General features: G+C 59.6%; 42 protein-coding genes and 2 rRNA genes (2 of these 44 cut by a window edge). 27 read left to right on the top strand and 17 right to left on the bottom strand.

Annotation, left to right across the window (positions count from 1 at the left end):
• The 3 genes from AB4O45_RS04455 to mrdA all read left to right on the top strand — a co-directional run.
• Positions 1 to 2,604 (top strand): 23S ribosomal RNA (locus tag AB4O45_RS04455); it begins 290 nt to the left of the window's first position.
• Between the two features lie 154 nt (positions 2,605 to 2,758).
• Positions 2,759 to 2,874 (top strand): 5S ribosomal RNA (gene rrf / locus AB4O45_RS04450).
• Positions 2,875 to 3,064: 190 nt separating this feature from the next.
• Positions 3,065 to 4,957, top strand: coding sequence for a penicillin-binding protein 2 (gene mrdA / locus AB4O45_RS04445; protein ID WP_056791554.1), 1,893 nt, complete (start codon positions 3,065 to 3,067; stop codon positions 4,955 to 4,957).
• Positions 4,958 to 5,001: 44 nt separating this feature from the next.
• Here mrdA and AB4O45_RS04440 read toward each other — a convergent pair whose 3' ends face one another.
• Both AB4O45_RS04440 and AB4O45_RS04435 read right to left on the bottom strand, forming a co-directional pair.
• Entirely contained in the window at positions 5,002 to 5,406 is a 405-nt protein-coding gene (locus AB4O45_RS04440) for a lysozyme inhibitor LprI family protein (protein WP_041477366.1), read from the bottom strand.
• 40 nt (positions 5,407 to 5,446) lie between these two features.
• Positions 5,447 to 6,361, bottom strand: a complete 915-nt coding sequence (locus AB4O45_RS04435) for an ADP-ribosylglycohydrolase family protein (RefSeq protein WP_095182350.1) — start codon at positions 6,359 to 6,361, stop codon at positions 5,447 to 5,449.
• A gap of 176 nt (positions 6,362 to 6,537) precedes the next feature.
• On the opposite strand from AB4O45_RS04435, the gene AB4O45_RS04430 reads away from it, so the two are divergent.
• A complete protein-coding gene (locus AB4O45_RS04430; protein WP_016775506.1) occupies positions 6,538 to 7,026 on the top strand; it encodes an SRPBCC family protein in 489 nt (162 codons plus the stop codon).
• A 314-nt stretch (positions 7,027 to 7,340) separates the two neighbouring features.
• Here AB4O45_RS04430 and acnA read toward each other — a convergent pair whose 3' ends face one another.
• Positions 7,341 to 10,082 (bottom strand): aconitate hydratase AcnA, encoded by a 2,742-nt coding sequence (gene acnA / locus AB4O45_RS04425; protein ID WP_252868015.1) that lies wholly within the window; start codon positions 10,080 to 10,082, stop codon positions 7,341 to 7,343.
• A 222-nt stretch (positions 10,083 to 10,304) separates the two neighbouring features.
• On the opposite strand from acnA, the gene rlmM reads away from it, so the two are divergent.
• A complete protein-coding gene (rlmM, locus tag AB4O45_RS04420; RefSeq protein WP_041477361.1) occupies positions 10,305 to 11,378 on the top strand; it encodes a 23S rRNA (cytidine(2498)-2'-O)-methyltransferase RlmM in 1,074 nt (357 codons plus the stop codon).
• A 162-nt stretch (positions 11,379 to 11,540) separates the two neighbouring features.
• Complete coding sequence (tusA, locus tag AB4O45_RS04415; protein WP_016775503.1) at positions 11,541 to 11,789, top strand: sulfurtransferase TusA; 249 nt, start codon at positions 11,541 to 11,543, stop codon at positions 11,787 to 11,789.
• Positions 11,790 to 11,837: 48 nt separating this feature from the next.
• Here tusA and AB4O45_RS04410 read toward each other — a convergent pair whose 3' ends face one another.
• Positions 11,838 to 13,247, bottom strand: coding sequence for an MATE family efflux transporter (locus tag AB4O45_RS04410; protein WP_038862250.1), 1,410 nt, complete (start codon positions 13,245 to 13,247; stop codon positions 11,838 to 11,840).
• 160 nt (positions 13,248 to 13,407) lie between these two features.
• Between AB4O45_RS04410 and pdxB the strand changes: the two genes are divergently transcribed.
• Entirely contained in the window at positions 13,408 to 14,550 is a 1,143-nt protein-coding gene (pdxB, locus tag AB4O45_RS04405; RefSeq protein WP_460161116.1) for a 4-phosphoerythronate dehydrogenase PdxB, read from the top strand.
• Positions 14,551 to 14,717: 167 nt separating this feature from the next.
• Here the strand turns inward: pdxB and AB4O45_RS04400 are convergent, their stop codons facing one another.
• Complete coding sequence (locus AB4O45_RS04400) at positions 14,718 to 14,897, bottom strand: PA1571 family protein (protein ID WP_024013646.1); 180 nt, start codon at positions 14,895 to 14,897, stop codon at positions 14,718 to 14,720.
• A gap of 258 nt (positions 14,898 to 15,155) precedes the next feature.
• Here AB4O45_RS04400 and AB4O45_RS04395 point away from each other — a divergent pair, with 258 nt between their 5' ends.
• The gene (locus AB4O45_RS04395) at positions 15,156 to 16,937 is read left to right on the top strand and encodes an ABC transporter transmembrane domain-containing protein (protein ID WP_460161115.1); all 1,782 of its coding nucleotides are present in this window, start codon (positions 15,156 to 15,158) and stop codon (positions 16,935 to 16,937) included.
• A gap of 82 nt (positions 16,938 to 17,019) precedes the next feature.
• Here AB4O45_RS04395 and AB4O45_RS04390 read toward each other — a convergent pair whose 3' ends face one another.
• The gene (locus AB4O45_RS04390; RefSeq protein ID WP_252868012.1) at positions 17,020 to 18,948 is read right to left on the bottom strand and encodes a transglycosylase SLT domain-containing protein; all 1,929 of its coding nucleotides are present in this window, start codon (positions 18,946 to 18,948) and stop codon (positions 17,020 to 17,022) included.
• Between the two features lie 214 nt (positions 18,949 to 19,162).
• Here AB4O45_RS04390 and AB4O45_RS04385 point away from each other — a divergent pair, with 214 nt between their 5' ends.
• A complete protein-coding gene (locus AB4O45_RS04385; RefSeq protein ID WP_016775499.1) occupies positions 19,163 to 21,085 on the top strand; it encodes an ATP-binding cassette domain-containing protein in 1,923 nt (640 codons plus the stop codon).
• Between the two features lie 192 nt (positions 21,086 to 21,277).
• Here the strand turns inward: AB4O45_RS04385 and AB4O45_RS04380 are convergent, their stop codons facing one another.
• Entirely contained in the window at positions 21,278 to 21,715 is a 438-nt protein-coding gene (locus AB4O45_RS04380; protein WP_016775498.1) for a universal stress protein, read from the bottom strand.
• A gap of 103 nt (positions 21,716 to 21,818) precedes the next feature.
• On the opposite strand from AB4O45_RS04380, the gene AB4O45_RS04375 reads away from it, so the two are divergent.
• The 7 genes from AB4O45_RS04375 (at position 21,819) to AB4O45_RS04345 (ending at position 30,221) form a co-directional block, all read left to right on the top strand.
• Positions 21,819 to 22,256, top strand: a complete 438-nt coding sequence (locus AB4O45_RS04375; protein ID WP_056791532.1) for a hypothetical protein — start codon at positions 21,819 to 21,821, stop codon at positions 22,254 to 22,256.
• A gap of 525 nt (positions 22,257 to 22,781) precedes the next feature.
• Positions 22,782 to 24,929: a fatty acid oxidation complex subunit alpha FadB gene (fadB, locus tag AB4O45_RS04370; protein WP_024013640.1), complete on the top strand. Its 2,148-nt coding sequence runs from the start codon at positions 22,782 to 22,784 to the stop codon at positions 24,927 to 24,929.
• Between the two features lie 29 nt (positions 24,930 to 24,958).
• Positions 24,959 to 26,134: an acetyl-CoA C-acyltransferase FadA gene (gene fadA, locus AB4O45_RS04365; protein ID WP_095182362.1), complete on the top strand. Its 1,176-nt coding sequence runs from the start codon at positions 24,959 to 24,961 to the stop codon at positions 26,132 to 26,134.
• Positions 26,135 to 26,227: 93 nt separating this feature from the next.
• Positions 26,228 to 26,464 (top strand): DUF1653 domain-containing protein, encoded by a 237-nt coding sequence (locus AB4O45_RS04360; RefSeq protein ID WP_133340511.1) that lies wholly within the window; start codon positions 26,228 to 26,230, stop codon positions 26,462 to 26,464.
• A 114-nt stretch (positions 26,465 to 26,578) separates the two neighbouring features.
• Entirely contained in the window at positions 26,579 to 29,212 is a 2,634-nt protein-coding gene (gene topA / locus AB4O45_RS04355) for a type I DNA topoisomerase (protein WP_056791529.1), read from the top strand.
• A gap of 144 nt (positions 29,213 to 29,356) precedes the next feature.
• A complete protein-coding gene (locus tag AB4O45_RS04350; RefSeq protein WP_460161114.1) occupies positions 29,357 to 29,881 on the top strand; it encodes a DUF6586 family protein in 525 nt (174 codons plus the stop codon).
• 106 nt (positions 29,882 to 29,987) lie between these two features.
• Entirely contained in the window at positions 29,988 to 30,221 is a 234-nt protein-coding gene (locus AB4O45_RS04345; RefSeq protein WP_003226592.1) for a hypothetical protein, read from the top strand.
• A 97-nt stretch (positions 30,222 to 30,318) separates the two neighbouring features.
• Here AB4O45_RS04345 and sulA read toward each other — a convergent pair whose 3' ends face one another.
• The gene (sulA, locus tag AB4O45_RS04340) at positions 30,319 to 30,792 is read right to left on the bottom strand and encodes an SOS-induced cell division inhibitor SulA (RefSeq protein ID WP_041477346.1); all 474 of its coding nucleotides are present in this window, start codon (positions 30,790 to 30,792) and stop codon (positions 30,319 to 30,321) included.
• A 10-nt stretch (positions 30,793 to 30,802) separates the two neighbouring features.
• A complete protein-coding gene (lexA, locus tag AB4O45_RS04335; protein ID WP_016775490.1) occupies positions 30,803 to 31,411 on the bottom strand; it encodes a transcriptional repressor LexA in 609 nt (202 codons plus the stop codon).
• Positions 31,412 to 31,640: 229 nt separating this feature from the next.
• Between lexA and AB4O45_RS04330 the strand changes: the two genes are divergently transcribed.
• The 4 genes from AB4O45_RS04330 to AB4O45_RS04315 all read left to right on the top strand — a co-directional run bounded on the left by AB4O45_RS04330 (position 31,641) and on the right by AB4O45_RS04315 (position 37,571).
• Positions 31,641 to 32,348 carry a TetR/AcrR family transcriptional regulator gene (locus tag AB4O45_RS04330; RefSeq protein WP_016775489.1) on the top strand — a complete coding sequence of 236 codons (708 nt, stop codon included), beginning with the start codon at positions 31,641 to 31,643 and terminating at the stop codon, positions 32,346 to 32,348.
• 158 nt (positions 32,349 to 32,506) lie between these two features.
• Entirely contained in the window at positions 32,507 to 33,517 is a 1,011-nt protein-coding gene (gene nagZ / locus AB4O45_RS04325; RefSeq protein WP_252878614.1) for a beta-N-acetylhexosaminidase, read from the top strand.
• 13 nt (positions 33,518 to 33,530) lie between these two features.
• Complete coding sequence (locus tag AB4O45_RS04320; RefSeq protein WP_056791517.1) at positions 33,531 to 34,268, top strand: S-methyl-5'-thioinosine phosphorylase; 738 nt, start codon at positions 33,531 to 33,533, stop codon at positions 34,266 to 34,268.
• Positions 34,269 to 34,277: 9 nt separating this feature from the next.
• Entirely contained in the window at positions 34,278 to 37,571 is a 3,294-nt protein-coding gene (locus AB4O45_RS04315; RefSeq protein ID WP_460094985.1) for a DEAD/DEAH box helicase, read from the top strand.
• Between the two features lie 148 nt (positions 37,572 to 37,719).
• Here the strand turns inward: AB4O45_RS04315 and AB4O45_RS04310 are convergent, their stop codons facing one another.
• From AB4O45_RS04310 to mfd, 3 genes are read right to left on the bottom strand one after another with little or no spacing between them, the layout of a single operon-like run.
• Positions 37,720 to 40,410, bottom strand: a complete 2,691-nt coding sequence (locus AB4O45_RS04310; protein WP_460161113.1) for an SNF2-related protein — start codon at positions 40,408 to 40,410, stop codon at positions 37,720 to 37,722.
• Between the two features lie 11 nt (positions 40,411 to 40,421).
• Positions 40,422 to 40,988, bottom strand: a complete 567-nt coding sequence (locus AB4O45_RS04305; protein WP_056791507.1) for a CsiV family protein — start codon at positions 40,986 to 40,988, stop codon at positions 40,422 to 40,424.
• Positions 40,989 to 40,998: 10 nt separating this feature from the next.
• Entirely contained in the window at positions 40,999 to 44,448 is a 3,450-nt protein-coding gene (mfd, locus tag AB4O45_RS04300) for a transcription-repair coupling factor (protein WP_024013632.1), read from the bottom strand.
• Between the two features lie 354 nt (positions 44,449 to 44,802).
• Between mfd and AB4O45_RS04295 the strand changes: the two genes are divergently transcribed.
• A complete protein-coding gene (locus tag AB4O45_RS04295) occupies positions 44,803 to 46,266 on the top strand; it encodes a glyceraldehyde-3-phosphate dehydrogenase (protein WP_016775482.1) in 1,464 nt (487 codons plus the stop codon).
• 172 nt (positions 46,267 to 46,438) lie between these two features.
• Here AB4O45_RS04295 and tcuC read toward each other — a convergent pair whose 3' ends face one another.
• A complete protein-coding gene (gene tcuC, locus AB4O45_RS04290) occupies positions 46,439 to 47,737 on the bottom strand; it encodes an MFS transporter (protein ID WP_041477332.1) in 1,299 nt (432 codons plus the stop codon).
• 75 nt (positions 47,738 to 47,812) lie between these two features.
• Here tcuC and AB4O45_RS04285 point away from each other — a divergent pair, with 75 nt between their 5' ends.
• Positions 47,813 to 48,952 (top strand): FAD:protein FMN transferase, encoded by a 1,140-nt coding sequence (locus tag AB4O45_RS04285; RefSeq protein ID WP_460161112.1) that lies wholly within the window; start codon positions 47,813 to 47,815, stop codon positions 48,950 to 48,952.
• Between the two features lie 107 nt (positions 48,953 to 49,059).
• Entirely contained in the window at positions 49,060 to 50,454 is a 1,395-nt protein-coding gene (gene sthA / locus AB4O45_RS04280; RefSeq protein WP_039760770.1) for a Si-specific NAD(P)(+) transhydrogenase, read from the top strand.
• Positions 50,455 to 50,496: 42 nt separating this feature from the next.
• On the opposite strand, the gene AB4O45_RS04275 is transcribed toward sthA, so the two are convergent.
• Both AB4O45_RS04275 and AB4O45_RS04270 read right to left on the bottom strand, forming a co-directional pair.
• Positions 50,497 to 51,219: a glycerophosphodiester phosphodiesterase gene (locus tag AB4O45_RS04275; protein WP_041477331.1), complete on the bottom strand. Its 723-nt coding sequence runs from the start codon at positions 51,217 to 51,219 to the stop codon at positions 50,497 to 50,499.
• Between the two features lie 14 nt (positions 51,220 to 51,233).
• Positions 51,234 to 51,815: a PilZ domain-containing protein gene (locus AB4O45_RS04270; protein ID WP_016775478.1), complete on the bottom strand. Its 582-nt coding sequence runs from the start codon at positions 51,813 to 51,815 to the stop codon at positions 51,234 to 51,236.
• A 94-nt stretch (positions 51,816 to 51,909) separates the two neighbouring features.
• On the opposite strand from AB4O45_RS04270, the gene AB4O45_RS04265 reads away from it, so the two are divergent.
• From AB4O45_RS04265 to AB4O45_RS04255, 3 genes are all read left to right on the top strand, one after another.
• Positions 51,910 to 53,160 carry a lipoprotein-releasing ABC transporter permease subunit gene (locus tag AB4O45_RS04265; protein WP_024013629.1) on the top strand — a complete coding sequence of 417 codons (1,251 nt, stop codon included), beginning with the start codon at positions 51,910 to 51,912 and terminating at the stop codon, positions 53,158 to 53,160.
• Positions 53,153 to 53,851, top strand: coding sequence for a lipoprotein-releasing ABC transporter ATP-binding protein LolD (gene lolD, locus AB4O45_RS04260; protein ID WP_024013628.1), 699 nt, complete (start codon positions 53,153 to 53,155; stop codon positions 53,849 to 53,851). Before AB4O45_RS04265 ends, lolD begins: the two co-directional genes overlap by 8 nt.
• Before the next feature lie 63 nt (positions 53,852 to 53,914).
• A complete protein-coding gene (locus tag AB4O45_RS04255) occupies positions 53,915 to 55,159 on the top strand; it encodes a lipoprotein-releasing ABC transporter permease subunit (RefSeq protein ID WP_024013627.1) in 1,245 nt (414 codons plus the stop codon).
• Positions 55,160 to 55,278: 119 nt separating this feature from the next.
• Here AB4O45_RS04255 and AB4O45_RS04250 read toward each other — a convergent pair whose 3' ends face one another.
• Together AB4O45_RS04250 and AB4O45_RS04245 are read right to left on the bottom strand one after the other, a co-directional pair.
• A complete protein-coding gene (locus AB4O45_RS04250) occupies positions 55,279 to 56,625 on the bottom strand; it encodes a heavy metal sensor histidine kinase (RefSeq protein WP_315435450.1) in 1,347 nt (448 codons plus the stop codon).
• Positions 56,625 to 57,305 carry a heavy metal response regulator transcription factor gene (locus AB4O45_RS04245; RefSeq protein ID WP_130903103.1) on the bottom strand — a complete coding sequence of 227 codons (681 nt, stop codon included), beginning with the start codon at positions 57,303 to 57,305 and terminating at the stop codon, positions 56,625 to 56,627. The genes AB4O45_RS04250 and AB4O45_RS04245 overlap by 1 nt, the downstream gene beginning before the upstream one ends.
• A gap of 166 nt (positions 57,306 to 57,471) precedes the next feature.
• On the opposite strand from AB4O45_RS04245, the gene copI reads away from it, so the two are divergent.
• Positions 57,472 to 57,671: the start of a copper-resistant cuproprotein CopI gene (gene copI, locus AB4O45_RS04240; protein WP_056791490.1), read on the top strand. It continues 334 nt past the right edge of the window; 200 of the gene's 534 nt are visible here — the first part of the coding sequence; it begins with the start codon at positions 57,472 to 57,474; its stop codon lies beyond the right edge, outside the window.

The following is a 57,671-nucleotide window of genomic DNA, read 5'->3' as shown; positions in this document are numbered from 1 at the left end:
GGAACGCTCTGGAAAGTGCGGCCATAGTGGGTGATAGCCCTGTACGCGAAAATCTCTTAGTCATGAAATCGAGTAGGACGGAGCACGAGAAACTTTGTCTGAATATGGGGGGACCATCCTCCAAGGCTAAATACTACTGACTGACCGATAGTGAACTAGTACCGTGAGGGAAAGGCGAAAAGAACCCCGGAGAGGGGAGTGAAATAGATCCTGAAACCGTATGCGTACAAGCAGTGGGAGCAGACTTTGTTCTGTGACTGCGTACCTTTTGTATAATGGGTCAGCGACTTATTTTCAGTGGCGAGCTTAACCGAATAGGGGAGGCGTAGCGAAAGCGAGTCTTAATAGGGCGTCTAGTCGCTGGGAATAGACCCGAAACCGGGCGATCTATCCATGGGCAGGTTGAAGGTTAGGTAACACTGACTGGAGGACCGAACCGACTACCGTTGAAAAGTTAGCGGATGACCTGTGGATCGGAGTGAAAGGCTAATCAAGCTCGGAGATAGCTGGTTCTCCTCGAAAGCTATTTAGGTAGCGCCTCATGTATCACTGTAGGGGGTAGAGCACTGTTTCGGCTAGGGGGTCATCCCGACTTACCAAACCGATGCAAACTCCGAATACCTACAAGTGCCGAGCATGGGAGACACACGGCGGGTGCTAACGTCCGTCGTGAAAAGGGAAACAACCCAGACCGTCAGCTAAGGTCCCAAAGTTATGGTTAAGTGGGAAACGATGTGGGAAGGCTTAGACAGCTAGGAGGTTGGCTTAGAAGCAGCCACCCTTTAAAGAAAGCGTAATAGCTCACTAGTCGAGTCGGCCTGCGCGGAAGATGTAACGGGGCTCAAACCATACACCGAAGCTACGGGTATCACCTTCGGGTGATGCGGTAGAGGAGCGTTCTGTAAGCCTGTGAAGGTGAGTTGAGAAGCTTGCTGGAGGTATCAGAAGTGCGAATGCTGACATGAGTAACGACAATGGGTGTGAAAAACACCCACGCCGAAAGACCAAGGTTTCCTGCGCAACGTTAATCGACGCAGGGTTAGTCGGTCCCTAAGGCGAGGCTGAAAAGCGTAGTCGATGGAAAACAGGTTAATATTCCTGTACTTCTGGTTATTGCGATGGAGGGACGGAGAAGGCTAGGCCAGCTTGGCGTTGGTTGTCCAAGTTTAAGGTGGTAGGCTGAGATCTTAGGTAAATCCGGGATCTTAAGGCCGAGAGCTGATGACGAGTTACCCTTTGGGTGACGAAGTGGTTGATGCCATGCTTCCAAGAAAAGCTTCTAAGCTTCAGGTAACCAGGAACCGTACCCCAAACCGACACAGGTGGTTGGGTAGAGAATACCAAGGCGCTTGAGAGAACTCGGGTGAAGGAACTAGGCAAAATGGCACCGTAACTTCGGGAGAAGGTGCGCCGGTGAGGGTGAAGGACTTGCTCCGTAAGCTCATGCCGGTCGAAGATACCAGGCCGCTGCGACTGTTTATTAAAAACACAGCACTCTGCAAACACGAAAGTGGACGTATAGGGTGTGACGCCTGCCCGGTGCCGGAAGGTTAATTGATGGGGTTAGCTAACGCGAAGCTCTTGATCGAAGCCCCGGTAAACGGCGGCCGTAACTATAACGGTCCTAAGGTAGCGAAATTCCTTGTCGGGTAAGTTCCGACCTGCACGAATGGCGTAACGATGGCGGCGCTGTCTCCACCCGAGACTCAGTGAAATTGAAATCGCTGTGAAGATGCAGTGTATCCGCGGCTAGACGGAAAGACCCCGTGAACCTTTACTATAGCTTTGCACTGGACTTTGAATTTGCTTGTGTAGGATAGGTGGGAGGCTTTGAAGCGTGGACGCCAGTTCGCGTGGAGCCATCCTTGAAATACCACCCTGGCAACTTTGAGGTTCTAACTCAGGTCCGTTATCCGGATCGAGGACAGTGTATGGTGGGTAGTTTGACTGGGGCGGTCTCCTCCTAAAGAGTAACGGAGGAGTACGAAGGTGCGCTCAGACCGGTCGGAAATCGGTCGTAGAGTATAAAGGCAAAAGCGCGCTTGACTGCGAGACAGACACGTCGAGCAGGTACGAAAGTAGGTCTTAGTGATCCGGTGGTTCTGTATGGAAGGGCCATCGCTCAACGGATAAAAGGTACTCCGGGGATAACAGGCTGATACCGCCCAAGAGTTCATATCGACGGCGGTGTTTGGCACCTCGATGTCGGCTCATCACATCCTGGGGCTGAAGCCGGTCCCAAGGGTATGGCTGTTCGCCATTTAAAGTGGTACGCGAGCTGGGTTTAGAACGTCGTGAGACAGTTCGGTCCCTATCTGCCGTGGACGTTTGAGATTTGAGAGGGGCTGCTCCTAGTACGAGAGGACCGGAGTGGACGAACCTCTGGTGTTCCGGTTGTCACGCCAGTGGCATTGCCGGGTAGCTATGTTCGGGAAAGATAACCGCTGAAAGCATCTAAGCGGGAAACTTGCCTCAAGATGAGATCTCACTGGAACCCTGAGTTCCCTGAAGGGCCGTCGAAGACTACGACGTTGATAGGTTGGGTGTGTAAGCGCTGTGAGGCGTTGAGCTAACCAATACTAATTGCCCGTGAGGCTTGACCATATAACACCCAAGCAATTTGCTGACCTGAAAAGGCACCAGATTGCGGTGTGTGAAGACGAAACGAACCGAAAGTTCGAAATTCACAAACACCTAGCTGTCACATACCCAATTTGCTGAAGCGAGGCCATCTGGTCCCGAGTCAGTACCCGAATTTCTTGACGACCATAGAGCGTTGGAACCACCTGATCCCATCCCGAACTCAGCAGTGAAACGATGCATCGCCGATGGTAGTGTGGGGTTTCCCCATGTGAGAGTAGGTCATCGTCAAGATTAAATTCCGAAACCCCAATTGCGAAAGCAGTTGGGGTTTTGTTTTGCCTGCGAGAAAGTTTTAGCCTGCCACCGGGGAAATTCATCCTGAAGTGGATGGCGAGTTTTGGTATGGTGCAGCTCGTTTTTTAACGGACTGATGCCCTGCCCATGGATCGGCACTCATTTACGTCAAAGAGTTGCTGTAGAAATGCCTGAACCAATCCCGATCAAGGACCATGAAAAAGAGACGAGGCTGGTCAACAAACGCTTGATTGCCTGTGCTCTGTTCGTGTTCGCCATCAGCTGCGCTTTGGTGGTGCGCCTGTACATTCTCCAGGTCGTGGAATTCGATTACCACTCGACCATCTCCGAAAACAACCGTGTCCATGTCCTGCCGATACCGCCGACGCGGGGATTGATCTACGACCGCAACGGCGTATTGCTCGCCGACAACCGTCCCAGCTACAACCTGACCATCACTCGTGAGCGTGCAACCGACGTCAATCAGGAGCTGGACGAAGTCATCAACTTGCTGCACTTGCCTGCTGAAGACCGCACGGTATTCGACAAGGCGATGAAGCAATCCCGGCATCCATTCACACCGGTCACACTGTTTTATGAGCTGACGGAAGAGCAGATCGCCGTCCTGGCGGTGAACGAATTTCGCTTGCCGGGCATTGATGTCGAACCGCAGTTTGTCCGGCACTATCCTCTCGGCGCACATTTCGCTCATTCAATCGGTTATGTCGGTCGGATCAATGAAAAGGAAGCTAAAACCCTCGACTCCGTGGAATACCGAGGTACGCAGTCCATTGGTAAAACCGGTATCGAGCGTTTTTATGAGGCGCAGTTGCACGGCCATGTCGGTTACGAAGAAGTCGAGACCAATGCTCAAGGCCGTGTGCTGCGGGTGCTCAAGCACACGGATCCGGTTCCAGGTAAAAACATCGTCCTTAGTCTTGACGTCAAACTGCAGGAAGCCGCCGAAGCTGCTTTGGGAGACCGTCGTGGTTCAGTGGTAGCTCTCGACCCGTCCACCGGAGAAGTGCTGGCGATGGTCAGCAATCCGAGCTTCGATCCGAATCTGTTCGTCACCGGGATCAGTTCGAAGGAATATTCAGCGCTGCGGGATTCCATCGATCGGCCATTGTTCAACCGCGTATTGCGTGGCCTGTACGCCCCAGGCTCGACGATCAAACCGGAAGTCGCCATCGCAGGGCTGGACGCAGGCGTCGTAACTCCGCAGACCCGCGTATTCGATCCCGGCTATTACCAACTACCGGACTTCGATCACAAGTATCGCAACTGGAACCACAGCGGTGATGGTTGGGTGGACATGGACGCGGCGATCATGCGTTCCAACGACACCTACTTCTACGACTTGGCGCACAAGCTTGGCATCGATCGTCTGCACGACTACATGGCGATGTTCGGCCTTGGTGAAAAAGTCTCGCTGGACATGTTTGAAGAGTCCCCCGGTCTGATGCCGTCGCAGGCGTGGAAACGCGCTACACGGCGACAGGCCTGGTATCCCGGCGAGACGGTTATTCTCGGCATCGGCCAGGGATACATGCAGGTCACACCGCTGCAATTGGCCCAGGCCACTGCCCTGATCGCCAATAAGGGGATATGGAATAGGCCGCACTTGGCCAAGTCGGTCGACGGTGTAGCGCCGGTCGACGAACATCCAATGCCCAATATCCTGCTCAAGGACCCGCGCGATTGGGAGCAGGTCAACCACGGTATGCAGATGGTCATGCACGATGCTCGAGGTATTGCCCGAGCGGCCGCTGCGGGGGCGCAATATCGCATCGCCGGCAAGAGTGGTACGGCGCAGGTGGTGGCGATCAAGCAGGGTGAGCGTTACAACCGCGAGAAAACCCTCGAGCGCCACCGTGACAACGCCCTGTTTGTAGGATTCGCACCGGCCGAACATCCGAAGATCGCCATCTCGGTAATGATCGAGAACGGCGAGGCGGGTGGTCGTGTTGCCGGTCCAGTAGTGCGGCAGATCATGGACGCCTGGTTACTCGATCAGGATGGTCACCTTAAACCTCAATACGCTGCGCCGAGCAAAGCGCCGGGCGATCCTCACGTCTGAGGCGTAACGGTTCACAGCACAGGCTCCGTAAGCGGAGCCTGTGATTACGCACCCGGTACCGGGCAGCTCATATCACCTTCCTCACATTTCAAATACTGCTTGAGGGTTTCTACTCTGGCCTTGGTTACGGCTGTAAGACAACTACTGTAAACCAATGGATAAACACTCCCGCCTGCCACCCCAGAAGCCGAAAACTTGCACTCGGCATCCCGAAAGCTGACCCACGCCCGCTGCGCATTGACCAGCAGCTTCTTTCCGTCCGGGTTGTCCTTCAGGCGTCCGGTGATCTGCTGATAGAGCGTATTCAGTTCCTTGTCTGCCGCTTTGAAGGCTTGCCCCGCGCATTGATTCATCGTCGCCTGATCGCTGGCGTTGGCACAATCAACGGCGGCATGGGCGAAAGGGGCAAACAAAAAGGGCGCAGAGGCCAGAAGCAGACGCACTGACATAAGGTTCTCGCTGTATCGAGTGGAAAGAGTGTATCGAGTGTTATGTACGTAGCCGGGAGGCCTCAAGCAAGCGATCCGCAGTGGCGGTGATTTCTTCGCCTTCATGCAGCCGCTCCAGCCAGTGCTCGGGGATCGCCCGAGCGCTGTAGTAAGCACCTGCCAACTGACCCACGATAGCAGCCGTTGTATCCGCATCATCACCGAGATTGGCTGCTTTCAACACCGCTTCGGCGAATGTCTGCGTATGGTGAAAGCACCACAAAGCGGCTTCCAGCGATTGGACGCTATAACCACTGCCTTTTATTTCAGTTTCCGCTTTGTGAAGGTACTCACCCTGAGCAATCGCAACCACCTTGGGCTGGGAAAGCTTGAGCAGTGGCGCCCGGCGAAGCTGTGTTTTCTCCGCACCCTCAAGCGCTCGTGCAATCAGATCAGCCAGCAATTGGCAGCACTCGATTGCCTCCGGCGCCGCATGGGTTGTGCGCGAACTGTCGGCAGCAAAGGCCTGTATTTGGCGATTATCGGGGAAATAGAACAGCACGATGGGCGCCAACCGCATCAGCGACCCGTTGCCAGCTGTCAACGGGTCAGTCGAGCCGGCAAAAGGCTCTCCGCTTCGCTGATACTGTTGCAGCGCCTGGCTCACGGTCATGCCGATGTCGAAACATTCACCGGTGGAGCTCAGATATCCCCATTTCCACCAATTGAGATAGCGGCCCATCTGATCAGCCGCGTCGAAACCGTTTTTGCGCAGCAGGCTCTCGGCCAGGCAGAGTGCCATTGAGGTGTCATCGGTCCATTGCCCTGGCTTGAGCTGGAACGGGCCACCGCCGACCATGTCGCTCAGCGGCTGGAATGATCCTCGCGGCTGGAACTCAACTGTTGTGCCGACCGCATCGCCGCAAGCCAGGCCGAGGAGGGCGCCGCGATACCGATCGGCAAGAGAGGGCTGCATGATTCGTCCTTGTTTCTGCGGATTCGCTGGAAAGATAACAGGTCAAGCGGCGCCGATCACAGAGCGGAAACTACCGCAGGATGTGTCTGCTCGGATCGATGCCTGCAGCGCCTGGATACAACTTCGCATTGGACATGTGGTCATACAAGCCTAGTGTTCAGAACAGGAGGTGACGTATGAAACCAGTACCTAACAGTTTCGAACGCAAGATCACGCTCAAGGCGTCGCGTTCCCATGTCTGGCGCGCATTGGTCGATGCAGAGGCGTTCGGTCAGTGGTTTGGCGTGGCACTTGAGGGCCGGCGCTTCATTGCCGGTGAGTGGACGCAGGGCCAGGTCACGTACCCCGGTTATGAACACGTATTGTGGAATGTGCTGATCGAGCGGGTCGAGCCGCAGCAGTTGTTTTCTTTCCGCTGGCACCCGTATGCGGTCAACCCGAAGATCGACTACTCGCAAGAGCCGACCACGCTGGTCAAGTTCGAATTGCAGGACTTCGAGGACGGCACTCTACTCAAGGTCTCGGAGTCCGGCTTCGCGCACATCCCTGATATCCGTCAGAAAGAGGCGTATTACATGGACAGTCGCGGCTGGGAGGAGCAGTTGAGCAGGCTTGAACAGTTTCTCGCCGAAAGCGCCAGGGCTCGTGAAAGCGGCGGTGCCTGACAGGTCTAAGGGTTTTCGGCAGTGTTTGTATGGCGAATGTCTTACACGCATTGGTAGCTTTTACGACTATTGCTGATTGGATCCACAGGGTAATCTACACACATCAACTGAGACACAGGGAGTGTTTCAGGATCATGGACGATCGACCATCGCAAGGATCGCTGCCGACAGGGAGTCGATAATGGTCTTGGGAAAAACCCGCTTCGGCGGGTTTTTTTTCGCCTGAATGTAGGAGCCGCCGAAGGCTGCGATCTTTTGATCCTGCTTTTAAAAGCCAGGTCAAAAAGATCACAGCCTGCGCGAATGTCATCCCGTCACGAAGCAATCAACTGCCGCAACACATAATGCAGGATCCCCCCGGATTTGAAGTACTCGACCTCATTCAGCGTATCAATGCGGCACAAGACTTCGATTCTCTCCTGACGCCCATCCTCCCGAGTGATAACCAGCGGCAGGTTCATCCGCGGCCTCAGCTCGACGCCGGTCAATCCCAGAATCTCGAACGTCTCTTTGCCGGTCAGATTGAGACTCTTGCGATTCTGATCAAGCTTGAACTGCAACGGCAGCACACCCATGCCGACCAGATTAGAGCGGTGAATACGTTCGAAGCTCTCCGCAATCACCGCTTTGACGCCCAGCAGATTGGTGCCTTTCGCCGCCCAGTCACGGCTCGACCCGGTGCCGTACTCCTGACCGGCAATCACCACCAACGGCGTACCCGACGCCTGATATTTCATCGCTGCGTCATAGATCGCCATTTTTTCCCCGGTGGGAATGTAAAGTGTGTTGCCACCTTCCTCGCCACCCAGCATCTCGTTGCGAATACGGATGTTGGCAAACGTACCGCGCATCATCACTTCATGATTGCCGCGACGGGAACCGTAGGAGTTGAAGTCGCGCGGCTCCACGCCTTTTTCCTGCAGGTATCGCCCGGCCGGGCTGTCGATCTTGATGTTGCCGGCGGGGGAGATGTGGTCGGTGGTCACTGAATCGCCGAGCAAGGCCAAGACCCGCGCGCCTTTGACGTCTTTGACTTCCGGCAGAGGGCCGGAAATGTCGTCGAAGAAAGGTGGATGCTGAATGTAGGTCGAATTGTCCTGCCACACGTAAGTCGCCGCTTGCGGCACCTCGATGGCCTGCCATTGCTCATCACCGGCAAACACTTCGGCGTATTCCTTGTGGAACATCGCCGTGTTGACCTGATTCACCGCTTCGGCGATTTCCCGGCTGCTCGGCCAGATATCGCGCAGGTATACCGGATTGCCCTGCTGATCCTCACCCAGCGGTTCGCTGCTGATGTCGGTGCGCACGCTGCCAGCCAGTGCGTAGGCGACGACCAGCGGAGGCGAGGCCAGCCAGTTGGTTTTCACCAGCGGGTGTACGCGACCTTCGAAGTTGCGGTTGCCGGACAAGACCGACGCGACGGTCAGATCGGCTTTCTGAATGGCTTTCTCGATCGGCTCCGGCAGTGGCCCGGAGTTGCCAATGCAGGTGGTGCAACCGTAGCCAACTAACGAAAACCCGAGCTGATCAAGGTATTGAGTCAGCCCGGCAGCCTTGTAATAGTCGGTGACGACTTTCGAACCGGGGGCCAGTGAGCTTTTGACCCAAGGCTTGCGCGTCAGACCTTTCTCGACAGCTTTTTTCGCCAGCAGTCCAGCAGCCATCATCACGCTCGGGTTGGAGGTGTTGGTGCAGGAGGTAATCGCGGCGATGACCACTGCACCGTTTTTCAGGCGATAGGTCTTGCCCTCGTATTCGTAGTCCGCTTCGCCCACCAGATCGGCGTTGCCCACTGCTACGCCGCCGCCACCCTCGCTTTCCAGGCGTCCTTCTTCCTTGCTGGTGGGTTTGAATTGCAGGTCGATGAAATCACTGAAGGCCTGCGCGACGTTCGGCAGCGAGACGCGATCCTGCGGACGTTTCGGTCCGGCCAGGCTGGCCTCGACGCTGCCCATGTCCAAAGCCAGGCTGTCGGTGAACACCGGCTCCTGACCCGGCAGACGCCACAGGCCTTGAGCCTTGGTGTAGGCCTCGACCAGTTTCACCACTTCCGGCGGCCGGCCAGACAGGCGCAGGTATTCCAGCGTGACATCGTCGACCGGGAAGAAGCCGCACGTCGCACCGTATTCCGGGGCCATGTTGGCGATGGTTGCGCGGTCGGCCAGTGGCAGATCGGCGAGACCATCGCCATAGAACTCGACGAATTTGCCGACTACGCCTTTCTTGCGCAGCATCTGCGTTACGGTCAGCACCAGATCGGTGGCGGTGATGCCTTCCTTGAGTTTGCCGGTGAGTTTGAAGCCGATCACTTCCGGAATCAGCATCGATACCGGTTGCCCAAGCATCGCCGCTTCCGCTTCGATCCCGCCCACGCCCCAGCCGAGTACGCCGAGGCCGTTGATCATGGTGGTGTGGGAGTCGGTGCCGACCAGCGTGTCGGGGAACGCGTAGGTGCGGCCATCCTCGTCTTTGGTCCAAACGGTGCGGCCGAGATATTCGAGGTTGACCTGGTGGCAGATGCCGGTACCCGGCGGGACCACGCTGAAGTTATCGAACGCACTCTGGCCCCAGCGCAGAAAGGCATAGCGCTCGCCGTTGCGTTGCATTTCGATGTCGACGTTCTGTTCAAACGCACTGGCGCTACCAAACTTGTCGACCATCACCGAGTGGTCGATCACCAGGTCCACCGGCGACAACGGATTGATCCGCTGCGGATCGCCACCAGCCTTGGCCATTGCCGCGCGCATTGCGGCGAGATCGACGACGGCGGGGACACCAGTAAAATCCTGCATCAATACACGGGCAGGGCGGTACTGGATTTCGCGATCGGAGCGGCGCTCCTTGAGCCAGGCGGCGATGGCTTTGAGGTCAGCGCCGGTGACAGTTTTTTCGTCCTCCCAGCGCAGCAGATTTTCCAGCAGTACCTTCAACGACATCGGCAGCTTGTCGAGGTCGCCCAGGCTTTTGGCGGCTTCCGGCAGGCTGAAATAATGGTAGGTCGTGGCATCGATTTGTAGGGTTTTCAGTGACTTCAGACTATCGAGGGACGGCATTACGATCACTCCTTTGAGTCCGCACGGCTACGGACTGAGGGGACGGGCAGAGCATTAAACCTAGCCCTGTTTTGAGTAGCTGGCTAATAACTGGACTCTATCGGCGCAACCATGGTTCCGACTTCAGCTATCATGCGCCGGTTTTCGTGACAGGCATTGCGGCAACGCAAGGCTTGAGCATCGCGCAACGGTCGAATGATCGACCGTTGCCCAGGAGTAAGAATGAACACCCTATTCATGCATTGCCGGCCCGGCTTCGAAGGCGAAGTCTGTTCGGAGATTTCCGATCTCGCCGCCCGTCTCAATGTCGCCGGTTACGCCAAAGCCAAAACCGCCACGGCCTGCGCCGAGTTTGTCTGCACTGAAGCCGACGGCGCCGAACGCCTGATGCGCGGTCAGCGTTTCGCCGAATTGATTTTCCCTCGGCAGTGGGCGCGGGGCTTTTTCATTGATCTGCCGGAAAACGATCGCATCAGCGTGATCCTCGCGCACATGGCCGATTTCCCGGTGTTTGGCAGTCTGTGGCTGGAAGTGGTCGATACCAATGACGGCAAGGAACTGTCGAATTTCTGCAAAAAATTCGAAGGCCCGCTGCGCAAGGCGCTGACCGCCGCTGGCAAACTGGTGGAAGACGCCAGCAAGCCGCGATTGTTGCTGACCTTCAAAAGCGGACGCGAAGTGTTCCTCGGCATGGCTGATGCCGGCAATTCGGCAATGTGGCCGATGGGCATTCCACGCCTGAAGTTTCCTCGCGAGGCGCCCAGCCGTTCGACCTTGAAGCTGGAGGAGGCGTGGCACCACTTCATTCCACGTGATCAGTGGGAAGATCGCCTGCACAGCGACATGACCGGCGTTGACCTCGGCGCCGCACCGGGCGGCTGGACCTGGCAACTGGTCAACCGTGGCATGCTGGTGACGGCTATCGACAACGGCCCGATGGCTGAAAGCCTGATGGAAACCGGATTGGTCCAGCATCTGATGGCGGACGGTTTTACCTTCAAACCGAAGCAGCCGGTGGACTGGATGGTTTGCGACATCGTCGAGAAACCGGCGCGCAACGCGGCGATGCTCGAAGAGTGGATCGGCGAGGGGCATTGCCGCGAGGCGGTGGTCAACCTGAAGCTGCCGATGAAGCAGCGTTATGCCGAAGTGAAACGTCTGCTCGAGCGCATTGCCGATGGTTTCAAGGCTCGTGGGATCAAGGTTGATATCGGCTGCAAGCAGCTATATCACGACCGCGAGGAAGTGACTTGCCATCTGCGCCGGCACGACACCAGGAAAACCAAATCGCGCTGACACAACACTGAACCTGTGGGAGCGAGCCTGCTCGCGAAAGCGGTGGGGCAGCCAACGATGTGCTGACTGACGGATTGCCTTCGCGAGCAGGCTCGCTCCCACATGGGTTGGACGATAATCCCGGCGATGCGCGACAATGCCGGCCAGTTTCTGGAGTGAACCATGAGTGAAATGATCGATACCCCGGTCGACGGCACCCTCGACGCCACCGGCCTCAATTGCCCGGAGCCGGTGATGATGTTGCACCAGCACATTCGCGATCTGGTACCCGGCGGCCTGCTCAAGGTGATCGCCACCGATCCCTCGACCAAGCGCGATATCCCCAAGTTCTGCGTGTTTCTTGACCATGAGCTGGTCAGCCAGCACGAAGAGGCCGGCACCTATCTGTACTGGATTCGCAAGAAGTCCTGACTCAGGGCAAAAAAAGACCTGCAAATGCAGGTCTTTTTTTATGGGTGATCAACCCGCCGAACGACTGATTCGAATCCGCTTGCGCGCACTGCGTGTCAGACGAATCGACAGCATCAACGCTGCGCAGCTTAAGCCTACGATCAAACCCTGCCACAAACCGCTCGGACCGCGTGGCTCGCCGAGCCAATCGGTCAGGCCCAGCGCATAACCGACCGGCAGACCGATGCCCCAGTAGGCGAAGAGAGTCAGGATCATCGTCACCCGAGTGTCCTGATAGCCACGCAGTGCACCGGCCGCAGTCACCTGGATTGCATCTGAAAACTGGAACAGCGCCGAATAAACAATCAGCATCGCCGCAATATGAATCACCGTTGGATCAGCGGTATAGATCGCCGCAATCGGCTCGCGCAGCGCCAGCATCAGGCTCGCCGACAGGCAGGCGTAGGCCAGCGCCGTGCCCATGCCGACTCCGGCGGCAAAGCGCGCTTCACGCGGTTCTTCGCGCCCAAGCGCCTGACCGACACGCACGGTGACCGCCATGCCCAGCGAATAGGGAATCATGAATACCAGCGAGCTGACGTTCAGCGCGATCTGATGCCCGGCCACCACCGTCGCGCCGAGGCTGCCGATCAGCAGGGCGATTACGGCAAAAATACTCGACTCGGCAAACACCGCGATGCCGATCGGCAAACCAATCGACAGCAGACGTTTGATCACCGCCCACTGCGGCCAGTCGAAGCGGCTGAACAATTCGCTTGAGCGATAGGCCGGTGCCCAGCGTTCGTACCCGGCCAGGCCCAGCGCCATTACCCACATCACGATCGCCGTGGCCCAGCCGCAGCCGACGCCGCCCATGGCCGGCACGCCGAAGTGGCCGTAGATGAAGATGTAGTTCAGCGGGATGTTCAGCGCCAGACCGCAGAGGCCCAGCACCATGGCCGGGCGGGTGCGGCCGATGCCATCGCTGGTGCAGCGCAGCACGTGATAGAAGGCCACCGCCGGCAAGCCGCTGGCGATGCCGTGCAGATATTGCATGCACGGGCCGATCAGCTCGGGATCGACCTTCATCAGGTGCAGCACCGGCTCGGCGGCGACCAGCATCGAGGTGGCGATCAGTCCGACTACCAATGCCAGCCATAACGCCTGACGCACGATCGGGCCGATCTCGCTGTGCTTGCCGGCGCCGAAACGCTGGGCGACTTTTGGTGTGGTGGCCAGCAGGGTGCCGGTCATCAACAGAAATACCGGAACCCAGATCGAGTTGCCCAGCGCCACTGCCGCCAGATCCTTGGGGCCGACGCGCCCGGCCATCACCGCATCGACGAAGCCCATGGCCGTGGTCGCCAGTTGCGCGATGATGATCGGCAGGGCCAGGGCGAGCAGGTTTTTCAACTCCAGGCGAATCCGCGCAGGGCGGCTCAGCGAGACGGCGACAGGTTGGTCAGTTACAGGGTTCACAGGCAAAGCGTCCAGAAAGTATTGATGCGCAGAGCGGCGCATTCTACGCCGCTGACGCCTCGGTCAGGAAATATCCTCTGTTGCGTATTTGTAAGCGCAAACCCTGCTGGCTGATCGACGCGTCAGCACCTAAACTGCCGATCCGCCCAAGGAGCCCGCCATGCTGATTGTTGCCGACGAAAATATCCCGCTGCTCGATGCCTTTTTTGCCGGTTTCGGTGACATCCGCCGAGTGCCGGGCCGCTCCATTGACCGCGCGACGGTCGAGCACGCCGATGTGTTGCTGGTGCGTTCGGTGACCAACGTCAATCGCGCGCTGCTTGCTGGCAGCAAGGTGCGCTTTGTCGGCACCTGCACCATCGGCACCGATCATCTGGATCTCGATTACTTCAACGAGGCCGGGATCTGCTGGTCGAGCGCGCCGGGTTGCAATGCCCGTGGCGTGGTCGATTACGTACTGGGCAGTCTGATGACGCTGGCCGAAATCGAAGGCGCGGATCTGACTCAGCGTACTTACGGTGTCGTCGGCGCCGGTGAAGTGGGGGGGCGCTTGATCAAGGTTCTCAAGGGCTTGGGCTGGAACGTCAAGGTTTGCGATCCGCCGCGTCAGGCTGCCGAGGGCGGCGATTATGTCAGCCTTGAGCAGATCATCGAGCAGTGCGACGTAATCAGTCTGCATACGCCATTGACCCGCAGCGGCGACTCTGCAACCTGGCACCTGTTCGATCAACAGCGTTTGCAGCAACTCAAGCAGGGTGCATGGCTGATCAACGCGGCGCGTGGCCCTGTAGTGGACAATGCAGCGCTGCGTGAGGTGCTGCTGGAGCGCGAGGACCTGCAAGCGGTGCTCGACGTCTGGGAAAAAGAGCCGGAAGTCGACCCTGCGTTGGCCGAACTCTGCGTATTGGCCACGCCACATATTGCCGGTTACAGCCTCGATGGCAAGCAACGCGGGACCGCGCAGATTTATCAGGCCTACTGCGCTTTCAGCGGCCAACCTGCAGCTATCCAGCTCAGCGATCTGCTGCCAGCAACCTGGTTGTCGGAAGTTTCCCTGCACGGTGACAGCGATCCGGCGTGGGCGCTGGCGATGTTGTGCCGGGGCGTGTATGACCCGCGCCGCGATGATGCGGATTTCCGCCGCAGCCTGGTGGGAAATGTCGCTGAGCAGCGCTCGGCGTTTGACGCGTTGCGCAAGCAATATCCGGTGCGACGCGAGATCGAAGGGCTGAAGGTGCGGATTGAAGGGGAGTCGCCGTTGTTGCGGCAGATTGTTGAGGCGCTGGGGGCGGTGGCTGTCTGAATCAGCGCTGGCCTTTTCGCGAGCAGGCTCGCTCCCACAGGGGATCTACAGTGCAGCAAAGTTAAAGGTGGGAGCGAGCTTGCTCGCGAAAGCCACACCACCAATCCCGAATTGCAGATATAAAAAACCCGGCCAATCAGGGCCGGGTCAGGAAGACGGTGGCTACATCACTCTTGTTCGGCAGGCTTGACCAATCGCTTCTCCAGTTCGCGGCACGCGTCCTGGATCATGTCTTCAGTGATCGGTACTTCACGGCCCTGCTCATCGATAATCGAGCAACCCAGAGACTGGTCGGGTTTGGTGCGGATCACTTCAATCTTGTCTTCGCTGCTGTGTTGCAAGGACATGGCCTGTCTCCTCATCAGGTTGTGTGCCTAAGTTAAAACCGCCACGTGACCAGGCTGTGACAACTCCCTGCGGTCTGTCGGCGGGCGGCATCTCTACTCAAACAGAAATGACCGCTCGTCTCAACCGCAACCTTAGACCAATCGTTTCTAGCATCCGGACATCCCGGGCATATTTAACCTGACTCATTGTGATTTACAGAGTTCCACCCCATCTGAGTCTGTAGGCTGGCCCGATCCATCTGCGCAGACGTGAACTCCATGATCTCCATGCTTTCTTCCCGACACCGGCGCGCCCTGCGCCTGACCAGTCATTTTCTCCTGCCGTACCGCTGGCATGCCTTCGGCGCACTGCTCGCGCTGATCGTTACCGCCGGCGTTACCCTGTCGATGGGGCAGGGCATCAAGTTGTTGGTAGACCAGGGTTTCATGACCCGTTCGCCGCATCTGCTGAATCAGTCGATCGGCATTTTCATGTTGCTGGTGCTCGGACTGGCGCTGGGCACCTTTGCCCGTTTCTATCTGGTGTCGTGGATAGGCGAGCGCGTGGTCGCCGACATTCGCCGCCAAGTGTTCAATCACCTGGTGTATCTGCATCCAGGCTTTTATGAGGACAACCGCAGCTCGGAAATCCAGTCGCGCCTGACCGCTGATACCACGCTGCTGCAATCGGTGATCGGCTCGTCGCTTTCGCTGTTCCTGCGCAATCTGCTGATGGTCATCGGTGGTGTGGTGTTGCTGTTCATCACCAATCCGAAGTTGACCAGCATTGTCGTGATTGCACTGCCGCTGGTGATCGCGCCGATCCTGATTTTCGGCCGCCGCGTGCGCAATCTGTCGCGCCAGAGCCAGGACCGCATCGCCGACATTGGCAGCTATGTGTCGGAAACCCTTGGTCAGATCAAAACCGTGCAGGCCTACAACCATCAAGTGCAGGACGAGCAGCGTTTCGCTTCTACCGTCGAGCAGGCGTTCGAAACCGCGCGTAAGAGGATCTTCCAGAGGGCGTGGTTGATCACGCTAGTGATCGTGCTCGTGCTTGGCGCGGTGGCGGTGATGTTGTGGGTCGGCGGCATGGATGTGATGGCGGGGCGGATTTCGGCTGGGGAACTGGCGGCGTTCGTTTTCTACAGCCTGATTGTCGGCAGTGCGTTCGGCACGCTGAGCGAAGTGATCGGCGAGCTGCAGCGCGCTGCTGGCGCAGCGGAGCGGATCGCAGAATTGCTGCGTTCGGAAAACATCATCCAGCCACCGTTGACCGGACTGGTCACTCTGCCAGCGCGAGTCAAAGGTGAACTTGAGCTGCGCGACGTGCGCTTTTCCTACCCCTCGCGTCCGGAAAGCTACGCCGTCGATGGCTTGAATCTGACGGTGAGGGCGGGTGAGACCTTGGCATTGGTGGGGCCGTCGGGCGCGGGCAAGTCCACGGTTTACGACTTGTTGCTGCGCTTCTACGATCCACGCGAGGGGCAGATTTTCCTCGATGGCGTGCCGCTGACCAGCCTTGACCCGCTGGATCTGCGCCGCTGTTTCGCCCTGGTCTCGCAAACCCCCGCGTTGTTTTTCGGCAGCGTGGAGGACAACATTCGCTACGGCTGCCCGACGGCCACGCTTGAACAGGTCAAGGAAGCTGCGCGAATTGCCCACGCCCACGACTTCATCGAACAAATGCCGGACGGCTATCAAACTCATCTCGGCGACGGCGGCCTCGGGTTGTCCGGCGGTCAGCGCCAACGTCTGGCCATTGCCCGCGCCTTGCTAGTGGACGCGCCGATCCTGCTCCTTGACGAAGCCACCAGCGCCCTCGACGCACAGAGCGAACATCTGATCCAGCAGGCCCTGCCAACGCTGATGGAAAACCGCACCACGCTGGTGATCGCTCACAGGCTGGCCACGGTGAAGAACGCTGACCGGATTGCGGTGATGGATCAAGGCAAGCTGGTAGCGGTGGGGACACATCAGGAGTTGATCGCCAGCAATCCGCTGTACGCACGGCTGGCGGCGTTGCAGTTCAATGATGGTCGATCTGTCACAGCAGACTGAGCAATCGACCGAGTAACCGACCAAAAAAATGCCCGCATCTCACGATACGGGCATTTTTCATGATTCGGCGTCAGCCTGGTGATTACTGATCGTCAAAATACCGCTCATGCCAATCCACCAGCGGTTGCGGCGAGTTGAGTTTTTGCCCGTAGATCACCGAGTAGGACAACACGTTCTGCACGTATTGACGGGTTTCGTCGAACGGGATGCTTTCCACCCAGACGTCGAAACTCAGGTGATCAGCGCCGCGCAGCCACTGACGCACGCGGCCTGGCCCGGCGTTATAAGCGGCGGAGGCGAGCACGCGGTTGCCGTTGAACTGGCTGTGCACCTGGCTGAGGTAAGCGGCGCCGAGCTGAATGTTCTTGTCTGGATTGAGCACCTGCTGCGGCGAAGCCAGGGGGATGCTGAATTTGCGCGCGGTTTCCTTGGCGGTGGCTGGCATCAGTTGCATCAGACCGCTGGCGCCGACGCCGGAGCGCGCGTCGTCCATGAACGCGCTTTCCTGTCGGGTGATGGCGAACACCCAGCTCGAATGCAGGCCGCGAACCTTGGCTTCACGCACGAGGGTATCGCGGTGAGCCATCGGGAAGCGGATGTCCAGATCGTCCCAGTACTGCGCCTGACTGATGGTGCGAATCGCCGGGAAGTACCATTTCAGGTCGTAGGCCAGTTTGGCCTGGGCGACCATTTCATCGCGGTTGAAATGACGGCTGACGTGATACCACTCGCGACGCCCGTCGACGATCTGCCCGCGTGCATGAAACTCCAGCGCGCGCCGCACGCCGGGGGTGTTACGAACCTTGTTGATCAACGCCTGGCTGAGCACCAGCGGCTTGTTGTTCAGCGAGTAAGGCGACTGTGAACGGTCTGCGGCGAGGAAGCCGTAGAAGTCTCGTTCCCGCGCCAGATTCTTGTACAGGGTCAGCGCTTGCGGGTTTTGTGGCTCGGCCAGTTCCAGACTGCGCGCCTGCCAATAGCGCCAACGGTTGGTGGTGGCCAGGTCTTGCGGCAGACGTTTGGTCAATTCGTAGGCATCGTTCCAGCGTGCCAGACGCAGCAGCAGGCGCAGGCGCCATTCCGAGACGGTGTTGTCGCGCAGCTCCGGATCGTATTTGGTCATCACGTCCAGCGCGCGGCTGTCGAAGCGGCGCGCGAGGGTCAGGCCGATCTCGCGAGCGATCGCGACCTTCTCATCGCGAGAGAAATGCATGCTGCTGGCGTAACCGTCGAGCAAAGCCATGGCCTTGTCCGGATCCTGCCGAGCGAGGCGGCGCAAGCCGAGGCTGACGACGTCTGACATCGGCTCGTCGGCCGGGCTGAAGCGCGACGGCTGATTGAGCAATTCGGGTTTCTGCGCCACGTCGACCAGCAAACGACCGCGCGGGGCGAGGGTGGTCAGGCCGTTGATCAGACTGTTGGCCAGCGGATAGTTGCGTGCCTGCGCAGCAAGTTTGGTGCGCTCCCAGCGTTTCTGCTCGGTAAGCTGGCCGTCGGCAGCCCAGATGCCGAACAGCGCGTCACAGGCGGCGGGTTGCGATTTGCCGGTCAGCCAGAGTTTTTCTGCGTTGGCATAGCCTTCAGCCTTCTTGTCGTGGCTGATTTGGTACTGCGCGTTGAGGCAGTCGAGCTCAGTGAAATTCAGCTTCGGATCGTAATACTTGACGAAGGTCGCCCAGTCGCCACGGTCGGCGAGCCAGCGCAACCAGCGCAGCTTCATCCAGTTGGCTTGCGGCAGGTCACCGTGTTCGGCGAGGAATTTCTCGATTTCTGCGTTGCTCGCGGTCTTCAGACGCGCGGTCAGTTCGTCGTAGGCCAGATACGGTTCCAGCGGATAATCGGCCAGCGCCTGGCTGTAACGGAAATACGGGCCGGTATCACCCTTGGCCAAGGCGCGCTTGGCTTCATCGTAATACTGGCGTTGGGTGGACAAGTCCACCGCCTGGACGGATTGAGCGGCAGCGGCGGTAAGAAACAAGCAGGACAAAACACTGAAAAGGCGACTGCGCATGAGACATCCGGGCAGAGAAATCATGACAAGTGCCGATCGGAATCCGCACTGAATTGACTGTAGCTTAGCCTTTTGCCAGCAAGCGGCGAAAGCTTTGCGAGCCTCGCTGCACAAGTTCGCAACAAATGTTGTGCAGAGTGCTTCGACAGACAAATTGCCGGCCTGCTGAAGCCTCAAGTCAGGTAGAATGCGCGCCCGGTTTTTGGAGAAGCTCATGACCCTGCTCAAATTCAGCGATGTGTCCCTTGCGTTCGGCGCTATGCCGTTGTTGGACAAGGTGTCCTGGCAGATCGCCCGTGGTGAGCGGGTGTGCATCATCGGCCGCAACGGCACTGGCAAGTCCAGCATGATGAAACTGGTCAAGGGCGACCAGAAGCCCGATGACGGCTCGGTGTGGCGTGCCCCCGGTCTGAAAATCGGCGAATTGCCGCAAGAATTGCCAGTTGCCGACGACCGGACGGTATTCGACGTGGTGGCTGAAGGCCTCGATGGTGTTGGCGCCTTGCTCGCCGAATACCATCACCTGAGCCAGAACATCGTCACCGACGCCGATCTGGACAAGCTGATGCACGTTCAGCACGACCTCGAAGCCCGTGATGGCTGGCGCCTTCAAACGCTGGTCGACAGCACCCTGAGCCGCCTGCAACTGCCGGCCGACAAGACCCTCGCCGAGTTGTCCGGCGGCTGGCGTCGTCGCGTGCTGCTGGCGCAGGCGCTGGTGTCCGAACCGGACCTGCTGCTGCTCGACGAACCAACCAACCACCTGGACATCGGTGCGATTGCCTGGCTCGAAGAAGCGTTGAAAGATTTCCAGGGCGCCGTGCTGTTCATCACGCACGACCGTTCCTTCCTGCAAAACCTCGCCACGCGCATTCTCGAACTGGATCGCGGCGGGCTGATTGACTGGAACGGCGACTACGCCAGTTTCCTCGTGCACAAAGAAGCTGCGCTGGCCGCTGAAGAAACCGCCAACGCGCTGTTCGACAAGCGTCTGGCTCAGGAAGAAGTCTGGATCCGTCAGGGCATCAAGGCCCGCCGCACTCGTAACGAAGGTCGTGTGCGCGCTCTGAAAGCCCTGCGCGTTGAGCGCAGTGAGCGTCGCGAGCGTACCGGCAAGGCCAACATCCAGCTGGAAACCGCGGACAAATCCGGCAAGCAGGTGATGGTCCTCGAGAACGTGAGCTTCGCGCATCCGGGCGGGCCGTTCCTGATCAAGGATTTCTCCATGGTCCTGCAGCGCGGCGACCGTATCGGTCTGCTCGGCGCCAACGGTACCGGCAAGACCACCCTGTTGAAACTGATGCTCAGCGGTCTGCAACCGACCAGCGGCAAAGTGGAAGAGGGCACCCGGATCGACGTGGCGTACTTCGACCAGTTGCGCCATCAGCTGGATCTGGAAAAAACCGTGATCGACAACGTCGCCGAAGGTCGCGACTTCATCGACATCGACGGGCAGAGCCGTCACGTGCTGAGCTATCTCGGCGACTTCCTGTTCAGCCCGCAGCGTGCACGCACGCCGGTCAAGGCGTTGTCGGGTGGTGAACGTGCGCGTCTGTTGCTGGCGAAGCTGTTCAGCAAACCGGCGAACCTGCTGGTGCTCGACGAACCGACCAACGACCTCGATGTGGAAACTCTCGAGCTGCTCGAAGAAGTGCTGCTGACTTTCAACGGCACCGTGCTGATGGTCAGCCACGACCGGGCATTTCTCGACAACGTGGTGACCAGCACCCTGGTCTTCGAAGGTGAAGGCAAGGTTCGTGAATACGTCGGCGGCTATCAGGACTGGATCCGTCAGGGCGGTTCGCCGCGTCTGTTGGGCGTGACTGAAAGCAAGTCGGGCAAGGCTGACCTGAACTCGGCGGTGGTTAGTGCTGAGCCGGCTCCGGTGGCTGCGCCTGCGGCTGCCGCTCCGGTGGCCAAGAAGAAACTCAGCTACAAGCTGCAGCGCGAGCTGGAAGCCTTGCCGGGCGACATCGACGCCAAGGAGCAGCAAATCGCCGCGGTTGAAGCGGAAATGGCTGAAGCCGGTTTCTATCAGCGTCCGCCGGCGGAAACGGCCAAGGTGATTGCTTCGCTGGAGCAATTGCAGGCCGAGCTGGATGCGTTGGTGGAGCGTTGGGCCGAGCTGGATGCCTGATTGCTCCTGATGTGAAAAAGCCCGGCGCTCAGTGATGAGCGCCGGGCTTTTCATATGTAGCGCGATCTACAGGCTGGAGCAGGTCAACTGTGAGAGCGAGCCTGCTCGCGAAAGCGGTGTGTCAGGCGGCACTCATATTGAATGTGCCGACGTATTCGCGAGCAGGCTCGCTCCCACAAAGAGCAAGACAGATCAGCGTTTGACCAGGTGTACCGCCAGCACATCGCATGGCGCACCGTGCAGCACGTCATTCGCGGTCGAGCCGAGCAGCAGTGCCAAGCCATGACGGCCATGGCTTCCGACCACGATCAGATCGCACGCTTGTTCCTTGGCGAAATGATGGATTTCCTGGCGTGGCTGGCCGTAGGTCAGATGGCAATTGGCGCCTTCGAGCTCGGGGTATTTCGATTTGAGTTTTTCAAGACGCTCCTTGGCCTGATCGAACTGCTGTTGTTGCAGTTGTGACAGGTCCATTGGCACGTCGCCACCGAAGGCCATGGCCATCGGTTCAACGATATGCACCAGCGACAACTTGGCAGCGTTGCTCACCGACAGCTCGCGGGCGCGGTGGATCACAGGGTCGCACTCTTCGGTCAGATCTACAGCGACCAGTATGTGGTGGTAGGGCATGAGGTGCTCCTCCTGAGGGTTCGATATTGGTAAGTATGGCTGGTTTCAAGCGCATTGGTTCGCAAGTGACACAATGGGCTCATCAAAAATCGGGAGTACAGATATGACGGTCTGGCTGGTGGTGTCAATCCTGCTGGTAGTTTTAAGTCCGCTGGCATGGTTGCGCCCGTCTCGCGCGCAGAGCGGGCGCATGGCCCTGCGCATGGAGGCTCGACGCATCGGCCTGGCCATGCAACTGGCGCCGCAGGAGTGGCCGCACTGGCTGCTGCCAGAGCCGCCAAACCCCTGCGCCCAGTACCATCGGCCGCGGCGTGGCAGCCAACCGGCGTGCTGGACGTACTGGCAGAAAACCCCGGGCGTCTGGGTCAATCAATGGCAGGAAGTCTGCGATGACCGGATCCTGCTCGATTATTTCGAAAAATTGCCGGGCAATGTTTTCAAGATCGAAGCGGACAAGCAGATGATCGCCTTGTACTGGGGCGAGAAGGGCGAGGCGACGGTTCTGCAGGATATCGACGCGACCCTGAAAGCACTGGCGTGATGCGCGGACTTTTCTCACTGCAACGGTGTGAAACGTCCGGCAGACGCGCAATAAAAAGCCCGACATGATTCGTCGGGCGGATTGGCCAGGCAGGCCGGTAACTTTTTTTGCGGCAGGCGCTTTGATCGCCTCGGCAAATTTCTTCGCAGTCCACCCAGCGTAGCCTTCTGAACAGGGCTCGGCGGAAATTAGGGCGACTTTTCTAACTATTGATTCTATGAATGGCTGAACATCGGGGCGGGTGTTGCTGCTCATCATGGTGCAGAAATGACCGCAAAGTCGCATTTCAGCCCGAATTTAGGGCGATTGACAATTGTCTGAAATTCCGTGAAGGTGACGTACCCGAATCAAACGGGCGTATGAATTGAGCGTTTGTCTTACAGACTGCTCCTACAGAATCCCGACTATCGCGTTGGCGGGTGTGCCAGGCGGACGGTGTCAGTATCGACGAGCAAAACGTCCTTCTGAGCCATAAGCCTGCGTCCGACGTGTACTGTTCAGCTTCCATATCGTGGAGATCAGTTGATGATTTACGAAGGTAAAGCCATCACGGTTAAAGCTCTTGAAAGTGGCATCGTCGAATTGAAATTCGACCTCAAGGGTGAGTCCGTCAACAAGTTCAACCGTCTAACCCTGAACGAACTGCGTCAGGCCGTAGACACCATCAAGGCAGATGCTTCGATCAAGGGCGTGATCGTCAGCAGCGGCAAGGACGTGTTCATCGTCGGCGCCGACATCACCGAATTTGTCGACAACTTCAAGCTGCCGGATGCCGAGCTGGTTGCAGGCAATCTCGAAGCCAACAAGATCTTCAGCGATTTCGAAGACCTCAACGTGCCGACCGTCGCGGCCATCAACGGCATCGCCCTCGGTGGCGGTCTGGAAATGTGCCTGGCGGCTGACTATCGCGTCATGTCCACCAAGGCCAAGATTGGTCTGCCGGAAGTGAAACTGGGCATCTACCCGGGCTTCGGCGGTACCGTACGCCTGCCACGCCTGATCGGTGTCGACAACGCCATCGAGTGGATTGCCGCCGGCAAGGAAAACCGCCCTGAAGACGCGCTGAAAGTCAGCGCCGTCGACGCCGTAGTCGCCCCTGAAAAATTGCAGGAAGCTGCCCTTGAGCTGATCAAGCGCGCCATCTCCGGCGAGTTCGATTACAAGGCCAAGCGTCAGCCGAAACTTGAAAAACTCAAGTTGAACGCCATTGAGCAAATGATGGCTTTCGAAACCGCCAAAGGTTTCGTGGCTGGCCAGGCCGGCCCGAACTACCCGGCGCCGGTTGAAGCGATCAAGACCATCCAGAAAGCCGCGAACTTCGGTCGCGACAAAGCGCTGGAAGTGGAAGCTGCAGGCTTCGTCAAACTGGCCAAGACCTCTGCCGCACAGAGCCTGATCGGCCTGTTCCTGAACGATCAGGAGCTGAAGAAAAAGGCCAAGGCCTACGACGAAATCGCCAAAGACGTGAAGCAGGCTGCCGTACTCGGCGCCGGCATCATGGGTGGCGGTATCGCTTATCAGTCGGCCTCCAAAGGCACGCCGATCCTGATGAAGGACATCAACGAGCACGGTATCGAGCAGGGTCTGGCCGAAGCCGCCAAGCTGCTGGTCGGCCGTGTTGACAAGGGTCGCATGACCGCGGCGAAGATGGCTGAAGTGCTCAACGGCATTCGTCCGACCCTGTCCTACGGCGACTTCGGTCACGTCGATCTGGTCGTCGAAGCTGTGGTCGAAAACCCGAAGGTCAAGCAAGCGGTACTGGCTGAAGTCGAAGACAAGGTCAAAGAGGACACCATCCTCGCGTCCAACACCTCGACCATTTCCATCAGCCTGCTGGCCAAGGCCCTCAAGCGTCCGGAAAACTTCGTCGGCATGCACTTCTTCAACCCGGTGCACATGATGCCGCTGGTGGAAGTGATCCGTGGCGAGAAGTCCAGTGAACTGGCGATCGCCACCACCGTTGCCTACGCGAAGAAAATGGGCAAGAACCCGATCGTCGTCAATGACTGCCCGGGCTTCCTGGTCAACCGCGTGCTGTTCCCGTACTTCGGCGGTTTCGCCAAGCTGGTCAGCGCCGGTGTCGACTTCGTTCGCATCGACAAAGTGATGGAAAAATTCGGCTGGCCAATGGGCCCGGCTTACCTGATGGACGTGGTCGGCATCGACACCGGTCACCACGGTCGCGACGTCATGGCTGAAGGTTTCCCGGATCGCATGAAGGATGACCGTCGTTCGGCCATCGACGTGCTGTACGAAGCCAAACGCCTGGGCCAGAAGAACGGCAAGGGCTTCTACGCCTACGAGGCCGACAAGAAAGGCAAGCAGAAGAAAGTCGCCGATCCGTCGGTACTCGAAGTGCTCAAGCCGATCGTTTACGAGCAGCGCGAAGTCACTGACGAAGACATCATCAACTGGATGATGATCCCGCTGTGCCTGGAAACCGTGCGCTGCCTGGAAGACGGCATCGTTGAAACCGCCGCCGAAGCCGACATGGGTCTGGTCTACGGTATCGGTTTCCCTCCATTCCGTGGCGGTGCGCTGCGCTACATCGATTCGATCGGTGTTGCCGAGTTCGTTGCCCTGGCTGACCAGTACGCTGATTTGGGCGCGCTGTACCACCCGACCGCGAAGCTGCGCGAAATGGCCAAAAACGGCCAGAGCTTCTTCGGTTAAGCGCCCCCAACTAGAGTGAGAGTGAACTTATGAGCTTGAATCCTAGAGACGTCGTGATTGTCGACTTCGGTCGTACTCCGATGGGCCGCTCCAAGGGCGGCATGCACCGCAACACCCGCGCTGAAGACATGTCGGCGCACCTGATCAGCAAACTGCTGGAACGCAACACCAAGGTCGACCCGGCGGAAGTCGAGGACGTGATCTGGGGCTGCGTCAACCAGACCTTGGAGCAGGGCTGGAACATCGCGCGCATGGCGTCGCTGATGACCCAGATTCCGCACACTTCGGCCGGCCAGACCGTCAGCCGTCTGTGCGGTTCGTCGATGAGCGCGCTGCACACTGCTGCGCAAGCGATCATGACCGGCAACGGTGACGTGTTCGTGGTCGGCGGCGTCGAGCACATGGGCCACGTGAGCATGATGCACGGTGTCGATCCGAACCCGCACATGTCGCTGTATGCGGCGAAAGCCTCGGGCATGATGGGCCTGACCGCGGAAATGCTCGGCAAGATGCACGGCATCACCCGTGAGCAGCAGGATGCCTTTGGCGTGCGTTCCCACCAGTTGGCCCACAAGGCAACCGTGGAAGGCAAGTTCAAGGACGAAATCATCCCGATGCAGGGTTACGACGAGAACGGTTTCCTGAAACTGTACGACTACGACGAAACCATTCGTCCGGAAACCACCCTGGAAAGTCTGGCGGCGCTCAAGCCGGCATTCAATCCGAAGGGCGGCACCGTGACTGCTGGTACTTCGTCGCAGATCACTGACGGTGCTTCGTGCATGATCGTGATGTCGGCGCAGCGTGCACAGGACCTGGGTATCCAGCCTATGGCGGTTATCCGTTCGATGGCAGTGGCGGGTGTGGACCCGGCGATCATGGGCTATGGTCCAGTGCCGGCAACACAAAAAGCCCTGAAGCGCGCAGGCCTTGGCATCAACGATATCGACTTCTTCGAGCTCAACGAAGCTTTCGCCGCACAGGCTCTGCCAGTGCTGAAAGATCTGAAAGTGCTCGACAAGATGAACGAGAAGGTTAACCTGCACGGCGGCGCGATCGCCCTGGGTCACCCGTTCGGTTGCTCCGGTGCACGTATTTCCGGCACCCTGTTGAACGTGATGAAGCAGAATAGCGGCACCTTCGGGGTGGCCACTATGTGCATTGGTCTCGGCCAAGGCATCTCCACCGTCTTCGAACGCGTTTAAGCGTCTCGTCGATGGAAGCCGGGGCCCAGTGCCCCGGTTTTTGTTTTTGGGTTTTTTATTTATTTTTGAAAAGATTTCAGTGAGGGCCGAAGCATGCCGATACAACCTGGGCTCTACCAACATTACAAAGGTCCGCAATACCGTGTATTCAGTGTTGCGCGGCATTCCGAAACCGAAGAAGAAGTGGTCTTTTACCAAGCCCTGTATGGCGATTACGGCTATTGGGTGCGCCCGCTGAGCATGTTCGTCGAGTCAGTCGAGGTTGACGGCGAGCAGGTGCCGCGCTTTGCTTTGGTGCAAGCCGAACCGAGCCTTTTTGACAAGGCATGAGGCGACTGCGCAGACAACCCTGCGCTTGACCTCACCTTGTATCAACTATATATAGCGGTGCCGCGTCAGGCGCCAACCGCCTTTCACTTCTAGAATTCAGGAATTTTCTGATCCATGGGCAAATCGCTGGTCATTGTGGAATCCCCGGCTAAGGCCAAGACCATCAACAAGTATCTGGGTAACCAATACGTGGTGAAGTCGAGTATCGGCCATATCCGAGACCTGCCCACCAGCGGTTCGGCTAGCGCCAGCAAAGAGCCAGCCGCCAAGCGCGGCAAGGCTGCTGCGGGCGAAGGTCCGGTGCTCTCGCCGAAAGAGAAAGCGCGCAAGCAGCTGGTCTCGCGCATGGGCGTCGATCCCGAACACGGCTGGAAAGCCCAGTACGAGATCCTCCCGGGCAAAGAAAAGGTCATCGAAGAGCTGCGCCGGCTCGCCAAGGATGCTGACACCATCTATCTCGCAACCGACTTGGATCGCGAGGGGGAAGCCATTGCCTGGCACCTGCGCGAAGCCATCGGTGGTGACGACAGCCGTTACAAGCGCGTGGTGTTCAACGAAATCACCAAGAAGGCGATCCAGGAAGCCTTCTCCGAGCCGGGCGAGCTGGACATTGATCGTGTCAACGCCCAGCAGGCGCGTCGCTTCCTTGACCGCGTCGTCGGCTACATGGTCTCGCCGCTGCTGTGGGCCAAGATCGCCCGTGGTCTGTCCGCCGGTCGCGTGCAATCGGTTGCGGTGAAGCTGGTAGTCGAGCGTGAGCGTGAAATCCGTGCGTTCAATCCCGAAGAATACTGGGAAGTGCACGCTGATCTCGGCACCACCAAAGGCTCGACCGTGCGTTTCGAAGTGGCTCGCGAAAAAGGCGAAGCCTTCAAGCCGCTGAATGAAGCCCAGGCCATGGCTGCGCTGGAGAAGCTCAAGTCTTCCAGCTACAACATCGTCAAGCGCGAAGACAAACCGACCAGCAGCAAGCCGTCGGCGCCGTTCATCACGTCGACCTTGCAGCAGGCTGCGAGCAACCGCCTCGGTTTCGGCGTGAAGAAAACCATGATGATGGCCCAGCGTCTGTACGAAGCTGGCTACATCACTTACATGCGTACCGACTCGACCAATCTCTCGGCCGACGCCGTGGCGATGGCGCGCACATACATTGAGGACGAATTCGGCAAGAAATACCTGCCGGAAACGCCGAACGTTTACAGCAGCAAGGAAGGCGCGCAAGAGGCTCACGAAGCGATTCGTCCGTCCGACGCCAATACCACGCCGAGCAAGCTGGCGGGTATGGAGCGCGATGCCGAGCGTCTGTATGAGCTGATCTGGCGCCAGTTCCTAGCCTGCCAGATGCTGCCGGCGCAGTACCTGTCGACCACCGTCAGCGTCGGCGCTGGCGACTTCGAGCTGCGTGCCAAGGGCCGTATCCTCAAGTTCGACGGTTACACCCGGGTGATGCCGCAAATTGCCAAGCCTGGCGATGATGACGTGCTGCCGGACATGGCCCAGGGCGATGTGATGAAGCTGATCAAGCTTGACCCGTCGCAGCATTTCACCAAGCCACCGGCGCGTTATTCCGAAGCCAGTCTGGTCAAGGAGATGGAAAAACGCGGCATCGGTCGTCCTTCGACTTACGCTGCGATCATTTCGACCATTCAGGATCGCGGTTATGTGACCCTGCACAACCGTCGTTTCTACTCGGAAAAGATGGGTGACATCGTCACCGAGCGTCTGTCCGAGAGTTTCTCCAATCTCATGGACTACGGCTTCACCGCCGGCATGGAAGAGAACCTCGATGACGTGGCGCAAGGCGAGCGCGACTGGAAAAACGTGCTGGACGAGTTTTACGGCGACTTCAAGAAGAAACTCGAAGTAGCGGAAAACCCGGACAGCGGCATGCGCGCCAACCAGCCGGTCATGACTGACATTCCGTGCACCACGTGCGGTCGTCCGATGCAGATTCGTACCGCATCGACTGGCGTGTTCCTTGGCTGTTCGGGCTACAGCCTGCCGCCGAAAGAGCGCTGCAAGGCCACCGTCAACCTGGTGCCGGGCGATGAAATCGCAGCGGACGACGAGGGCGAATCGGAATCGCTGGTCCTGCGTGGCAAGCATCGCTGCCCGATCTGCAGCACGGCGATGGACGCCTACCTGCTGGACGAGAAGCGCAAGTTGCACATCTGCGGCAACAACCCGGATTGCGCCGGTTACGAAATTGAAGAGGGCAGCTATCGCATCAAGGGCTATGAAGGTCCGAGCCTGGAATGCGACAAGTGCGGCAGCGAAATGCAGCTCAAGACGGGCCGTTTCGGCAAGTTCTTCGGTTGCACCAACCCGGAGTGCAAGAACACCCGCAAGCTGCTGAAGAGCGGTGACGCGGCGCCGCCGAAGATGGATCCGGTAAAGATGCCTGAGCTGAAATGCGAAAAGGTCAACGACACCTACATCTTGCGCGACGGTGCGTCCGGTCTGTTCCTGGCCGCCAGTCAGTTCCCGAAAAACCGCGAGACCCGCGCTCCGTTGGTGATCGAGATTCTGCCGCACAAGGACGAGATTGATCCGAAGTACCACTTCCTGTGCGAGGCTCCGCAAAAGGATCCTGACGGTCTGCCAGCGGTCATCCGCTACAGCCGCAAGACCAAGGAGCAATACGTACAGACCGAAGTCGACGGCAAGCCGACAGGCTGGAAAGCGTATTACGACGGTGGCAAGTGGACTGTTGAAGACAAGCGCAGCGCAAAGGCCAAGGCTGAGTAAGCGCTAGTCTGAACAGCAAAAAGGCCGCATGAACCCTTCGGGTTTTCATGCGGCCTTTTTGTTTTGTGCTTGCGCTGGCATCGGCTGATCCATGACACTGCCGGGCCTGTGTGAAGCAATTATTTCGTTGTGGAGGCTGCCGTCATGGCCCACGAACTCTATACCCGCACCAACCAGAAGATCTATTTCGCCGGCCTGTCACTCGAAGCTCTGGCTCGTGCTGAAGAAGGGCGGGCGATGAATTCTCTGGCGCTGATCCAGGCCGGGCGTGAGTCGGCGTTGTTCCACCTCTACGGCGCACTGCTGGGCTTGTGTCATGAGATCGCCGGCTTTTATCGTCTGCCGCAGGCCAATTCGCCGAGGGCAGAGGAGTTGTTGAGGCGCGAAGTGCTGGAGTTGATCGCCATTCCGGAGTTGGCCGAAATGGTCGAGCTGGCCGGTAATCCGGAAACCTGGCTGGCGAAACTGCTGGCGGCGCACGCAGCACTGTTTCAGCCACCGAGGGCGCCACGCAAGCCGAAAGGCGACGTGACGCAGCCGCTGATCCAAGCGATTAATCTTAATGAAGAAGAGGCGCCAGAAGAGCTCAGTCGAGACGAGCTGGAGAGCTGGCGGCAGAACCTTAAAGGTCTGGCCCTGCGTTTCCGTGAAGGCTTGAACGAGTGCTGAGGTAGTTTGGCGCAGTGGCAATCTGAAACATGCTGCTGGTCAAGATCCCGAGCGAAGCTCGAATGATGTCTATATAATCGCTGCCTTTCGTGGAGAACAGACTTATATGCCAACGTCCTTTCTAGAAATTGTCGAGTTACCAGACGGCCGAATCGAACTGCGCAGGGCCGAGGACGAAGGTTCTCTGGTGACGCTGGATTTCTCCGAGGATGCCAAGGCGTTCCTGCAAGGCCAGCACGTTGAAATTGCCAAAGCGATGTTGAGCGTCGGCGTGCAGATGGCAGGTCGTATGGTTGAAGGCGAGTTTGATAAGGAAGAAGGGCCGCGGGTTCTTCATTGATCCACGCTTTGGCCTTTTCTCGGTCGCTTGCGCTTCAGATCGGCTTCTCTGTCCTTGGAGAAGCCCTGCGCTTCACACAGCGCGCATTACTCAACAATCAACCCAAACGAATGTTCAGGCTCTGAGCTTCGCCCGTGCGCGCGGCGCTGATCAGTTGTTGCCGTGAATTGGCATTCAACGGGTTTAGCCAGGTCACCACGGTGTGGCTGCGACCCAGTCGCAACGCTTCGCACGCCAGTTGCTGAGCACTCTGCGTGCCACGTGGTTGCAGCAGCAGGATGCGTTCGCGGTTCAGGCCGGCATCGCGCAGCCAGGTTTGCGTCAGGCTGGCGGGTGGGGCGATCAGCGTCAGCCAGCGCGCATCCTGATCCTCGCTCAATTCACGGAGGATCGGCGCTAGCAGGTTCAGGCAGTTCCCGGCCGCACCACGCAGTGATAGCTCACTGAAGGCGTCAGGTTTGGCATTCCAGTCACGCTCGACCACGTCTTTGAGGATCGGCGCAATCGGTTGCGCCAGAAACGCTTCAAATAAAGGCAGTTGTGTTTGCTGAGGTGTGTGTGGGAACTGCATGGAGCCTCCTTTAGCGGCGAATGACGCCGACACTCAAGCCTTCGATCACCAGTTCCTGATCTTTCAGGTCGACTTCGATAGGGGCAAACTCGGGGTTCTCGGCAATCAGCCAGACTTTGCTGCCTTCACGCTTGAAGCGTTTGACCGTCACTTCGTCGCCGATACGCGCAACCACAACCTGGCCGTTACGCGCTTCGCGGGTGGTATGCACTGCCAGCAGGTCGCCGTCGAAGATGCCGATATCCTTCATGCTCATGCCGTGCACACGCAACAGGTAGTCGGCGCGAGGATGGAAGAAGGTCGGGTTGATGTTGCAGGATTCTTCGATGTGCTGCTGGGCGAGGATCGGCGCGCCGGCAGCCACTCGGCCAATGATCGGCAGGGTGGAGTCGTCGGCCTTGGCTTCGAAGCCGGGAATACGAATGCCGCGGGAAGCGCCCGGGGTCATCTCGATCGCGCCCTTGCGGGCCAGGGCCTTGAGATGTTCTTCCGCCGCATTTGGCGATTTGAAACCCAATTCCTGAGCGATTTCCGCACGGGTGGGCGGATAGCCGTTGTCTTCGAGGCAACGTTTGATGAAGGCCAGAATCTCGGCTTGGCGTGGCGTCAGCTTTAGCATATTGATCGCTCTGTCTTTTTATACAGTGACTGGGATTATATACAGTGAAGCGGTCTTGGCAATGGGCGTTTTTTTGCCGCCCGCCGAGCGGTCGCGAAGGGCGCTTATTAATGCTGGCGCCTTGTGTGGTTAAATACCTGACCGACCATTCCCAAAACGAACCGGCAGGCTTGACAAGGCTTAGGCTGAAACGTATGTTTCAAACAAGTGTTTGTCAGGCGGAGTAGCCATGGCCCAGTCGGAAACCGTTGAACGCATTCTTGATGCTGCCGAGCAGTTGTTCGCGGAGAAAGGATTCGCTGAAACCTCATTGCGTTTGATCACCAGCAAGGCTGGCGTCAATCTGGCTGCGGTGAATTATCACTTCGGCTCGAAAAAGGCGCTGATCCAGGCCGTGTTCTCGCGCTTTCTCGGGCCGTTCTGCGTGAGCCTCGATAAAGAGCTGGAGCGCCGTCAGGCCAAGCCTGAGAACAAGCCGACCCTCGAAGAGCTGCTGGAAATCCTCGTCGAGCAAGCGCTCGTCGTGCAGCCTCGCAGCGGTAACGATCTGTCGATCTTCATGCGTTTGCTCGGCCTCGCGTTCAGCCAGAGCCAGGGCCATTTGCGACGTTATCTGGAAGACATGTATGGCAAAGTGTTCCGCCGCTACATGCTGCTGGTCAATGAAGCGGCGCCACGCATTCCACCGATCGAGCTGTTCTGGCGCGTGCACTTCATGCTTGGCGCCGCTGCGTTCAGCATGTCCGGGATCAAGGCCTTGCGCGCGATCGCCGAGACCGATTTCGGCGTCAATACTTCCATCGAACAAGTGATGCGCCTGATGGTGCCGTTCCTCGCTGCCGGCATGCGCGCCGAAACCGGCGTCACCGATACAGCCATGGCCAGCGCGCAATTGCGTCCGCGCAGCAAATCCATGCCGGTCGCCGCCAAGGTTTGACCGCGCACGGGTGGGCGCGGCAGCTGGTATCCGCTAAGCTAGCCGGCCATGCCGACTCTCGTACTGAACCCGATCTGCATGAATTCTGCTGACCGTCCGGGCATTGCCCACGGTAGCGAATGCAAGCAGATCGGGTTTTTCGTTTTCAAGGAATCTCTATGACTGCTGGCCTGCAAGGCTCGTTGATGGTGGACGTCGCCGGTACCTGGCTGACGGCCGAAGATCGCCAATTGTTGCGTCAGCCCGAAGTGGGCGGCCTGATCATTTTCGCCCGCAATATCGAGCATCCACGCCAGGTACGCGAACTGAGCGCCGCGATCCGCGCGATTCGTCCGGATCTGCTGCTGGCGGTGGATCAAGAGGGCGGGCGTGTGCAGCGCTTGCGTCAGGGTTTCGTCCGTCTGCCAGCGATGCGCGCCATCGCCGATAACCCGAATGCAGAGTATCTCGCCGAGCAATGCGGCTGGATCATGGCCACCGAAGTGTTGGCGGTCGGGCTCGACCTGAGTTTCGCCCCGGTGCTGGATCTGGACTATCAGCGCAGCGCCGTAGTGGGCACCCGTTCCTTCGAAGGCGATCCCGAGCGCGCTGCCTTGCTCGCCGGTGCATTCATTCGCGGCATGAACAGCGCCGGCATGGCCGCCACCGGCAAACATTTCCCGGGCCACGGCTGGGCGGAAGCAGACTCCCATGTAGCGATCCCGAACGACGAGCGCAGTCTCGACGAGATCCGCGCCAATGATCTGGTGCCCTTCGCCAAACTCAGCAAACAACTGGCCGCCGTCATGCCGGCCCACGTCATCTATCCGCAAGTCGACTCGCAGCCGGCCGGTTTCTCCCGACGCTGGCTGCAGGACATCCTGCGCGGCGAGTTGCAGTTCGATGGCGTGATCTTCAGCGACGATCTGTCGATGGCCGGCGCCCACGTGGTCGGCGACGCTGCCAGCCGCATCGAAGCCGCGCTGAGTGCCGGTTGCGACATGGGTCTGGTGTGCAACGACCGCGCGGCAGCCGAGCTGGCGTTGAGTGCCGCCCAGCGTATGAAGGTCAAGCCTTCCGCGCGCATCGCGAAGATGCGCGGGCAGGCCTTCGCCAGCACCGATTATCGTCAGGACCCGCGTTGGCTCACCGCCCTCGGCGCGCTCAAAGACGCTCAACTGATCGATTAAGGATTTTTTCGTTATGACCGTTTACGCAATCATCGGTGGCACTGGCCTGACTCAGCTCGAAGGCCTGATCATTCGCCAGTCGCTGGCAGTCGACACCCCGTACGGCGCGCCTTCGGCCGAGGTGCAGATTGGTGAATACGCCGGCAAGGAAGTGCTGTTCCTCGCCCGTCACGGTCACCCGCATCGTTTCCCGCCGCACAAGGTGAACTACCGCGCCAACCTCTGGGCGTTGAAGCAGGCGGGTGCCGAAGCGATCATCGCCGTTAACGCGGTGGGCGGTATTCATCCCGCCATGGGCACCGGGCATTTCTGCGTGCCGCACCAGATCGTCGACTACACCAGCGGGCGCGAACACACCTATTTCGCCGATGATCTGGAGCACGTCACCCACATCGATTTCAGCTTTCCCTACAGCGAGCCGTTGCGTCAGCAATTGATTGCCGCAGTCGCCGCCGAAGGCTGCGAATACAGCGATCAAGGCGTGTACGCCTGCACCCAGGGTCCGCGTCTGGAAACGGTCGCCGAGATCGTGCGACTGGAGCGTGACGGCTGCGACATCGTCGGCATGACCGGCATGCCGGAAGCGGCGCTGGCGCGTGAGCTGGATCTGGATTACGCCTGTCTGGCGCTGGTGGTGAATCCTGCAGCCGGCAAGACCACCGAAGTCATCACCATGGCCGAAATCGAGCAGGCCCTGCACGATGGCATGGGCAAGGTGAAATCAACGTTGGCGCGAGTGCTGGCCAGCTAAGGACTGTCCATGAGCATTTTCATCGAGCGGCTTAAAGGGCTGACATGGACCCACGCATTCAGTAGCAAGGCGTTGGCCAAGGCCCGCGCTTATGCCGCCGATGACCGGGTCGAGATCCTCGAAATCGATGACAGGAAGATAGAGGCGTTCTGCGTCGGATCGCAACTTCAGGCGTATGAGCAAAGCATTTATCTGTCCGAAGATCGGCTGGGGTCGGTAAACCTGCGTTGCCTGTGCAGCTGTCCTGTTGCAATCGACTGTAAGCACAGCGCGGCGGTGATCTATCACCTGCTGGGCACGGGTGAGGATGCGTCTGACAATGATGCACAGATCCCGTTGGGGCGAGCGCTCGAGCATTGGCTTTCAACAATTCCCGTGCCGGCCAAGCCTGCTGACGAAAGTGCGCAAACCGCAGGCACGCGTCTGTTTTACAAGCTCAAACCGACGTCTGCGAACGGCAAGTGGCTGCTCGATATTTTCAAGGTCTACCAGCTCAAGAGCGGCGAGTTACGCGAGGTCAAACCGATGTACTCGCTCGCGGAAATGCTCATGCGCCAGCCCGGCTACCTGTCCGAGCTGGATCTGCGCATCGCCCGGCTGTTGGTCGCCATGCATTCCCATCACGCCTATTACAGCGGCTATCCGCTGGAAGGCAGCAGTGGCGCCGAACTGCTGGAAATGCTCCTGCGTACCTCGCGGCTGTTCCTCGACTTCGAAGACCTGCGAGCGCTGACACCGGGGGCGAAACGCGTCGGTCAGTTCTCTTGGGCCGAGCAGGCTGACGGCGGATTCCGCGCGCAATGGAGCAGTGCCGAAGCCACGCAGGAAACCGTGCTGGCGCTGGAGCCGCTTTATTACTTTGATCGCGAGCAGCGCCAGGTTGGCCCGCTGTTCACTGAGCTGGAAGAAAAACTCGCCTGCCATTTGACCCTGGCGCCAGACATTCCGGCGCGTCAGGCCATGCAGTTCAGCCATCGCATGAGCGCGGCGACCCAAATTGCGCCACCGCACAAACTCACCGAACGGATCATCGATGACGTGCTGCCGCAGCCGCAACTGACCCTGGTCAGCGGCCGGGAACGTTCGCGCTGGGAATACGTGCTGGAGCACCGCGCCGCTCTGCTGTTTACCTACAACGGTCATCCGGCGGTGGATCGCAACCCGGAAGTGATGATCCTCAATGGCAGCGAAACCCAGCGCATTCAGCGTCAACCGGCGCTGGAAAAGAAGCTGCGCCAGAACCTGCAAAAACATGGCTTCAAGAAAGCTACGCGCAAGAGTGCAATGGATCGTCCCGGCGAGATGTTTACCTTGCCGGATGATTCCGCCTGGCTCGGGTTCATGCACGAAGGGCTGGCCACACTGCGCGCCGCAGATTGGAAAATCGAGATCAGTCCCGGTTTCCATTTCGATGTACAACCGGTTGAACAGTGGTACGCCGAGGTCGAAGAAGAGGCCACGCATCAGTGGTTTGATCTGCAGTTGGGTATCGTCGTCAACGGCGAGCGCTACAGCTTGCTGCCGATCCTTCTGCACCTGTTGCGGACCCAGCCGCGCTTGCTCGACCCGGTCAATCTGGCGCAGCGCAGCGATGATGAAAAACTCCTGATCGAGCTCAAGCCCAGCGGTTTTGGCGACCCGGCCGGCGCCAAGGTCGCGTTGCCGCTGAGTCGGGTCAAACCGCTGATGGCGACGCTGGGCGAGCTGTATCTGGGCGGACACCAGGGCGATGCACTGCGCTTGACCGCTCCAGACGCCGCACGCCTGAGTATGCTCGATGGCGTACCGCTGGACTGGCAGGGCGGCGAACGCCTGCGCACTTTTGCCAAGCGTCTGCAGAATTCCAGTCACGCCCAGGTTGCTGCGCCGGCCGGCCTCAACGCGCAACTGCGCCCGTATCAGCTCGAAGGCTTGAACTGGATGCAGACCCTGCGCGAGCTGGAGGTCGGCGGCATTCTGGGCGATGACATGGGCCTGGGCAAAACCCTGCAGACCCTGGCGCATCTGCTCACCGAAAAACACGCCGGGCGCCTGGACTGTCCGGCACTGGCGGTGATGCCGACCAGCCTGATTCCCAACTGGCTCGACGAGGCCGAGCGCTTCACGCCGCAGTTGAAAGTCCTGGCGCTGCACGGGACCGGGCGGCAGAAGGACTTTGCCAATCTCGCCGAATACGACTTGGTGCTAACCACTTACGCATTGCTGCCCAGGGATCTGGAGATCTTGCAGCCGCAGCCGTGGAGCGTGCTGATTCTCGACGAAGCGCAGAATATCAAGAACCCGCTGAGCAAAGCCGCGCAGGCCGCCCGTGACTTGCAGGCCCGTCAGCGCTTGTGTCTGAGCGGTACGCCACTGGAAAACCACCTCGGCGAGCTGTGGTCGCAGTTCCATTTCCTCATGCCCGGCTGGCTCGGCGACAGCAAATCCTTCAATCGCGATTACCGCACACCCATCGAGAAGCACGGCAATGTCCAGCGCATGCAGCACCTGACCGCGCGCATCAAGCCGTTTTTGCTGCGGCGCAAGAAGGATCAGGTCGCCACCGAGTTGCCGCCGAAAACCGAGATCATCCACTGGGTCGAACTCAGTGATGGTCAGCGCGACGTCTATGAGACGGTGCGCGTGGCGATGGACAAAAAGGTCCGCGACGAAATCGCCCGCAGCGGCGTGGCGCGCAGTCAGATCATCATCCTTGATGCGCTGCTCAAGCTGCGTCAGGTCTGCTGCGATCTGCGCCTGGTCAATATGCCGCTCACGGCAAAGGCGTTGCGCTCGGGCAGCGGCAAGCTGATCAGCCTGATGGAGATGCTCGAAGAATTGCTCGGCGAAGGGCGGCGCATTCTGCTGTTTTCCCAATTCACCTCGATGCTGGCGCTGATTGAGCAGGAGTTGCAACAGCGCGGTCTTGCCTACTCATTGCTGACCGGCGACACCACCGATCGGCGCACGCCAGTCAAGGATTTCCAGGGCGGCAAGGTGCCGTTGTTTCTGATCAGCCTCAAGGCCGGCGGTACCGGTCTGAACCTGACGGCGGCAGACACGGTGATTCACTTCGACCCGTGGTGGAACCCGGCGGTGGAGAATCAGGCGACTGATCGGGCGTATCGTATCGGCCAGAACAATCCGGTGTTCGTCTACAAGTTGATTGCCAAAGGCACCGTCGAAGAGAAGATCCAGGCGTTGCAGCAGGAGAAGGCTGCGCTGGCCGGGGCGGTGCTTGAGGGTGGCACGACGGGGGGATTCAAACTGGAACAGAGTGATATCGAGGCGTTGTTTGCGCCGTTGCCGGTTTCCAAGGGTTGAGCCCTGAGTGATTGCGCAATATTGGATGACCCCATCGCTGGCAAGCCAGCTCCCACAGATATCGAGTTGAATCACAATCTTCGGTACAGCTCATAACCCTGTGGGAGCTGGCTTGCCAGCGATAGCTATCTAACCGGCGACGACGCTTTCAACGCTTGTCGATCTTGTCCGGCAACGGCGCAAACAGCGCTTCAATATCATCGCTCTGCAATTTCCAGTCCCCGGCCTTGCGCCCATCGAGCACGCCCGCTGCCAGGTCAGACTTTTCCTTCTGCAGGTGCTGAATCTTCTCTTCCACTGTGCCCCGGGCAATCATCTTGTAGACGAACACCGGTTTCTCCTGGCCGATTCGATAGGCCCGATCCGTCGCCTGATTCTCGGTTGCCGGGTTCCACCACGGGTCGTAGTGAATCACCGTATCGGCTTCGGTCAGGTTCAAGCCGACGCCACCGGCCTTCAGGCTGATCAGGAAGATCTGCCGCGTGCCGCTCTGGAATTCCTTCACCGGTGTGCGCCGGTCACGGGTCTGGCCGGTGAGCAGGGCGTAGGCGATCTTGCGTTTTTTCAACTCCTCTTCGATCAATGTCAGCATCGAAGTGAATTGCGAGAACAGCAGAATCCGCCGGCCTTCCTCAAACAACTCCTCAAGCATTTCCATCAGGCTGTCGAGCTTGCCCGAAGTGCTGCCGCGCGGGGGCAGGGTGGCGTCGTTGACCAGGCGCAGATCGCAGCAGACCTGGCGCAGCTTGAGCAATGCTTCGAGAATGATGATCTGGCTGCGTGCCACGCCTTTGCGAGTGATCTCGTCACGGACTTTCTTGTCCATCGCCAAGCGCATGGTTTCGTACACATCACGCTGCGCTTCGTTGAGTTCGACCCAATGGATGATTTCGGTTTTCGGCGGCAGCTCAGTGGCGACCTGCTCTTTGGTGCGGCGCAGCAGAAACGGTTTTATCCGACCGTTGAGGTGCTGCAGTCTGACTTCGCTACCGCGCTTTTCGATCGGCACACGGTAATCGGCATTGAAGCTTTTCGCGTCGCCGAGCCAGCCCGGCAGCAGGAAGTGGAACAGCGACCACAGCTCGCCCAAGTGGTTTTCCAGCGGCGTGCCGCTGAGGCACAGGCGCTGGCGCGCGTTCAGCTCGCGGGCGGCCTGGGCGGCTTTGCTGTTGGGGTTCTTGATGTATTGCGCTTCGTCCAGCACCAGAACGTGCAGCGGCTGTTTGGCCAAGCGCTCAAGGTCCTTGGGCAACAGGGCGTAAGTGGTGAGGATCAGGTCGAAGTCGGCCAGATTGTCGAAGTGCTTTTTGCGCGTGGCGCCGTACAGCGCGAGGACTTTCAGCTGCGGGGTGAAGTGCGCCGCCTCGTCGAGCCAGTTCGGAATCAGGCTGGTCGGCATCACCACCATGCACGGACGATCGAGGCGTCCGGCGTTCTTCTCGCTGAGAATATGCGCCAGGGTCTGTAGGGTTTTGCCCAGGCCCATGTCGTCCGCGAGAATGCCGCCGACTTCGAGTTGTCGCAGCGATTGCATCCAGCTCAAACCTTCGAGCTGATACGGGCGCAGCGTTGCATTCAGACCTTGCGGCGCTTCGGCAGTGAAATCGCGGATGTCGCGCAGGCGCTGGGCGAAGGTGCGCATCTGCTCGCCGCCTTCCCACAACAGCGGCAGGCCTTCCAGCGAATTGAGCCGGGTGGCGTCAGCCTTGCTCAGGCGCAGGGTGGTTTCGCCCGGCTCCTGCAAATAGAACTCGCCCAGCGTCATCAATACCGGCTTCAAGCGACCGAGCGGCAGCGCCACTTGCAACGGCCCATGCTCGCTGGTGCGTTGCGGAATGTTCACCAGAATCAGCTCGTCATCGCGACGACGGGCGAGGCGTTCCGGGTTGAGGATCTCGGTGTGCGAGCGCATCAGATTCAGCAGAATCGGCAGCAGGCTCAGGCGCTCGCCGTTGACGATGATACCCAGTTCCAGATCGAACCAGTCGCGCTCCGGCGCCTGTTCGACGGTGGCGTACCAGTCGTCGACGGCGGTCAGGTCGAAACCGAATTCCTCATCGATCTGCAACTCCCAGCCCTGGCTGCGCAACTTCGGCAAGTCATTCAGCGTGAAGGTCAGCCAGGCGCTGTCGTTGACCATCTCGTAGAGTTCGCCGGCGCTTTCCGGCAGGGCTTTGCTCTGCCTTGTGGCGATGCGGAAACCGAGGATGCGTAACTGTTCGCGGTAGGACTGTTCGACGTCCGGGTGGCGTTTTATCCGCAGGGTCTGCGCTTCCTGACGGATCAGGATATCGCTGTGTTTTTGCCCGCTGACGTATTCGTCCAGATAGCTGAACGACAGTGCCGCGCGATGCTGAATGTAGCGCTGCATCTTGCCGTTGCGCGGCTCGAAGGCGCTGAATTCGACGCTCGCCAGCCATAGGCGTGGCACCGGTTGCACGTTGTCCACCAGCACTTGCGGCGGCGCTTTCGGGCTACGGTTCTCCAGCACGGCCTGGAGTTTTTCCAGCAACTCGGCATCTTTCGCGGCGGCGGGGTAGTCGAGGGTTTCCTGGATTTTCAGCAGCACCGCCGCGCAGTGTTTGCAGTTGCTGCGCACCGGGCAGGTACAGGTGGCGTCGACCAGCAACAGCGTCGCTTTAGCTGACTCGCGCAGATGGATGGTCTGTCGGTAAACGCTACCGCCAGAACCTTCGCAACTGGCGGTGATGGTCGCATCGCCGACCTGGGCGATGCGCACTCGATTCTCCAAAGCGTAGCGGCGGCCGCGCTCCAGACTCTGTTCTTTGAATCGGCTGACCCACGACGGGGCCAGCGGTTTGCTCAGGGGCGGCGGCATAAGGACTTCGATCAGTCCGGCACGACTTCAGGCGCTTCGCGAGGCGCTGGCGCGGTCAGGGAAGTGATCTTGATCAGCAGGGCCAGATGACCGTTGTCGAGGTAATTGAGCTGGCCGTTCTTGGTGTGGCTGTCCTGGCGCAGGCGCTCACTGGCGGTGACCAGGCCATTGGCGTCGATCTGATTGACCCAGAAATCGGCGGTCACGTCGGTGAAGCGGCCGAGTTTCATTTCCAGCGTGCCCTCGATGGGGAACTGGCCGAACTGTTCCTGACCTTCGCTCACTGCGACTTTCGCCGGTGCTTCGCCGAGGCTCTGCTGCCAGGCTTTGTGCATCAACACGGTGTACTCGCCGCTGGCGGTGAGTTTGTTCACTACATCATTCAGCGCTGGGGTGCGCTGGCTGTCGCTGCCCAGACGCTGGGCGCCTGCGGCCCAGTCTTCCGGGGCGGCGCGGCTGACGATGGCCGGGACGGCATTCTGGCGCACCAGGATCATTTCGACCTGATACGTGTCATCGGCAAACGCCGTCGGTGCTGCAAGTGCAAGCAACAAAGTCAGAGAGCGGAACAGGCGCATCGGGCGTCCTTCAAGCGGATTTCGGGATGAGACGCTCAAACAGCGCCTCGACAGTATTGAAACGTTCTTCCGGGCGCTCCATCGGCACCTGGAATTTAAACATCGTCGCGCCTTCGAACTTGTAGCGCTTGGGCTGCGTCTGGATCAGCTTGATCAGGGTCATCGGGTCAACCGGCGTCTGCGCTTCGAACTCGATGCGTCCGCCTTGCGGCCCGCCGTCGACTTTCTTGATGCCGAGCTTTTCCGCCTGCAATTTCAACGCGGTGATCCGCACCAGGTTCTTGGTCGGTTCCGGCAACAGGCCAAAGCGGTCGATCATCTCCACCTGCAGGTCCTTGAGGCCTTCCTCGTCGGTGGCCGAGGCGATGCGTTTATACAGAATCAGCCGCGCATGCACATCCGGCAGATAATCTTCCGGAATCAGCGCCGGCACCCGCAGATTGACTTCCGGGCCGCCACCCAGCGGTTGATCGAGGTTCGGCTGCTCGCCCTTGCGGATCGACTTCACCGCGCGCTCGAGCATTTCCATGTACAGGGTGAAACCGACGGCCTGAATCTGCCCGCTCTGACCGTCGCCGAGCAGTTCGCCGGCGCCACGGATTTCCAGGTCGTTGGTGGCCAGGACGAAACCGGCGCCGAGGTCCTGGGTATTGGCGATCGCTTCCAGACGTTTTTCCGCGTCCGAAGTGATTTGCTGGCGTGGCGGTGTCAGCAGGTAGGCGTAAGCCTGGTGGTGACTGCGGCCGACACGACCACGCAACTGGTGCAGCTGGGCCAGGCCGAACTTGTCGGCGCGCTCGATGATGATGGTGTTGGCGCTCGGCACGTCGATGCCGGTCTCGATGATGGTCGAGGCGATCAGCACGTTGAAGCGCTTGTGGTAGAAGTCGCTCATCACCTGTTCGAGTTCACGTTCGCGCATCTGCCCGTGGCCGATACCGATGCGCGCTTCCGGCACCAGTTCGGCGAGGTCGGCGGCGCATTTCTCGATGGTCTTCACATCGTTGTGCAGATAGTAAACCTGACCGCCACGCAGCAGTTCACGCAGCAGGGCCTCTTTGACCGTGCTCTTGTTCTGTTCCATGACGAAGGTGCGCACCGACAGGCGCCGCGCTGGCGGCGTGGCGATGATCGACAGATCGCGCATGCCCGACACCGCCATGTTCAGCGTGCGCGGAATCGGCGTCGCGGTCAGGGTAAGGATGTCGACTTCGCTGCGCAGGGCCTTGAGCTGTTCTTTCTGGCGTACGCCAAAGCGGTGTTCTTCGTCGATGATCACCAGCCCGAGGTTTTTGATCTTCACATCATCGGACAGCAGCTTGTGCGTGCCGATGACGATGTCGATCTTGCCTTCCGCCAGATCGGCGATCGCCGCGTTGACTTCCTTGGCCGATTTGAAGCGACTCATCACTTCCACGGTCACCGGCCAGTCAGCGAAGCGGTCGCGGAAACTGTTGTAGTGCTGCTGGGCGAGCAGGGTGGTCGGCACCAGAATCGCCACCTGACGACCGCCGTGTACGGCGATGAACGCGGCGCGCATGGCTACTTCGGTCTTGCCGAAGCCAACGTCGCCGCAGACCAGACGATCCATCGGTTTCGGCGCGAGCATGTCTTCGCGTACCGCCTCTATGGTCGCTTGCTGGTCCGGGGTTTCCTCGAACGGGAAACCGGCGCTGAAGGTGGCGTAGTCGGCCTTCGGGTCGGCGAAGGCGTAACCTTCACGGGCGGCGCGACGGGCATAAATGTCGAGCAATTCGGCGGCGACGTCACGCACCTGCTCGGCGGCTTTGCGCTTGGCTTTCTGCCAGGTTTCCGAGCCGAGGCGGTGCAGCGGCGCGAGCGAATCGTCGCTGCCGGTGTAGCGCGCGATCAGGTGCAGGTTGGCCACTGGCACGTAGAGCTTGGCGTTCTCGGCGTATTCGAGGGTGAGGAACTCGGCGGCCTGATTGTCGATTTCCAGAATCGTCAGGCCCAGGTAGCGCCCGACGCCGTGGTCGATATGCACCACCGGCGCGCCTTCGCGCAGTTCGGTGAGGTTCTTGATCACCGCATCGTTGCTGACGTCGCTGCGCTTTTCGCGGCGACGACGTTGCATGACCCGTTGGCCGAACAGCGGACTTTCCGCCACCAGAGCTAGCGCGGGGTCGTCGAGCAGCAGACCTTCGTCGAGCGGGGCAATGGTGATCGCCAGACGATCCTTGCTGGCGACGAAGTCAGGCCAGCTGTCGACGGTTTTCGGCCGCAACTTCAGACGTTCCAGCAGTTCCAGCAGGACTTCGCGACGACCCGCCGATTCAGCGGTGAACAACACGCGACCGGGGAATTCTTCGAGGAAGCCGGCCAGCGCGGCCAGCGGTTGCGTGGCCTTGGCTTCGATGGCCAGATCGGGCAGCGCATGTGCCGGGAAGCGCTCACGGCCGACGCCGCTTTCAACGTCCTGTTGACTGGCAACGACCCGTGGCCAGTTCTTCAGGCGCGCGAAGCAGTCTTCCACTGGCAGGAACAGTTCGGCCGGTGGCAATAAAGGACGCGATGGATCGACGCGGCGTTCTTCGTAACGATTGCGCACGTCGTTCCAGAAGTTTTCCGCCGCCTGCTCGATGCCCGGCAGCGAGAACACTTGTGTGTCCTGAGGCAGGTAATCGAACAGCGTCGAAGTTTCGTCGAAGAACAGCGGCAGGTAGTACTCGATGCCGGCCGGAGTGATGCCGCTGCTCAAATCCTGAAAGATCGGGCAGCGGCGGAAGTCGACGTCGAAGCGCTCACGGAAACGCGCCTTGAAGCGGGTGACTGCGTCTTTCTGCAACGGAAACTCGCGGGCCGGCAGCAGCTTGACCGACTCGACCTTGTCGATTGAACGCTGGGTTTCCGGATCGAAGGTGCGCAGGGTTTCGATTTCGTCGTCGAACAGGTCGATGCGATACGGCAGTTTGCTGCCCATCGGGAACAGGTCGATCAGCGCGCCGCGTACGGTGAACTCGCCGTGCTCGTACACCGTGTCGACATAGCGATAGCCGCTGGCTTCGAGCCGCGCGCGCATCTGTTCGACGTCGAGCTTCTGGCCGATATCCAGCACCAGGCTGCTGCCGAGCAGGAATTTGGTCGGCGCCAAGCGATGCAGGGCGGTGGTGATCGGTACCACCAGCACGCCGTGGGCCAGTTCCGGCAGGCGATACAGGCTGGCGATGCGCTGGGAGATAATGTCCTGGTGCGGCGAGAACAGGTCGTAGGGCAGGGTTTCCCAGTCGGGGAAATGCAGTACGGGCAAATCCGGGGCGAAGAAACTCAGCTCCTGTTCCAGCCGTTCGGCGCTTTGGCTGTCGGCGGTCAGCAGCAGGGTAAAGCGCTTGGCAGCGCTGGCAGCCTCGGCAATCGCCAGGCTGAGGGCGGCACCGGGCAGATTGCCCCAGTGCTGTTTACCTGCTTCGGCAGGGAGTAACGGTAGACGCAGAACAGGCACGGAAGGTTGAGCTCCAGGCGTTGCGACAAAGTCGGTAATTGTAGCGGCCTCCGGTGCCGCCTGTCAGTTGCAGACTGCGTCTATCTTCACGGTTTGGACGAAATGTAGTGGTAACCATAAAAACGAGCACTTTTTTCATGGTTATGTAGTGCCGAAACCGGGTGGTGTTACGGAGGGTTACAGACATCGTCTAACAGTCGTCGAAAAATTGACTGCGCTGAAAGCCCCGGTTTTACTGGGCTGGAGAAAGGCGTAAATTTTTTGAACGGGATTTTGTTACCGATTGCGCGACAAGCGCGCATTGCTGAAAGGGCTTGTCGGCGGCATAATGTAGCCCCTTTTTTCTGCCCCTACATGTGGAAGGTTACCGTGACTCAGAAGCCCGACCAGTGTCTTGGTGAATGGATCGACCGTGAAGCACTCGCAGAAGCGATGATTCCGCTTATCGGTCAGCTCTACCGCAATAACAACGTGGTTAGCTCGATCTATGGCCGCAGCCTGATCAACCAGTCTGTCATCGCGATTCTCAAAGCTCACCGCTTTGCTCGCCACCGTTCTTCCGACGACAGCGAACTCTCCGTCCACGAAACATTCCCACTGCTCAAGGCCATGAGCGAGCTCAAGCTCGGCGCGGCGTCGGTGGATCTGGGCAAGCTGGCGTTCAAATTCCGCAATGAAGGCAACGGCCGCAGCGCCGAGCAGTTCGTGCGTGAAGAGATGGCTGACGTGGTTGGCCAGCAGAACGCCTCGGCCCGCAAAGGCACCGACGTTGTTCTTTACGGCTTCGGTCGTATCGGCCGTCTGCTGGCGCGCATCCTGATCGAGAAAACCGGTGGTGGCGACGGCCTGCGTCTGCGCGCCATCGTCGTGCGCAAAGGCGCCGAGAACGACCTGACCAAACGCGCCAGCCTGCTGCGTCGCGATTCGGTACACGGTTCGTTCAACGGCACCATTACCATCGATGAAGAAAACAACACCATCACCGCCAACGGTAACCTGATCCAGGTGATCTACGCGAAGAACCCGACCGAGGTGGATTACACCCAGTACGGCATCAAAGACGCGCTGCTGGTGGACAACACCGGTGTCTGGCGTGACGCCGATGGCCTGGGTCAGCACCTGGCCTGCCCGGGTATCGACCGCGTTGTTCTGACCGCGCCTGGCAAGGGCAAGCTGAAGAACATCGTTCACGGCATCAACCACGGTGAAATCACCGCTGACGACAAGATCGTCTCGGCTGCTTCCTGCACCACCAACGCCATCGTGCCGGTGCTCAAAGCGGTCAACGACAAGTTCGGCATCATCAACGGTCACGTCGAAACCGTTCACTCGTACACCAACGACCAGAACCTGATCGACAACTTCCACAAGGGCGATCGCCGTGGCCGCAGCGCCGCGCTGAACATGGTGATCACCGAGACCGGCGCCGCCACCGCTGCTGCCAAGGCTCTGCCTGAGCTGGCCGGCAAGCTGACCGGTAACGCGATTCGTGTTCCGACGCCAAACGTGTCGATGGCCATTCTCAACCTCAACCTTGAGAAAGCCGCCACCCGCGAAGAGATGAACGAGTACCTGCGCTACATGGCTCTGCACTCCGAGCTGCACAAGCAGATCGACTTCGTCAATTCGCAGGAAGTGGTGTCGACTGACTTCGTTGGCTCGCGTCACGCCGGTGTAGTCGACGCTGAAGCGACCATCGTGCAGGACAACCGCGTCGTTCTGTACGTCTGGTACGACAACGAGTTCGGTTACAGCTGCCAGGTGGTACGCGTGATGGAAGACATGGCTGATGTGAATCCGCCAGCGTTCCCGCGCTAAGCTTCAGGCTTGAATGAAAACGCCCCGACATTTTGTCGGGGCGTTTTTGTTTGTGGGCCTGTTGGATCTTCGGCGTCCTTGCCGGCCTCTTCGCGAGCAGGCTCGCTCCCACACTGGATCAGTGTCGTTCACAATCTTCTGTGGGAGCGAGCCTGCTCGCGAAAGCATTCTGTCAGGCGCCGCTGGCTACCGAGGCCTGCGCGGTGCGCAACTCATGCCGGTTGCCACGGAATAGCACCAGTGTCGCAATCAAGCCCAACACCGCCGCGCCACTTAGCCAGATGCCCGGTGCTGCCTTGTTGTCCAGCACATGAATCAGATAGGTGCACGCTGCCGGAGTAAATCCGCCGAACGTCGCCGTTGCCAAACTGTAAGCCAGGGAAAACCCGGTCGTGCGCACTTCCACCGGCATGATCTCGGTCAGCGCCACCACCATCGCGCCGTTGTACGAGCCGTACAGGAACGACAGCCACAATTCGACAATCAGCAAATGGCTGAAGCTCGGATTCGCCACCAGCCACGACAGTGCCGGATACGCCGTGAGGATCGCCAGAATTGTCGCCGCCAGCAGTAAGGGTTTTCGGCCGATCTTGTCGGATACCGCGCCCATCACCGGTAGCCAGAAGAAGTTCGACAAGCCGATGCACACCGTCACCAGCAAGGCGTCGAGGTCCGACAGATGCAGCTCAGCCTTGCCAAACGTCGGCGTGTACGCAGTGATCAGGTAGAACGACACCGTGGTCATCACCACCAGCGCCATGCCGGCAATGACGATGCCGAAGTTCTGCCCGATCGAGCGGACGATTTCGCCGAGGGTAGGGCGGTGGGTTCGCGCCTGGAATTCCGGAGTTTCTTCCAGCGAGCGACGGATGAAGAAAATCACCGGCACGATCATGCAGCCAATCAGAAACGGCACGCGCCAGCCCCATTCGCCCATTTGCTCCGGACTCAGCCAGTGGTTGAGGCCAACGCCGAGCAGACCGGCGAACACCACGGCTGCCTGTTGGCTGGCGGACTGCCAACTGACGAAAAAGCCTTTACGCCCCGGCGTAGAAATTTCCGCCAGATACACCGACACACCGCCCAGTTCCACGCCCGCCGAGAAGCCTTGCAACAGACGGCCGAACAACACCAGTAGCGGCGCGGCGACGCCGAGCGTCGCGTAGCCAGGCACGCAGGCAATCAACACCGTACCGGCGGCCATCATCGCCAAGGTGATGATCAGTCCTTTGCGCCGTCCGTGACGGTCGATATAGGCACCGAGGAAAATCGCCCCCAGCGGGCGCATCAGGAAGCCGGCGCCGAAGGTCGCCAGCGACAGCATCAGCGAAGCGAAGGCGCTGTCGGTGGGGAAGAAGGTTTTGGCGATGGCCGTGGCATAGAAGCCGTAGACCATGAAGTCGAACATTTCGAGGAAGTTGCCGCTGACAACGCGAAAGATCGCTTTGCCTTTGCCCGTGGTGGAGGACATGGGAGGTACTCACTGTTCAATTTTGTATAAAGGCGTTGCAGCCATGGGGAAGCGAGCGGGCGCTTGTAGTTCATAATGGCCGCCGTGGTTTTGCGGGGAGATGAAGAATTGTTAACTGGACGCTGGTTGGGGCTTGTGGTGTTGGCGGTGGCAATCGGCGGCTGCGGCAACGGCGATTCCCTGGAACAGGTCGGTGGCTCGACCATGGGCAGCACCTGGTCGGTCAAATACGTGCGCCACGCCGGGGTCGCCGATCCTGCGCAAGTGCGCGGTGAAGTGGAGCGCATCCTCGGCGAAGTCGATCAACAGCTGTCGACTTACCGCAGTGACTCCGTCATCGAGCGTTTCAACGCCTTGCCCGCCGATAGCTGCCAAGCCATGCCGGCAGCGGTGCTCGAATTGGTCCGTATCGGCGAACAGCTTTCAATGCAAAGCGAAGGCTCCTACGACCTGACCGTGGAACCGCTGCTGGACCTCTGGGGATTCGGCCCGCAAGGACGCGAGGAAAAGATCCCTGATGCGGCCGCTGTGGCCGAGGTCATGCAGCGGGTCGGCCATCAGCACCTGCGCATCGATGGCGAGCGGTTGTGCAAGGACGCCGCCGTCGAAGTCGACTTCAACAGCATTGCCGCCGGTTACGCCGTGGATACCATCGCCGCCAGATTGCAGGGCATGGGCATCGACAATTACCTGGTCGAAGCCACGGGCGAACTCAAGGCCCGGGGCAAGAAGCCGGATGGTTCAGCGTGGCGCATCGCTCTCGAAGAGCCTCGCGATGACCAGCAAGTGGCCGAGCGGATTATCGATGTCGATGGCTACGGCGTGTCCACCTCCGGTGACTACCGCCATTATTTTCTGCAGGACGGTCGACGTTATTCCCACACCTTCGATGCACGCAGCGGAAGACCGGTCCTACACGACCTGGCGTCAGTCACGGTGATTCATCCTTCAGCGTTGATGGCCGATGGACTATCGACACTGTTGCTGATTCTCGGGCCGGAAAGGGCGCGGGACTATGCCCAAGAGCATGACATTGCTGCATTCTTTGTCCTGCGTGCCGATACAGGTTTCGTCACCCGCAGCAGTCAGGCATTTGCGCAGCTTGTCGGTGAAAAAACTGACCGAAGACAAGACGAAAGCTGGCGTTGTAGTGCAGGCAAAAGTAGCCTACGACGCGACCAAGGGTTAATGTGCGCGGCGTTGACGCTTCTATAGACTGTGTCCGGGTTCTCTACTGGCCCCCAATTGTTCCTTCGCGCCGCCGTTCGGCGTGATTTAGCCGCCGGTGCTGCTGGCACCGCGGCCTGTTCTGAGGAGTACGCATGGCTGTCTACAACTACGACGTGGTGGTACTGGGTTCCGGCCCGGCGGGAGAAGGCGCGGCAATGAACGCCGCCAAAGCGGGGCGCAAGGTCGCGATGGTCGACAGCCGTCGTCAGGTCGGCGGCAACTGCACCCACCTCGGCACCATCCCGTCCAAGGCACTGCGTCACTCGGTGCGGCAGATCATGCAGTTCAACACCAACCCGATGTTCCGCGCGATCGGCGAGCCACGCTGGTTCTCCTTCCCGGACGTGTTGAAAAGCGCCGAAAAAGTCATTTCCAAACAAGTCGCATCGCGCACCGGCTACTACGCCCGTAACCGCGTCGACGTGTTCTTCGGTACCGGCAGCTTCGCCGACGAGCAAACCATCGAAGTGGTCTGCGGCAACGGCGTGGTCGAGAAGCTGGTGGCCAAGCACATCATCATCGCCACCGGTTCGCGCCCGTATCGCCCGGCGGACATCGATTTCCACCACCCGCGCATCTACGATAGCGACACCATCCTCAGCCTCGGTCACACCCCGCGCAAACTGATCGTTTACGGCGCTGGTGTGATCGGTTGCGAATACGCATCGATCTTCAGTGGTCTGGGTGTGCTGGTCGAACTGGTCGACAACCGTGGCCAGTTGCTGAGCTTCCTTGACTCGGAAATTTCCCAGGCGCTGAGCTACCACTTCAGCAACAACAACATCACCGTGCGTCACAACGAAGAGTACGACCGCGTCGAAGGCGTGGACAACGGCGTGATCCTGCACCTGAAATCCGGCAAGAAGATCAAGGCCGACGCCTTGCTCTGGTGCAATGGCCGTACCGGCAACACCGACACGCTGGGTCTGGAAAACATCGGGGTCAAGGTCAACAGCCGTGGCCAGATCGAAGTCGACCAGAACTACCGCACCTGCATAGAGAACATCTACGGCGCCGGTGACGTGATCGGCTGGCCAAGCCTGGCCAGTGCCGCCCACGACCAGGGTCGTTCGGCCGCTGGCAGCATCGTCGACAATGGCAGCTGGCGCTTCGTCAATGACGTGCCGACCGGCATCTACACCATTCCGGAGATCAGCTCGATCGGCAAGAACGAGCAGGAGCTGACCCAGGCGAAAGTGCCGTACGAAGTCGGCAAGGCCTTCTTCAAGAGCATGGCGCGGGCGCAGATTGCCGGTGAGCCGCAAGGCATGCTGAAGATCCTCTTCCACCGCGAAACGCTGGAAGTGCTCGGCGTGCACTGCTTCGGTTATCAGGCGTCGGAGATCGTGCACATCGGTCAGGCGATCATGAACCAGCCGGGCGAGCTGAACACCCTGAAGTATTTCGTCAACACCACGTTCAACTACCCGACCATGGCCGAAGCCTATCGGGTAGCGGCGTACGACGGCCTCAATCGGCTTTTTTGACGGGCTCCGGCCGGTGGCCTGAGCCGGCCGGGGAGACCGATTTCAGCAATTCTCAAGGGTGGCAGTGGCCAAACCGGGAAAGTCTGTAATCAGGCTGTCAACGCCGAAGTCGGCGAGTCTGCGCATCAGTGCAGGCTCGTTGACGGTCCACACCGACACGTGCAGGCCCTGACGCTGCGCCTTCTGCAGGCGTTCCGGCGTACACAGCGTCCAGTTCAACGCGAGAATTTCGCAACCGTAGCTGGCCGCCACCTTCAACGGATCGAGCCACGCGTATTCGGCCACCAGGCCACGGGATACGTCCGGTACCAGGTCCAGCGCTGCCTTCAAGACTTCCCGTGAACTCGAGGTGATCGTCACCTTGTCGAGCAGGCCATGCCGTTGAGCCATTTCCCGAATCGCCAGCACGGTAGTCGCCGCGCGGGTGCGTGAAGCGCTTTTGACTTCCAGCTGCCAGTGCTCGAAATCACATTTCTCGAACAACTCTTCCAGCGTCGGAATCGGGCACGGCTGGATCCAGCCCGGGCCACCCTTGCGCGCGTCGTAGGTCACCAGTTCGGCGGCGGTGTGCTCGACGACTTTGCCGCGACGGTCGGTGGTGCGCTTGAGCGTCGGGTCATGGATGACCATCAGCTCGCCGTCCTTGGACAGGTGCAGATCCAGTTCGCAGCGGCGCACGCCGTGCTTGAGGCATTCCTGAAAGCTGCTCAGGGTGTTTTCCGGTGCTTCGCCCTTGGCGCCGCGGTGGCCGTAGATGAGGGTCACGGTGCTTCCTTAAGTTAAATGCCAGATTCGTTCTGTTCGCGGGCCAGACGGCGTTCCTGAGCCTGCTTCTGCAAAATGTAGCGAGCGAGCAACTGGCGCTGGGCATCGGTCGGGCGCTCGAACTCGGTGCCGACGTCATAGCCATCGCCCTTGGGATCGCAATGGGTGACCCGGGCGCGCAGCAGCAGGCCAAGCGCCTGCGGCATCAGCACCAGTTTCACCGACAGGTGCGCGCCGGTGGCAATCGGGGTCGGGTACTGAAAGTCGATCCCGCCCTCGGAGATGATCACCGGCTGCGGCTCGCCGATGTGTCCGAGCACCGTCAGGGCGATTACCTGGCTGAGCAGGTCGATGCGTTTGTTCTGCGATTTGAGGAACGCCGCGATGGCGCGGTCGCGCTCGCTGATCTGTCGCAACAGGTGCTGCGACTCGAATTCGCTCAGGTGCAGTTCGCTGAGCAGGTTGAATAGTGGGGAAGCATCCTGCAACACTTCCTGGCCTGCGGCTTCGGGAGCGGACAGGGGCCGAATTTCCAGTGCGATCGTGTCCTCGATACGGTAGTATTCGCGGCGATCTTCTTCATCTAATGTCGACATGGCGAACCCATGGTAGCGGCGGTGGTCTGAGTGTAAAGCTGGTTTTCGACCCCCGCCACAAGGACGTTCCTTTTCCCTCCGAACAAGCCCCGACATGTTCAGACCTCTCTTCGTATTTATCGGCACGCGTTATACCCGTGCAAAGCGTCGCAATCATTTTGTGTCATTCATTTCCCTGACTTCGATGATCGGGCTCGCCCTTGGCGTGGTCGTGATGATCGTTGTGCTGTCGGTGATGAACGGCTTCGACCATGAGATGCGCACCCGCGTGCTGGGCATGGTGCCCCACGCCACTCTCGAGACCGGCGAGCCGATCAATGACTGGCAGAGCCTGGCCGACAAGGTCAAGCAGAACCGGCAGGTGACGGCGGTGGCGCCGTTCACCCAGATGCAGGGCCTGCTGACCAATAACGGTCAGGTTTCCAAAGTGTTGCTCAATGCCATTGATCCTGCGCTCGAGCGCAATGTGTCGATCATCGACAACTTCATGAAGCAGGGCAAACTCGACGACCTGACGCCCGGCAGCTTCGGCATCGTCATCGGCGACAAGGCCGCGACCAAGCTCGGCGTCGGCATCGGTGACAAGGTCACCTTCGTCGCACCGGAGGTCAGCGTGACCCCGGCCGGGATGTTCCCGCGCATGAAGCGCTTCACCGTGGTTGGGATTTTCCATGTCGGTGCCGGTGAGCTCGACGGCTACCTCGGCGTGACCAATCTGCAGGATCTGGCGAAAATGCACCGCTGGAAAGCCGATCAGGTGCAGGGCCTGCGGCTGAAGTTCGACGACCTGTTCCAGGCACCGCGTGAGGCGTGGAACATCGCCCAGCAGCTCGGCGAAGATCGTTACTACGCCCGCGACTGGACCCGCACCCACGGCAACCTGTATCAGGCGATCCGCATGGAAAAAGCCATGATCGGGCTGCTGTTGCTGCTGATCGTCGCCGTCGCCGCGTTCAACATCATTTCCACGCTGGTGATGGTGGTGAACGACAAGAAGGGCGACATCGCCATTCTGCGTACCCTCGGCGCGACACCGGGCACGATCATGCGCACGTTCATGGTTCAGGGCACGGTAATCGGCGTGGTCGGCACGGCCATTGGCGCGGTGGTCGGGATTCTCGCGGCGCTGAATGTCAGTGCGGCCATTTCGGCGCTTGAAGGGCTGATCGGCCACAAGTTCCTTAATGCTGACGTGTATTTCATTGATTATCTTCCTTCGCAGGTACAGAGCCAGGACGTCGTCATGGTCTGCGCCGCTGCGTTGGTCCTGAGTTTCCTCGCCACCCTGTATCCCGCCTGGCGTGCCGCGCGCACCCAGCCGGCGGAGGCGTTACGTTATGAGTGAGTCGGGCATGAGTGAACAAGCAATTCTGAGCTGCCGTAACCTGGGCAAATCCTACGAGGAGGGGCCTGAGTCGGTACAAGTGCTGGCCGGCCTGCAACTGGAGTTGCACCCGGGCGAGCGTGTGGCGATCGTGGGTAAATCCGGTTCCGGCAAAAGTACCTTGCTCAACCTGCTCGGCGGCCTCGATACGCCGAGCAAGGGCAGCGTCTGGCTCGACGGTGAAGAACTGTCTGCGTTGAGCGAGAAAAAGCGTGGCCTGCTGCGCAATCGCGCGCTTGGTTTCGTTTATCAGTTTCACCATTTGCTGCCGGAATTCACCGCGCTGGAAAACGTCTGCATGCCGCTGTTGATCGGCAAGACCGCCATCCCGGAGGCGCGTCAGCGTGCCACGGCATTGCTGGAGCGCGTCGGTCTCGGCCATCGTCTGGAACACAAACCGGCGGAACTCTCCGGCGGCGAACGTCAGCGCGTGGCCATTGCCCGTGCACTGGTGAACAACCCGGGGCTGGTGATGCTCGATGAGCCAACCGGCAACCTTGACCTGCATACCGCCGAAGGCATTCAGGACCTGATGCTGGAGCTCAGCACTTCGATGCGCACAGCGTTCCTGGTGGTGACGCACGACATGAACCTGGCTCGCCAGATGGACCGCGTCCTGCAGTTGCAGGAAGGTTGCCTGACCCCCATCTGAATGGCTGAAACCCGGCGCCCGTAACGGTGCCGGGTCTTTTATTTCTATACGGTGCCCCAGCGAATGTTCAGACCGTTATCGATCTTTATCGGCACGCGCTATACCCGCGCCAAGCGCCGCAATCGCTTTGTTTCGTTCATTTCGATGACCTCGATGATCGGCCTCGCCCTCGGCGTGCTGGCGATGATCGTGGTGCTGTCGGTGATGAACGGCTTTCAGCGCGAAATGAGCTCGCGCATCCTCGGCATGGTGCCCCATGCGACCATCGTTGGCGTCAAGCCGATCGATGACTGGCAGCCAGTGGCCGCCGCTGCGATGAAAAATCCCGAAGTGACGGCCGCCGTGCCGTTCACAGAAATGGAAGGTATGCTTTCCTACAAGGGTTCGATGCAGCCGATCCAGATCAGCGGCGTTGATCCGGCCCAGGAAGGCAAGGTGTCGATCGTTGCCCAGCACATCGTCCAGGGTCGCCTCGATGCCTTGAAGCCGGGCGAATTCGGTGTGGTGATCGGTGAAATCACCGCGCGGCGTTTCCGCCTCAATGTCGGCGACAAGATCACTCTGATCGTCCCGGAAGTCAGCACCGCGCCGGGCGGTATCACCCCGCGCATGCAGCGCCTGAATGTGGTTGGCGTGTTCAAGGTCGGCGCCGAGCTGGACGGCTCGATGGGCCTGATTCACGTCGCCGACGCCGCGACCATGCAGCACTGGCAGCCAAATCAGGTGCAGAGCGTGCGTCTGGCGGTCAAGGATCTGTACGCGGCGCCGAAAGTGTCTGCGGACATTGCCGGTGGCCTCGGCGCCGACTTCAAGGCTGACGACTGGACTCACACCCAGGGCAGCCTGTTCAGCGCGATGAAGATGGAAAAAACCATGATCGGCCTGCTGTTGCTGATGATCGTCGCGGTGGCGGCGTTCAACATCATCGCGACGCTGATCATGGTGGTGAACGACAAGGGCGCCGACATCGCCATCCTGCGCACGATCGGCGCCACGCCCCGTCAGATCATGGCGATCTTCATGGTCCAGGGCACGGTGATCGGTATTGTCGGCACCATCATTGGCGGCGTGCTGGGCGTGATTGCGGCGCTCAATGTCAGTGAATTGGTCGGCTGGGTCGAGCGTGTGACCGGGCAGCACATCTTCAGTTCGGATGTGTATTTCGTCAGCAACCTGCCCTCGGAACTGCAGGGTGGGGATGTGCTGTTGATCTGCTCGGCGGGTTTCATCCTGAGCTTCCTGGCGACGGTGTATCCGGCGTGGCGGGCGGCGAAGATTGAGCCGGCGCATGCGCTGAGATATTCGTAAGCGACTCCATGCTCGTTCCCACGCTCTGCGTGGGAATGCCTCAACGGACGCTCTGCGTTCGGCTCTTGAAGGGACGCGGAGCGTCCCGGGCTGCATTCCCACGCAGAGCGTGGGAACGATCAGGTCCGAGGCAACTCGATTACAAACCGCGTCCAACCCGCTTCAGATTCGCAATGAATCTGCCCGCCATGGGCACGCACGATCGACTGGGTAATTGCCAAGCCCAACCCCGCATGCTCACTGCTGCCTTCCTGCCGCGACGGGTCCGCTCGATAGAAGCGGTCGAACAGACGTGGCAGTAATTGCGCTGAGACCCCCTCGCCACTGTTCTCGACGCAGACGCGCACAGCTTTCGCCTCGTCGACGATGCTCAAGCGAACGTACCCCTCGGCCGGGGTAAACCGCAGCGCGTTATCCAGCAGGTTCGACAAGGCCCGGCGCAACATGCCGCGATCACCTTCGATTTGCGCCTCACCTTCACGGCTCAAACTCACGCCGGCGTCTTCCGCCAATGGCGCAAAAAACTCCAGCAACATGTCAGCTTCATCCGCCAGTTCCAGCGGTTCGCGCTTGGGCGTCAGCAAACCGTGATCTGCCTTGGCCAGGTAGAGCATGTCGTTGACCAGTTGCGCCATCCATTGCAGTTCTTCGAGGTTGCTGTGCAGCGCTTCGCGGTAATCCTCCAGTGCCCGAGGGCGGGTGAGGGTGACCTGGGTGTGGGTCAGCAGATTCGACAACGGTGTGCGCAGTTCATGGGCGATGTCGGCGGAGAACGCCGAGAGGCGCTGAAACGAGTCGTCGAGGCGTGCGAGCATGGCGTTGAAGCTGTAGGCCATTTCTGCAAGCTCTGGTGGCATCTTCTCTTCAGGCAGTCGGGCATTCAGCGATTGCGCAGAAATCCCACGGGCCACCGCGCTCATCCGCCGCAACGGGCGCAGACCGCTGCGCGCGGCCCAGGCCCCGAGCACGGCAGTAGCCAGCGCCGACAGGCCGACGGTCAGCCAGATCAGATGCTGCATGCGCGTAAGAAAATGCTGGTGATGGGTGATGTCCAGCAGCAGCGTCAGTTGCGGCGAATCCGCTGTGTCCGGGTAGAGCGGGGCGCGCAGCACGCGGTAATCGGTGCCGTCATGGCTGATGGTCGACAGGCCTGTTTGCAGCGGCAGATTCTTCGGAATCTGCACCGAGCTGTCATACCAGTGCTGACCGTCGCCACTGGTAATGCGCAACGACAGATCGGCCTGACGGCTGAGTTCATCGGCCAGCCGCGCCTCGCGCTGGGCAGGTTGGAGATCCTGCAAGGCGCGGCGCAGGCCGATCAGTTTCGTCTCCAGTTGTTGCTGATCGAGTTCGATGAAGTGCGCCTCGCTGGCGCGGTCGAACAGCACCCCGGCGAACAGCGAGACCACCGCAGTGCAGGCGGCAAACAACAGCGCCAGGCGCGTGCTCAAGGACAGGCTACGCATCACAGCGAACGCTCTTCGAGCACGTAACCCATGCCGCGCACGGTGTGGATCAACTTGTTGGGGAAGTCATCGTCGATCTTCAGGCGCAAGCGGCGGATCGCCACTTCGATGACGTTGGTGTCGCTGTCAAAATTCATGTCCCAGACCTGCGAAGCGATCAGCGACTTCGGCAACACTTCACCCTGGCGGCGCAGGAGCATTTCCAGCAGGGCGAACTCCTTAGCGGTCAGGTCGATGCGCTGGCCGCTGCGTTCGACCCGGCGGCGGATCAGATCCAGGCGCAGATCGGCCAGTTGCAGGCTGGTTTCCTGGGCGATTGCGCTGCCGCGCCGCAACAGGCTGCGCACCCGCGCGAGCAGCTCGGAAAAGGCGAATGGCTTGACCAGATAATCGTCGGCGCCCAGTTCGAGGCCGTGAACCCTGTCCTCCACGGCGTCTTTGGCGGTGAGAAAAAGTACCGGCGTTTCGAGGCCAGCGCTGCGTACCGCTTGCAGAATCTGCCAGCCACTGCGCCCGGGCAGCATCACATCGAGGATCAACAGCGCGTAGTCACCGCTCAAGGCCAGTTGCTGGCCGCTGATGCCATCGGCCACCAGTTCGGTATTGAACCCGGCCTCGGTCAGGCCCTGACGCAGGTATTGGCCGGTTTTCGCTTGGTCTTCGACGATCAACAGTTTCATGGGCGACTCGGGCGGGGTTGGTATTTGGAAGGGCGAGGGCGTTATACCGTGAGATCCGGCGATAAGCGCCAAGCTGACAAAGTTGTAATCTGCCTGTCAGGTCGATGCCAGCACTGGGTGGTTAGAGTTTCCCACAGGCTGAACCTTGTCTCGTTGGAGTACGACCATGTTTTTGCGCACCTCGCTGAAAATAGCCACCTGTCTGCTGGCATTGAGTTCGCCAGCCTGGGCGGCACCCGCGCACACCTTCGCCTTCGGCCAGCCGGCAGCGGCGAGCCAGGCTACGCGCAGTATCGAAATCGTCATGGGCGACATGAACTTCGACCCGAAAGCCATACAGGTCAAGGCCGGTGAGACGGTTCGCTT

Source organism: Pseudomonas sp. S2_B10, assembly GCF_054668425.1.
The sequence above is the reverse complement of the archived record's forward strand: the minus strand, read 5'-3'. Positions and strand labels throughout refer to the sequence as shown.

Excerpts from the sequence above, each read along its gene's own strand:
- mrdA (WP_056791554.1), top strand. The coding sequence starts at position 3,065 with ATGCCTGAACCAATCCCGATCAAGGACCATGAAAAAGAGACGAGGCTG.
- AB4O45_RS04440 (WP_041477366.1), bottom strand. The coding sequence starts at position 5,406 with ATGTCAGTGCGTCTGCTTCTGGCCTCTGCGCCCTTTTTGTTTGCCCCT.
- AB4O45_RS04435 (WP_095182350.1), bottom strand. The coding sequence starts at position 6,361 with ATGCAGCCCTCTCTTGCCGATCGGTATCGCGGCGCCCTCCTCGGCCTG.
- AB4O45_RS04430 (WP_016775506.1), top strand. The coding sequence starts at position 6,538 with ATGAAACCAGTACCTAACAGTTTCGAACGCAAGATCACGCTCAAGGCG.
- acnA (WP_252868015.1), bottom strand. The coding sequence starts at position 10,082 with ATGCCGTCCCTCGATAGTCTGAAGTCACTGAAAACCCTACAAATCGAT.
- rlmM (WP_041477361.1), top strand. The coding sequence starts at position 10,305 with ATGAACACCCTATTCATGCATTGCCGGCCCGGCTTCGAAGGCGAAGTC.
- tusA (WP_016775503.1), top strand. The coding sequence starts at position 11,541 with ATGAGTGAAATGATCGATACCCCGGTCGACGGCACCCTCGACGCCACC.
- pdxB (WP_460161116.1), top strand. The coding sequence starts at position 13,408 with ATGCTGATTGTTGCCGACGAAAATATCCCGCTGCTCGATGCCTTTTTT.
- AB4O45_RS04400 (WP_024013646.1), bottom strand. The coding sequence starts at position 14,897 with ATGTCCTTGCAACACAGCAGCGAAGACAAGATTGAAGTGATCCGCACC.
- AB4O45_RS04395 (WP_460161115.1), top strand. The coding sequence starts at position 15,156 with ATGATCTCCATGCTTTCTTCCCGACACCGGCGCGCCCTGCGCCTGACC.
- AB4O45_RS04390 (WP_252868012.1), bottom strand. The coding sequence starts at position 18,948 with ATGCGCAGTCGCCTTTTCAGTGTTTTGTCCTGCTTGTTTCTTACCGCC.
- AB4O45_RS04385 (WP_016775499.1), top strand. The coding sequence starts at position 19,163 with ATGACCCTGCTCAAATTCAGCGATGTGTCCCTTGCGTTCGGCGCTATG.
- AB4O45_RS04380 (WP_016775498.1), bottom strand. The coding sequence starts at position 21,715 with ATGCCCTACCACCACATACTGGTCGCTGTAGATCTGACCGAAGAGTGC.
- AB4O45_RS04375 (WP_056791532.1), top strand. The coding sequence starts at position 21,819 with ATGACGGTCTGGCTGGTGGTGTCAATCCTGCTGGTAGTTTTAAGTCCG.
- fadB (WP_024013640.1), top strand. The coding sequence starts at position 22,782 with ATGATTTACGAAGGTAAAGCCATCACGGTTAAAGCTCTTGAAAGTGGC.
- fadA (WP_095182362.1), top strand. The coding sequence starts at position 24,959 with ATGAGCTTGAATCCTAGAGACGTCGTGATTGTCGACTTCGGTCGTACT.
- AB4O45_RS04360 (WP_133340511.1), top strand. The coding sequence starts at position 26,228 with ATGCCGATACAACCTGGGCTCTACCAACATTACAAAGGTCCGCAATAC.
- topA (WP_056791529.1), top strand. The coding sequence starts at position 26,579 with ATGGGCAAATCGCTGGTCATTGTGGAATCCCCGGCTAAGGCCAAGACC.
- AB4O45_RS04350 (WP_460161114.1), top strand. The coding sequence starts at position 29,357 with ATGGCCCACGAACTCTATACCCGCACCAACCAGAAGATCTATTTCGCC.
- AB4O45_RS04345 (WP_003226592.1), top strand. The coding sequence starts at position 29,988 with ATGCCAACGTCCTTTCTAGAAATTGTCGAGTTACCAGACGGCCGAATC.
- sulA (WP_041477346.1), bottom strand. The coding sequence starts at position 30,792 with ATGCAGTTCCCACACACACCTCAGCAAACACAACTGCCTTTATTTGAA.
- lexA (WP_016775490.1), bottom strand. The coding sequence starts at position 31,411 with ATGCTAAAGCTGACGCCACGCCAAGCCGAGATTCTGGCCTTCATCAAA.
- AB4O45_RS04330 (WP_016775489.1), top strand. The coding sequence starts at position 31,641 with ATGGCCCAGTCGGAAACCGTTGAACGCATTCTTGATGCTGCCGAGCAG.
- nagZ (WP_252878614.1), top strand. The coding sequence starts at position 32,507 with ATGACTGCTGGCCTGCAAGGCTCGTTGATGGTGGACGTCGCCGGTACC.
- AB4O45_RS04320 (WP_056791517.1), top strand. The coding sequence starts at position 33,531 with ATGACCGTTTACGCAATCATCGGTGGCACTGGCCTGACTCAGCTCGAA.
- AB4O45_RS04315 (WP_460094985.1), top strand. The coding sequence starts at position 34,278 with ATGAGCATTTTCATCGAGCGGCTTAAAGGGCTGACATGGACCCACGCA.
- AB4O45_RS04310 (WP_460161113.1), bottom strand. The coding sequence starts at position 40,410 with ATGCCGCCGCCCCTGAGCAAACCGCTGGCCCCGTCGTGGGTCAGCCGA.
- AB4O45_RS04305 (WP_056791507.1), bottom strand. The coding sequence starts at position 40,988 with ATGCGCCTGTTCCGCTCTCTGACTTTGTTGCTTGCACTTGCAGCACCG.
- AB4O45_RS04295 (WP_016775482.1), top strand. The coding sequence starts at position 44,803 with ATGTGGAAGGTTACCGTGACTCAGAAGCCCGACCAGTGTCTTGGTGAA.
- tcuC (WP_041477332.1), bottom strand. The coding sequence starts at position 47,737 with ATGTCCTCCACCACGGGCAAAGGCAAAGCGATCTTTCGCGTTGTCAGC.
- AB4O45_RS04285 (WP_460161112.1), top strand. The coding sequence starts at position 47,813 with ATGGCCGCCGTGGTTTTGCGGGGAGATGAAGAATTGTTAACTGGACGC.
- sthA (WP_039760770.1), top strand. The coding sequence starts at position 49,060 with ATGGCTGTCTACAACTACGACGTGGTGGTACTGGGTTCCGGCCCGGCG.
- AB4O45_RS04270 (WP_016775478.1), bottom strand. The coding sequence starts at position 51,815 with ATGTCGACATTAGATGAAGAAGATCGCCGCGAATACTACCGTATCGAG.
- AB4O45_RS04265 (WP_024013629.1), top strand. The coding sequence starts at position 51,910 with ATGTTCAGACCTCTCTTCGTATTTATCGGCACGCGTTATACCCGTGCA.
- lolD (WP_024013628.1), top strand. The coding sequence starts at position 53,153 with ATGAGTGAGTCGGGCATGAGTGAACAAGCAATTCTGAGCTGCCGTAAC.
- AB4O45_RS04255 (WP_024013627.1), top strand. The coding sequence starts at position 53,915 with ATGTTCAGACCGTTATCGATCTTTATCGGCACGCGCTATACCCGCGCC.
- AB4O45_RS04250 (WP_315435450.1), bottom strand. The coding sequence starts at position 56,625 with ATGCGTAGCCTGTCCTTGAGCACGCGCCTGGCGCTGTTGTTTGCCGCC.
- AB4O45_RS04245 (WP_130903103.1), bottom strand. The coding sequence starts at position 57,305 with ATGAAACTGTTGATCGTCGAAGACCAAGCGAAAACCGGCCAATACCTG.